Annotated in this window: 56 protein-coding genes and 1 tRNA gene (1 of these 57 only partly in view); 30 read left to right on the top strand and 27 right to left on the bottom strand. The window is 55.8% G+C overall.

Going from position 1 to position 56,157, the window contains the following annotated elements:
- From ACILP4_RS05785 to ACILP4_RS05760, 6 genes are all read left to right on the top strand, one after another.
- On the top strand, nt 1-598 hold the 3' portion of the coding sequence (locus ACILP4_RS05785; RefSeq protein ID WP_395619797.1) for an MBL fold metallo-hydrolase. 317 nt of this gene lie to the left of the window's left edge; the window shows 598 of its 915 coding nt (coding positions 318-915); the start codon falls outside the window, past its left edge; its stop codon occupies nt 596-598.
- A gap of 151 nt (nt 599-749) precedes the next feature.
- Nucleotides 750-1,742, top strand: coding sequence for a quinolinate synthase NadA (gene nadA / locus ACILP4_RS05780; RefSeq protein WP_395619796.1), 993 nt, complete (start codon nt 750-752; stop codon nt 1,740-1,742).
- 70 nt (nt 1,743-1,812) lie between these two features.
- Nucleotides 1,813-3,918: a transglycosylase domain-containing protein gene (locus tag ACILP4_RS05775; RefSeq protein WP_395619795.1), complete on the top strand. Its 2,106-nt coding sequence runs from the start codon at nt 1,813-1,815 to the stop codon at nt 3,916-3,918.
- Nucleotides 3,919-3,948: 30 nt separating this feature from the next.
- Entirely contained in the window at nt 3,949-5,484 is a 1,536-nt protein-coding gene (locus tag ACILP4_RS05770; protein ID WP_395619794.1) for a S1C family serine protease, read from the top strand.
- 42 nt (nt 5,485-5,526) lie between these two features.
- Nucleotides 5,527-6,981 (top strand): ABC transporter substrate-binding protein, encoded by a 1,455-nt coding sequence (locus ACILP4_RS05765; protein WP_395619793.1) that lies wholly within the window; start codon nt 5,527-5,529, stop codon nt 6,979-6,981.
- A 19-nt stretch (nt 6,982-7,000) separates the two neighbouring features.
- Entirely contained in the window at nt 7,001-7,423 is a 423-nt protein-coding gene (locus tag ACILP4_RS05760) for a DUF4112 domain-containing protein (protein WP_395619792.1), read from the top strand.
- On the opposite strand, the gene ACILP4_RS05755 is transcribed toward ACILP4_RS05760, so the two are convergent.
- The 4 genes from ACILP4_RS05755 to fsa all read right to left on the bottom strand — a co-directional run bounded on the left by ACILP4_RS05755 (nt 7,410) and on the right by fsa (nt 10,528).
- A complete protein-coding gene (locus ACILP4_RS05755) occupies nt 7,410-8,087 on the bottom strand; it encodes a ribonuclease T2 family protein (protein WP_395619791.1) in 678 nt (225 codons plus the stop codon). The genes ACILP4_RS05760 and ACILP4_RS05755 overlap by 14 nt on opposite strands.
- Before the next feature lie 49 nt (nt 8,088-8,136).
- Nucleotides 8,137-8,985 carry a carboxylating nicotinate-nucleotide diphosphorylase gene (nadC, locus tag ACILP4_RS05750; RefSeq protein ID WP_395619790.1) on the bottom strand — a complete coding sequence of 283 codons (849 nt, stop codon included), beginning with the start codon at nt 8,983-8,985 and terminating at the stop codon, nt 8,137-8,139.
- A 98-nt stretch (nt 8,986-9,083) separates the two neighbouring features.
- Nucleotides 9,084-9,719 carry a GTP cyclohydrolase I FolE gene (folE, locus tag ACILP4_RS05745; protein WP_395619789.1) on the bottom strand — a complete coding sequence of 212 codons (636 nt, stop codon included), beginning with the start codon at nt 9,717-9,719 and terminating at the stop codon, nt 9,084-9,086.
- A gap of 155 nt (nt 9,720-9,874) precedes the next feature.
- A complete protein-coding gene (gene fsa, locus ACILP4_RS05740) occupies nt 9,875-10,528 on the bottom strand; it encodes a fructose-6-phosphate aldolase (protein WP_125229735.1) in 654 nt (217 codons plus the stop codon).
- 147 nt (nt 10,529-10,675) lie between these two features.
- Here fsa and ACILP4_RS05735 point away from each other — a divergent pair, with 147 nt between their 5' ends.
- Nucleotides 10,676-12,853 (top strand): primosomal protein N', encoded by a 2,178-nt coding sequence (locus tag ACILP4_RS05735; RefSeq protein WP_395619813.1) that lies wholly within the window; start codon nt 10,676-10,678, stop codon nt 12,851-12,853.
- 83 nt (nt 12,854-12,936) lie between these two features.
- Nucleotides 12,937-14,883 carry an alkyl/aryl-sulfatase gene (locus ACILP4_RS05730; RefSeq protein WP_395619788.1) on the top strand — a complete coding sequence of 649 codons (1,947 nt, stop codon included), beginning with the start codon at nt 12,937-12,939 and terminating at the stop codon, nt 14,881-14,883.
- A gap of 1 nt (nt 14,884) precedes the next feature.
- On the opposite strand, the gene mltG is transcribed toward ACILP4_RS05730, so the two are convergent.
- The 7 genes from mltG to ACILP4_RS05695 form a co-directional block, all read right to left on the bottom strand.
- Nucleotides 14,885-15,886, bottom strand: a complete 1,002-nt coding sequence (gene mltG / locus ACILP4_RS05725) for an endolytic transglycosylase MltG (protein ID WP_395619787.1) — start codon at nt 15,884-15,886, stop codon at nt 14,885-14,887.
- An 86-nt stretch (nt 15,887-15,972) separates the two neighbouring features.
- Nucleotides 15,973-17,232: a beta-ketoacyl-ACP synthase II gene (fabF, locus tag ACILP4_RS05720; RefSeq protein WP_395619786.1), complete on the bottom strand. Its 1,260-nt coding sequence runs from the start codon at nt 17,230-17,232 to the stop codon at nt 15,973-15,975.
- 146 nt (nt 17,233-17,378) lie between these two features.
- The gene (locus tag ACILP4_RS05715) at nt 17,379-17,612 is read right to left on the bottom strand and encodes an acyl carrier protein (protein WP_373474772.1); all 234 of its coding nucleotides are present in this window, start codon (nt 17,610-17,612) and stop codon (nt 17,379-17,381) included.
- Between the two features lie 92 nt (nt 17,613-17,704).
- On the bottom strand, nt 17,705-18,442 hold the full coding sequence (gene fabG, locus ACILP4_RS05710; RefSeq protein ID WP_395619785.1) for a 3-oxoacyl-[acyl-carrier-protein] reductase: 738 nt from the start codon (nt 18,440-18,442) through the stop codon (nt 17,705-17,707).
- 1 nt (nt 18,443) lies between these two features.
- Complete coding sequence (locus ACILP4_RS05705) at nt 18,444-19,247, bottom strand: crotonase/enoyl-CoA hydratase family protein (protein ID WP_395619784.1); 804 nt, start codon at nt 19,245-19,247, stop codon at nt 18,444-18,446.
- Entirely contained in the window at nt 19,247-20,185 is a 939-nt protein-coding gene (gene fabD, locus ACILP4_RS05700) for an ACP S-malonyltransferase (RefSeq protein WP_395619783.1), read from the bottom strand. The genes ACILP4_RS05705 and fabD overlap by 1 nt, the downstream gene beginning before the upstream one ends.
- Nucleotides 20,186-20,221: 36 nt before the next feature.
- A complete protein-coding gene (locus ACILP4_RS05695; RefSeq protein ID WP_395619782.1) occupies nt 20,222-21,058 on the bottom strand; it encodes an LD-carboxypeptidase in 837 nt (278 codons plus the stop codon).
- Between the two features lie 170 nt (nt 21,059-21,228).
- On the opposite strand from ACILP4_RS05695, the gene murC reads away from it, so the two are divergent.
- From murC to ACILP4_RS05660, 7 genes are all read left to right on the top strand, one after another.
- The gene (murC, locus tag ACILP4_RS05690; protein ID WP_395619781.1) at nt 21,229-22,623 is read left to right on the top strand and encodes a UDP-N-acetylmuramate--L-alanine ligase; all 1,395 of its coding nucleotides are present in this window, start codon (nt 21,229-21,231) and stop codon (nt 22,621-22,623) included.
- A gap of 163 nt (nt 22,624-22,786) precedes the next feature.
- A complete protein-coding gene (gene rpsF / locus ACILP4_RS05685) occupies nt 22,787-23,218 on the top strand; it encodes a 30S ribosomal protein S6 (protein ID WP_395619780.1) in 432 nt (143 codons plus the stop codon).
- Between the two features lie 3 nt (nt 23,219-23,221).
- Nucleotides 23,222-23,446 carry a 30S ribosomal protein S18 gene (gene rpsR / locus ACILP4_RS05680; RefSeq protein WP_125229746.1) on the top strand — a complete coding sequence of 75 codons (225 nt, stop codon included), beginning with the start codon at nt 23,222-23,224 and terminating at the stop codon, nt 23,444-23,446.
- A gap of 11 nt (nt 23,447-23,457) precedes the next feature.
- Complete coding sequence (gene rplI / locus ACILP4_RS05675) at nt 23,458-24,135, top strand: 50S ribosomal protein L9 (protein ID WP_395619779.1); 678 nt, start codon at nt 23,458-23,460, stop codon at nt 24,133-24,135.
- Nucleotides 24,136-24,378: 243 nt separating this feature from the next.
- Nucleotides 24,379-24,885: a 2'-5' RNA ligase family protein gene (locus tag ACILP4_RS05670; RefSeq protein ID WP_395619778.1), complete on the top strand. Its 507-nt coding sequence runs from the start codon at nt 24,379-24,381 to the stop codon at nt 24,883-24,885.
- A gap of 76 nt (nt 24,886-24,961) precedes the next feature.
- A tRNA-Met gene (locus ACILP4_RS05665) sits at nt 24,962-25,038 on the top strand.
- Between the two features lie 135 nt (nt 25,039-25,173).
- Complete coding sequence (locus ACILP4_RS05660) at nt 25,174-25,875, top strand: Crp/Fnr family transcriptional regulator (protein WP_395619777.1); 702 nt, start codon at nt 25,174-25,176, stop codon at nt 25,873-25,875.
- Between the two features lie 29 nt (nt 25,876-25,904).
- Here the strand turns inward: ACILP4_RS05660 and ACILP4_RS05655 are convergent, their stop codons facing one another.
- On the bottom strand, nt 25,905-26,099 hold the full coding sequence (locus tag ACILP4_RS05655) for a zinc-finger domain-containing protein (RefSeq protein WP_395619776.1): 195 nt from the start codon (nt 26,097-26,099) through the stop codon (nt 25,905-25,907).
- A 138-nt stretch (nt 26,100-26,237) separates the two neighbouring features.
- Here ACILP4_RS05655 and ACILP4_RS05650 point away from each other — a divergent pair, with 138 nt between their 5' ends.
- The 3 genes from ACILP4_RS05650 to ACILP4_RS05640 all read left to right on the top strand — a co-directional run bounded on the left by ACILP4_RS05650 (nt 26,238) and on the right by ACILP4_RS05640 (nt 30,040).
- Nucleotides 26,238-27,155 carry an ABC transporter ATP-binding protein gene (locus ACILP4_RS05650; protein WP_395619775.1) on the top strand — a complete coding sequence of 306 codons (918 nt, stop codon included), beginning with the start codon at nt 26,238-26,240 and terminating at the stop codon, nt 27,153-27,155.
- Entirely contained in the window at nt 27,155-28,729 is a 1,575-nt protein-coding gene (gene nadB / locus ACILP4_RS05645; RefSeq protein ID WP_395619774.1) for an L-aspartate oxidase, read from the top strand. Before ACILP4_RS05650 ends, nadB begins: the two co-directional genes overlap by 1 nt.
- A 99-nt stretch (nt 28,730-28,828) precedes the next feature.
- Nucleotides 28,829-30,040, top strand: coding sequence for a dipeptidase (locus ACILP4_RS05640; protein ID WP_395619773.1), 1,212 nt, complete (start codon nt 28,829-28,831; stop codon nt 30,038-30,040).
- Nucleotides 30,041-30,121: 81 nt separating this feature from the next.
- Here the strand turns inward: ACILP4_RS05640 and ACILP4_RS05635 are convergent, their stop codons facing one another.
- The 3 genes from ACILP4_RS05635 to hflK form a co-directional block, all read right to left on the bottom strand.
- A complete protein-coding gene (locus tag ACILP4_RS05635; protein WP_395619772.1) occupies nt 30,122-31,618 on the bottom strand; it encodes a trypsin-like peptidase domain-containing protein in 1,497 nt (498 codons plus the stop codon).
- A gap of 118 nt (nt 31,619-31,736) precedes the next feature.
- Nucleotides 31,737-32,582: a protease modulator HflC gene (gene hflC / locus ACILP4_RS05630; protein ID WP_395619771.1), complete on the bottom strand. Its 846-nt coding sequence runs from the start codon at nt 32,580-32,582 to the stop codon at nt 31,737-31,739.
- Nucleotides 32,579-33,697 carry a protease modulator HflK gene (hflK, locus tag ACILP4_RS05625; RefSeq protein ID WP_395619770.1) on the bottom strand — a complete coding sequence of 373 codons (1,119 nt, stop codon included), beginning with the start codon at nt 33,695-33,697 and terminating at the stop codon, nt 32,579-32,581. Before hflK ends, hflC begins: the two co-directional genes overlap by 4 nt.
- A 71-nt stretch (nt 33,698-33,768) precedes the next feature.
- Here hflK and ACILP4_RS05620 point away from each other — a divergent pair, with 71 nt between their 5' ends.
- The 5 genes from ACILP4_RS05620 (at nt 33,769) to ACILP4_RS05600 (ending at nt 39,102) form a co-directional block, all read left to right on the top strand.
- Entirely contained in the window at nt 33,769-34,743 is a 975-nt protein-coding gene (locus ACILP4_RS05620) for an Mrp/NBP35 family ATP-binding protein (RefSeq protein WP_395619769.1), read from the top strand.
- Nucleotides 34,740-37,016, top strand: a complete 2,277-nt coding sequence (locus ACILP4_RS05615) for a molybdopterin cofactor-binding domain-containing protein (protein WP_395619768.1) — start codon at nt 34,740-34,742, stop codon at nt 37,014-37,016. Before ACILP4_RS05620 ends, ACILP4_RS05615 begins: the two co-directional genes overlap by 4 nt.
- Nucleotides 37,016-38,014: a ferrochelatase gene (hemH, locus tag ACILP4_RS05610; protein ID WP_395619767.1), complete on the top strand. Its 999-nt coding sequence runs from the start codon at nt 37,016-37,018 to the stop codon at nt 38,012-38,014. Before ACILP4_RS05615 ends, hemH begins: the two co-directional genes overlap by 1 nt.
- Before the next feature lie 124 nt (nt 38,015-38,138).
- Complete coding sequence (phbB, locus tag ACILP4_RS05605) at nt 38,139-38,861, top strand: acetoacetyl-CoA reductase (protein WP_395619766.1); 723 nt, start codon at nt 38,139-38,141, stop codon at nt 38,859-38,861.
- 13 nt (nt 38,862-38,874) lie between these two features.
- Nucleotides 38,875-39,102, top strand: a complete 228-nt coding sequence (locus ACILP4_RS05600; RefSeq protein ID WP_395619765.1) for a ribbon-helix-helix domain-containing protein — start codon at nt 38,875-38,877, stop codon at nt 39,100-39,102.
- 71 nt (nt 39,103-39,173) lie between these two features.
- On the opposite strand, the gene ACILP4_RS05595 is transcribed toward ACILP4_RS05600, so the two are convergent.
- From ACILP4_RS05595 to ACILP4_RS05555, 9 genes are all read right to left on the bottom strand, one after another.
- Nucleotides 39,174-39,758, bottom strand: coding sequence for a LuxR C-terminal-related transcriptional regulator (locus ACILP4_RS05595; protein WP_395619764.1), 585 nt, complete (start codon nt 39,756-39,758; stop codon nt 39,174-39,176).
- 124 nt (nt 39,759-39,882) lie between these two features.
- Nucleotides 39,883-41,163: a UDP-N-acetylglucosamine 1-carboxyvinyltransferase gene (murA, locus tag ACILP4_RS05590; RefSeq protein WP_395619763.1), complete on the bottom strand. Its 1,281-nt coding sequence runs from the start codon at nt 41,161-41,163 to the stop codon at nt 39,883-39,885.
- A 36-nt stretch (nt 41,164-41,199) separates the two neighbouring features.
- Nucleotides 41,200-41,802 (bottom strand): 2-hydroxychromene-2-carboxylate isomerase, encoded by a 603-nt coding sequence (locus tag ACILP4_RS05585; protein ID WP_395619762.1) that lies wholly within the window; start codon nt 41,800-41,802, stop codon nt 41,200-41,202.
- A complete protein-coding gene (locus ACILP4_RS05580) occupies nt 41,803-42,531 on the bottom strand; it encodes an SDR family NAD(P)-dependent oxidoreductase (protein WP_395619761.1) in 729 nt (242 codons plus the stop codon).
- Nucleotides 42,528-42,857, bottom strand: a complete 330-nt coding sequence (clpS, locus tag ACILP4_RS05575) for an ATP-dependent Clp protease adapter ClpS (protein WP_395619760.1) — start codon at nt 42,855-42,857, stop codon at nt 42,528-42,530. Before clpS ends, ACILP4_RS05580 begins: the two co-directional genes overlap by 4 nt.
- Before the next feature lie 217 nt (nt 42,858-43,074).
- The gene (locus ACILP4_RS05570) at nt 43,075-43,707 is read right to left on the bottom strand and encodes a phasin family protein (RefSeq protein WP_395619759.1); all 633 of its coding nucleotides are present in this window, start codon (nt 43,705-43,707) and stop codon (nt 43,075-43,077) included.
- Nucleotides 43,708-43,807: 100 nt separating this feature from the next.
- The gene (locus tag ACILP4_RS05565) at nt 43,808-44,947 is read right to left on the bottom strand and encodes an acyl-CoA dehydrogenase family protein (protein ID WP_395619758.1); all 1,140 of its coding nucleotides are present in this window, start codon (nt 44,945-44,947) and stop codon (nt 43,808-43,810) included.
- A gap of 111 nt (nt 44,948-45,058) precedes the next feature.
- Nucleotides 45,059-46,252: an acyl-CoA dehydrogenase family protein gene (locus tag ACILP4_RS05560; RefSeq protein ID WP_395619757.1), complete on the bottom strand. Its 1,194-nt coding sequence runs from the start codon at nt 46,250-46,252 to the stop codon at nt 45,059-45,061.
- 62 nt (nt 46,253-46,314) lie between these two features.
- On the bottom strand, nt 46,315-47,955 hold the full coding sequence (locus tag ACILP4_RS05555) for a PHA/PHB synthase family protein (RefSeq protein WP_395619756.1): 1,641 nt from the start codon (nt 47,953-47,955) through the stop codon (nt 46,315-46,317).
- 99 nt (nt 47,956-48,054) lie between these two features.
- Between ACILP4_RS05555 and ACILP4_RS05550 the strand changes: the two genes are divergently transcribed.
- The 4 genes from ACILP4_RS05550 to ACILP4_RS05535 all read left to right on the top strand — a co-directional run bounded on the left by ACILP4_RS05550 (nt 48,055) and on the right by ACILP4_RS05535 (nt 52,391).
- Nucleotides 48,055-49,881: a DEAD/DEAH box helicase gene (locus ACILP4_RS05550; protein WP_395619755.1), complete on the top strand. Its 1,827-nt coding sequence runs from the start codon at nt 48,055-48,057 to the stop codon at nt 49,879-49,881.
- 87 nt (nt 49,882-49,968) lie between these two features.
- Nucleotides 49,969-51,180, top strand: coding sequence for an LL-diaminopimelate aminotransferase (locus tag ACILP4_RS05545; RefSeq protein ID WP_395619754.1), 1,212 nt, complete (start codon nt 49,969-49,971; stop codon nt 51,178-51,180).
- A gap of 1 nt (nt 51,181) precedes the next feature.
- Nucleotides 51,182-51,646 carry an acyl-CoA thioesterase gene (locus ACILP4_RS05540; RefSeq protein ID WP_395619753.1) on the top strand — a complete coding sequence of 155 codons (465 nt, stop codon included), beginning with the start codon at nt 51,182-51,184 and terminating at the stop codon, nt 51,644-51,646.
- Nucleotides 51,647-51,677: 31 nt separating this feature from the next.
- Nucleotides 51,678-52,391 (top strand): class I SAM-dependent methyltransferase, encoded by a 714-nt coding sequence (locus tag ACILP4_RS05535; protein ID WP_395619752.1) that lies wholly within the window; start codon nt 51,678-51,680, stop codon nt 52,389-52,391.
- A gap of 126 nt (nt 52,392-52,517) precedes the next feature.
- On the opposite strand, the gene rplL is transcribed toward ACILP4_RS05535, so the two are convergent.
- Together rplL and rplJ are read right to left on the bottom strand one after the other, a co-directional pair.
- Nucleotides 52,518-52,889: a 50S ribosomal protein L7/L12 gene (rplL, locus tag ACILP4_RS05530; RefSeq protein ID WP_125229774.1), complete on the bottom strand. Its 372-nt coding sequence runs from the start codon at nt 52,887-52,889 to the stop codon at nt 52,518-52,520.
- 74 nt (nt 52,890-52,963) lie between these two features.
- A complete protein-coding gene (gene rplJ / locus ACILP4_RS05525) occupies nt 52,964-53,479 on the bottom strand; it encodes a 50S ribosomal protein L10 (RefSeq protein WP_395619751.1) in 516 nt (171 codons plus the stop codon).
- 441 nt (nt 53,480-53,920) lie between these two features.
- On the opposite strand from rplJ, the gene ACILP4_RS05520 reads away from it, so the two are divergent.
- The 3 genes from ACILP4_RS05520 to ACILP4_RS05510 are packed head-to-tail and all read left to right on the top strand — an operon-like array spanning nt 53,921 to nt 55,823.
- A complete protein-coding gene (locus tag ACILP4_RS05520; protein ID WP_395619750.1) occupies nt 53,921-54,334 on the top strand; it encodes a ketosteroid isomerase-related protein in 414 nt (137 codons plus the stop codon).
- Entirely contained in the window at nt 54,331-54,921 is a 591-nt protein-coding gene (locus tag ACILP4_RS05515; RefSeq protein ID WP_395619749.1) for a GNAT family N-acetyltransferase, read from the top strand. The genes ACILP4_RS05520 and ACILP4_RS05515 overlap by 4 nt, the downstream gene beginning before the upstream one ends.
- Nucleotides 54,918-55,823, top strand: coding sequence for a carbon-nitrogen hydrolase family protein (locus ACILP4_RS05510; RefSeq protein ID WP_395619748.1), 906 nt, complete (start codon nt 54,918-54,920; stop codon nt 55,821-55,823). The genes ACILP4_RS05515 and ACILP4_RS05510 overlap by 4 nt, the downstream gene beginning before the upstream one ends.
- A gap of 10 nt (nt 55,824-55,833) precedes the next feature.
- On the opposite strand, the gene ACILP4_RS05505 is transcribed toward ACILP4_RS05510, so the two are convergent.
- Nucleotides 55,834-56,157 (bottom strand): DUF3237 domain-containing protein (locus ACILP4_RS05505; RefSeq protein WP_395619747.1); only part of this gene is annotated, 324 nt, incomplete at its 5' end.

Raw genomic sequence — 56,157 nt, 5'->3', positions numbered from 1 at the left:
AACCGGCGCGCTGATCATTGGCTGCGCCCCTTTGGTGCTGCGCGATGATGGCCCGCGCGCCGACAGTGCCTTTGACCCCGACTACCGTCCAGATCGCATCCTGAAGGACGCAGAGGCCATTTCAGGCGATGGTTGGACGCTAGAGGCCGTGGCAACGCCGGGACACACCAGTAACCATCTCTGCTTCGCTTTGGGGGAAAGCGGCGCGTTGTTCACCGGCGACCATGTGATGAAATGGTCGACCAGCGTTGTCAGTCCGCCCGATGGCGATATGAGCGACTATCTGGCGAGCTTGCAAAAATTATACGAACGCGACGACCGTGTTTATTATCCGGCGCATGGCCCAGCAGTTGAAAATCCGCGCCAGCTTGTGCGCGGGATGATTGGTCATCGCCGGCAACGCGAAAGGCAGATCGTGACCTTGCTAGAGAGCGGCGAGGGGCACATTCCCAATATGGTGGCCGCGATGTATAAAGGCTTAGACCCGCGGCTTATTGGCGCCGCAGGTCGTTCGGTTCTTGCGCACCTTATCGATTTGCAAAATCAAGGGCGTGTAGCGGCGCAAGGTGATGGCTGGCATCTCGTAACGGAAGCGTAAAGCCCATAAACGGCATGATCAGGCCTTGTGCCCCAGAGGCAAAAAAACCAATATGAACCTGAAGCTGGCCTTGTTTCACGAGCCCAAATCGACCACATAGGCCTTCAATTCAGCTGCCGGAACAGGTTCGGCATGGCAAAGGTATAATCGCATGAACGCCCTAACGCCCCGCGAAAATTTGCAAGGCCTTGATCTGCTCGCAGAAATCAAACGGCTTAAAAAAGAACGGAATGCCGTCATTCTCGCGCATTATTATCAAAAGCCCGAGATTCAGGATTTGGCGGACTTTGTGGGCGATAGCCTTGAATTGAGCAAGCGCGCGGCAGAGACCGATGCCGACGTCATTGCCTTTTGCGGCGTAAAATTCATGGCGGAAACCGCAAAAATTTTAAGTCCGCAGAAAACCGTCATATTGCCCGACATGGCCGCTGGCTGCTCCTTGGAAGATGCGTGCCCGCCCGGTAAGTTCAAGGCGTTTCGTGAGGCGCATCCTGATCACATCGCGCTCACATACATCAACTGTTCCGCCGAAGTGAAGGCGCTGTCCGATATCATCGTGACCAGCAGCAGCGCGGAAACAATCCTAAGCCAAATTCCGCCAGAGCAGAAAATCATTTTTGGTCCTGACCGGCATTTGGGCGGCTATCTTGCCCGTAAGTTCAACCGCGAAATGCTATTGTGGCCGGGCGTTTGCATTGTGCATGAGGCATTTTCGGAAACCGAACTTTTGAAGCTTAAGGCGCAATATCCTGGTGTTCCCGTTGCCGCCCACCCCGAATGTCCGCCGCATATCATCGACCATTCGGATTATGTCGGCAGTACCAGTGGTATTTTACAATATGCGCAGACGATGGCAGGAGATACCCTGATTGTCGCGACTGAACCGCACATCATCCACCAGATGGAAAAGGCGGAACCAAGCAAGACATTTATCGGTGCGCCTGGTGCAGACGGCAACTGCGCGTGCAACATCTGCCCGTATATGGCGCTCAATACGATGGAGAAACTCTATCTCGCTTTGCGGGATTTGACGCCGCAGATAGCGCTTGATGAAACAGTGCGCTTGGGCGCAAAAAAGAGCCTCGACCGGATGTTGGAGATGGCGAGCGGAACCATCGGTAAGGGCGACCTCGGTCGGGCTTGATCGGGGGATGATGAGGCGTATCAAATATCTACTCGCCTTCACCGTTATATCGATATAATACAGCCAAGCGATGCTTTTCTGGCGATCTTCTTCTGCTAAAAATAGTGATATCGACAGTCGGCTTGCCGCTTTCGATGATAATAATGCGCAACGTTTTCCCGACGATCTGCCACCAGGGAATGATGTTGCTCCAGGTAATGCTAAGCGCCTATTTTTAGGTAAGACGCGCTGGTGGTGGTTCGGACGCGCTATCGCGGGCCTGACCGCGATGTTCGTGCTCTTATTGCTTTGGCTCGCGGTCACTGCACCCTTGTCAAAATCGCTTCAGCCGATTGCGCCGCCGCGGATTACCTTGCTGGCGTCCGACGGCACACCCATCGCGCGCAACGGTGCTATCGTCGATCGGCCCGTCGACGTCACCAAATTGCCCCCGCATGTGGTGCAGGCTTTTTTGTCGATCGAGGACCGCCGTTTTTATTCACATTGGGGCATTGATCCGCGCGGTCTCGCGCGCGCTGCATGGTCGAACGCCTTTGGCAGTGGAATTACCCAAGGCGGCAGCACGATTACGCAGCAGCTTGCCAAATTCACCTTTTTAACGCCCGAACGCAGCCTTACTCGCAAGGCGCGTGAAATGCTCATCGCCTTCTGGCTTGAGGGACGCCTTACAAAAGACGAAATTCTTGGCCGTTATCTGTCGAACGTCTATTTTGGTGACAATGTTTATGGCCTGCGCGCCGCATCGCTGCATTATTTCTATCGCCAGCCAGAGCGTTTAACGCTGAGCCAATCCGTCATGCTGGCGGGCCTTGTGCAAGCGCCGTCACGTCTGGCCCCGACCAAGAACCCCGAACGTGCCGCAAAGCGCGCTGGGCTCGTTCTCAGGGCCATGGTGGCCAATAAGGCCATTACGCAAGCCAAAGCGGATGCCACGCCCGTGGCGCGGCTGGACGTGCGTGTGCGCGAGACATTGCCGACAGGTACATATTTCGCCGATTGGGCCATTCCGCAAGCGCGGCTCCTGACCGAAAGCGGATATTCCGATGTACGAATAACCACGACACTAGACGCTCGTTTGCAGAATATTGCCCGCAAGGTTGTTGCCCGCGCGGGCGTTGGTAACGCCCAAATCGCCTTGGTCGCGATGCGCCCTAATGGTGAGGTTGTCGCCATGGTTGGTGGCAAAAGCTACAAACAGTCGGCGTTTAACCGTGTAACGCAGGCCAAAAGGCAGCCCGGGTCGACCTTCAAGCTGTTTGTCTATTTGGCGGCCCTTCGTTCGGGCATGACGCCGCAGTCGATGATTGCCGATACCCCCATTAATGAAGGCAGTTATCGCCCGAAAAACTCCGGGTTGCGCTACCGAGGCGACATTACGTTGGAGAAGGCATTTGCCCAATCAAGCAACGTTGCTGCTGTACGGCTGTACCAGAAAGTAGACGGCAAAGAGGTGGAGCAAGCTGCGCAAGACTTGGGTATCCGCAGCCCGCTTAATTTGGATCAGAGCCTTGCGCTTGGTAGTTCCGGCGTCACCTTGTTGGAATTGACCGCCGCTTATGCGGGCGTGGCGGGCAACCAATGGCCTGTTGAACCGCACGCTTTTAAGCAAGAGGAACAGGGCTGGATTGAGTGGTTGTTCTCCGGGCCGCGTTCTTTCAGTGGGCGCATGCACGGGATGTTGCTGAATTTACTGGGGGCGTCGGTGAAGCAAGGCACGGGACGCGCCGCGCGGCTTTCGATTCCGGCCTATGGAAAAACCGGAACCAGTCAGGATAATCGCGATGCCTTATTTGTCGGCTTTGCGGGTAATTTGGTGGTTGGCGTGTGGATCGGCAACGACGACAACAGCCCGCTACAGGGCATTAACGGCGGCGGCTTGCCCGCGCGGATCTGGCGCGATTTCATGTCGCAGTCGATCCGCAACGCAGCGCCGGTTAACCGACCCAAAACTCCGCTGACGCCAGATCCAGAAGGTCCGGTTGAACCTCTTGATCTGCTGGATTTGCAGGAATTGCCAATTGATATCGGCAATTCGGAAATACGCGTCGATCAGGGGCAGGGCGTTACCGTAAACACCGATGTCAACGGCGTTCCGTTGGAAATTAAGCTTGACCGCGATGGCGCCAATATTCAGCCTGGCCCATCTGCGGAACGTTCCGCGCCGGAACCGCGCTGATGTGCGTATTCTTCTGCCATGACTAAATTCATGCGATTTTTTGCAGCTTTGTGCCTGTTTCTGTCCCCGTTATTGGTTGCCCCCGCAGGCGCCGATGCAAGTGACATCAGTGCCGCATCGCGTAGTGTGGTGCGTGTCATCGTGTATAGTTCCGCCGAAGGACAGCAGAGCATCGTCAGCATCGGTTCCGGCGTGGCTGTCGCACGCGATAAAATCATCACCAATGCCCATGTCGTTGAAATGGCGAGTTTTGATAACAGTGTGCAGATCGTCATCGTACCCTCAGACGGCACACAAAGCTATCGCGCCAGAGTGACCGCCAGCCTGCCGAGAAAAGACCTTGCCTTGCTGCAATTGACCTCTGGTGCGCTTGTTCCTGCAAGTATTTTCGCAGGCGTGCCAGAGGATGGCGCGGACGTCTTTGCCATTGGTTATCCCGCTAGCGTTGATGTCGCCTTGGAGCAGAGCGAAACAGATGTGCTACGTCCGCAGCAACCCGTGAAAACGCGGGGAACGGTCTCATCCGGACGGACATCGAAGTCGGTAGAATCGCTTTTGCATACGGCACCCATTGCACCGGGCAACAGCGGCGGGCCGATTGTCGATGCCTGCGGACGGGTGCTGGGTATCAACAGTTTTGGGTCCGTAGCCACAGATGGTGGTGCGGAATTTTACTTCGCCATATCGGCGCGCGAATTGTCGGCATTTCTTGCCAATCGCGGTGTCGCGTTTCGCGCTGTGCGGGGCGATTGCCGATCGGTCGCCGAACTGACGCGCGCTGAGGCAGAGCTGGAGGCATCCACCCGTGCCAAGATAGAGCAAGAGGCACGTGTTGCCGCCGAACTGCAACGCAGCCGTGAGGGCAAAGTGCGCAGCGACGCCGAACATGCCGTCATTGGCGAACGGGAAAACCATCTAGCACTGGCTGGGTTGTTGCTCTTGCTAAGCGCCGTTGCAGGGGGTGCTGCGTGGCAGTTTTCCGAACGTGAACAACAGGATCGATTTAAGGCAGCAACCGCCGCCGGTGCCGTGCTTTTTGTCATGGCGGTGGGAATTTTTGCCGCCCGCCCATCGTTCGACGAAGTCGATGATCGGGTCCGTGCTGCTTTGACAGCCAATATGCCAGACGATGCCGTTGCCGAAAAGAGTGCTGTTGCAACTGAACCAAAAGCGAAAATCTGCGTTTTGCAGCCTCAACGCAGCCGCGTCACTATGTCCGACACAGCCGACGTCGAATTTACGTGGCAGCCCGATGGATGCGTAAACGGACGTACGCAATATGTCGAAAGCGGTGGCCGCTGGGTGCGCAGCTTTGTACCCAATAATGATGCCCAGATTTCCGTCATCAGCTACGCGCCGGAAACCGATATATACCGTATTGAACGATACCTTCCGGGCAATGACGTCATGCAATCCGCGCGTGCGGCGCGAAAACTCTATGACGTCAAAACTTGCACCATGGACCCAGCGCAACTGACCAACATAGACAATATGAACAAGACCATATTGGCGCAATTGCCGCCTGCGCCGAACGAGATATTATTGTTCACATGCTCTGACCGTTGAATCTTGGATTGTGCGTCGGGACTTAGAGCTTATGGTGGCGGCATGATCCGTTCGCTGTCGATTTTGCTATTGCTATTGTCCGCAACACTTGCCGGATGCTCCGAAGGCGTCGACAATGAACGCGTCCGTGTTGACGTTATCGAAGATCGTCCTAGGCCTCTGAATGTATCTGCAACGCCGCTGCCAATGGCGTCGGCTTATCTGCGCGCGGCAACGGCGCAAGGGTTGGTCACCTTCGATGAAAAGGGACGGATCGCGCCCGGCCTCGCCAATCGCTGGATCGTCACAGACGACGGCATGAGCTATATCTTCCGCCTCAATAAAGGGCGCTGGAATGACGGGCGTGAGGTCGAATCAAGGGAAGTCGCACGTCTTTTGACAGCGCGCATCCGGGAATTGCGCAAGGGGCGCCTTGGTGCCGAACTGGGTGTCATTGAACGTGTTGTCGCCATGACGGGCAAGGTAGTGGAAATCAGGCTGAAGGCCCCTATGCCATATCTTTTGGAATTTCTGGCCTTGCCCGAGTTCGGGTTGCTCAGCAAAGGCGCGGGATCGGGCCCGATGCAAGCCAAAAAATTTGGACAGGTTATGCAGTTGCGGCGCAATCAAACCGATGACGACGGCGTGCAGTTCCTGGGCAATGCGATGGTAACATTGTGGCGAGGTACGGCGTCTACGGCGATTGCCCGTTATGCACTTGGACAAAGTGATCTTGTCGAAGGCGGGCGGTTTGAGAGCTTTCCTTTGCTTGATGCGGCAAATATACGGGCGGATCAAATCCGGTTTGACGCGGTTCCGGGATTATTTGGTTTGCACGTCGTCAATGGCGGATCATTTTTGTCCAACACGGCCAATAGAACGGCGATTGCCATGGCTATTGATCGCCCCAAATTGCTGACGGCGTTTGACATTGTGGCGTGGCAGGAAACGGTTACCCTAGTTCCCGAGAGCTTGCCAAATCAAGCGGACATAAAACGGCCGGTATGGTCAGTGCCATCGATGGAAGAACGCAAAGCGTTGGCGCGGGCTACGGTTGCCAAATGGGAAAATACCAATGGCGCACTTCGGCCATTACGCGTGGCGTTGCCACGTGGTTACGGCGCCCGGATTTTCTTTGCGCGCTTGCGGGTGGATCTTGCATCCGTGGGCATTGACATAGAGCGTGTGACTGTGGACCGGCCACATGACTTGCTGCTTGTTGACCGCACCGCCCAACAATCCAGTCCGGCATGGTATCTGGATCAGCTGTCCTGCAAATTTTCCACCATTTGCAGCGCCCGGGCGGACGAGATTGTGGCCGAAGCGCGCCGAACGACCGACAGCGCGATCCGCGCGCAATTATTGGGGGAGGCAGAGGCCGAATTGCAGGCCAGCGCTGCCTTCATCCCCATTGCAAATCCTTTGCGTTGGTCGGTCGTCCGGCCCGGTCTTTTGGGGCATTTCGCCAATGGTCGTGGCTGGCACCTGTTGCAATATCTCGGGCGTGACCCGACATAGGCGCAAAGGAGTGACTTCAGTGCCGATTTCGCAGGAACAATTTGCAAAAATTGCCAAGGATTTGCCGGGTATGGGTAATGACCCAGTTGCCGTGCGCGCCCGTGTGGAAGCGCTTGAGAAAATATTGGAGCGTGCCTTTGTCATTCCGGGCACGAAAATTCCTTTTGGTCTGGATAGCGTGATTGGCCTTGTGCCCGTGCTGGGTGATCTCGTTACCACCTTTATGGGTGCATATATGGTGTGGGAAGCGCGCAATTTGGGCATGTCGAAATGGCAGCTTATCCGCATGACCGCCAATGTCGCTGTGGATACTGCCATCGGCGCAATCCCCTTTGTCGGCGACGCGTTCGACCTTGTCTGGCGTTCGAACAGCAAGAATTTACGGATTATCAAAAAACATCTCGACAAGCATCATCCTGCGACGCGGATTATTGAAGGCTAACCCCGCGCCAGATTTTGATGGGCCCAGTGGCTTGCGCGCGGCGTGTAAATGCCGGACACTGCCGGGGCCTGAAATCCCGACCTAGGCAGATGCGTATTTCTTGAAGCCAGCCTTTGCGATTGGTCTTTACGGTTATCGCATTTGCGGGAAGACCATCGTTCAGATCAGCAAATCTTTCCGCGAGAACTTGCGCTGTCAATGGCGTCCCGCGCTCGGGTTCGCGGGACAGTCGCCCCATATCGGGAAATTCAATCGCGTTGAACAGCAATCGCGCTGCCGTGAAATATGCGTCCGGCGTTTTGGCCATGCAACTGCCATGCTTTGCCCATTGATGCTGCAGCAATTGAGGGGAGGGGCTGAGGCAGATATTTTCTGTCACCGTCCGTCGGGGCAGAACCCCAACTGTGCGACAATATTGCGGGTAGTTGGCCCCTTTGGACTCCGGCCACAAACCATGTAGGACAAAACCAAAGTCGCCAATTTCACCCGAACATTGGAACCGTGCCGCTGGATCGCGCATCCGCCTACGGCAATATTCCGGGCTCCAACTGAGCGCCAGCACATAGCCATCTATTGCTGTGCGCCTTGTTTCGCTGGATGGCGGCAATTCCAAGGCCGGGCGCGGAAGAAATCGCGGCGGCTGGCATTGCCATGCTTGCGCCATCAGCGGCGCAGGTTGGAAAGTTCCCACGACACTTAAAAATGCTAAAAGCTTAAGCCTGCGCAAAATCCAGCCCGATATCGGCTGCCGGCGCGCTTTGGGTCAGGCGGCCAACCGAGATATAGGTGACGCCAGTTTCCGCCTTGGCGCGGATCGTTTCCAAGGTCACGCCGCCCGACGCCTCGGTTGGCACGCGGCCAGCGATCAGCTTTACCGCCGCGCGCAGCGTATCGGCATCCATATTGTCGAGCAGCAAATGACTTGCGCCTGCGGCAAGGCCAGGTTCGATCTGAGCGATGCTATCCACCTCAAGAATGATGCGTTCAACCCCTGCATTTTTCGCGCGGGCAACGGCTTCACTTACGCCGCCTGCGACCGCGACATGATTGTCCTTGATCATGGCAGCGTCCCACAATCCCATGCGATGATTTGTTGCCCCGCCCATGCGCGTCGCATATTTTTCGAGTAACCGAAGGCCAGGAATGGTTTTGCGGGTGTCCAATAGGATGCAGCCTGTTCCCGCAATAGCATCGACATATTGGCGTGTCAGTGTCGCAATGCCCGACAGATGCTGCACAGTATTCAGAGCCGACCGTTCCGCGGTAAGCATGGCCCGTGCATCGCCCTTTAAGCGCATAAGGTCCGTGCCCGCAGGCACTTGCGCGCCTTCCTCGACCAGCAACTCTATCTCCATCAACGGGTCGAGGGCATGAAAAAAAGCGACTGCGATGGGTAGACCAGCCACGGTTATGGCATCGCGGCTGTCCATGACACCGTCGAAACGGACATCTGCCGGAATGACGCTTTCAGACGTAACATCTCTGCCCGTTGGACCCAAATCTTCGGCCAGCGTCGCTCGGACAAAAGCGTCCATATCGAATGCGGGAATGTGAAAAGGCATATTGCTGTTATCCGGCCTGAATAGGGTTGGGGACTAGGCCCCCATCCATAGGTCAGTTCGCTATCGCCAGCAATTGCTGAAAAACCTTTATCGAAGGATCAATAGCCCATCAGGCTCATGACTTCCTTGCGGCTCGATTGATCGTCCAGGAAACAGCCAATGAGTTTTGATGTCACCATGCCAACGCCATGCACCTTCACGCCGCGTCCGGTCATGCAACCATGCTGGGCCTCAATGACAACGGCAACGCCTTCTGGCTTCAGATTTTCCCAGATGCAGTTCGCAACTTCGGCTGTCAGGCGTTCCTGCACCTGAAGGCGCTGGGCAAAGCCGTGCAAGACACGCGCAAGTTTCGAAATGCCGACAACCTTGTCGGTCGGCATATAGGCAATCGACGCCTTGCCGATGATAGGTGCCATATGATGCTCACAATGCGACTGGAAGGGGATGTCCTTGAGCAACACCAGCTCATGATAACCGCCAACTTCATGAAATGTGCGCGACAAATGGGCAGCAGGATTTTCGGCGTAGCCAGCGCAATATTCGCGCCAAGCGCGACCAACGCGTGCAGGCGTGTCGAGTAGACCTTCCCGCTCCGGATTATCGCCTGACCAGCGGATCAGTGTGCGAATGGCATCTTGGACTTCATCAGGAACGACAATTTTGCCGTTCGGACCGATTTCGTCTTCATAATGGATATGGGCGATGGGAAATACCTTTTCGGGCTTGTTCATCTTTAGGCTCCGGCAGGCCACGTGCCCGCATTTTCGGAACTAGAGATACGTCCACCCTATATTGAACACTATACGGACAATAGCCCATAGGGGCCGTATCGCAATATATCACGATAAAGCCTCAGAAGCCGCAAAAACAATTTGCTGCTGAAAAATCAGCCAATCGCCTGACCGGTTTTGGCCCAATCGGCCAAAAAGCCTTCAATGCCCTTGTCTGTCAGGATATGCTTGAACAGGCCTTTGATAACTGACGGCGGTGCAGTCATCACATCAGCGCCAATTTTCGCGGCTTCAAGGACATGGACGCCGTGCCGTACGCTGGCGACGAGTATTTCGGTGTCAAAAGCGTAATTGTCGTAAATCAGGCGAATGTCACTGATAAGCTGCATACCATCAAAGCCATTGTCGTCATGGCGGCCAACGAATGGTGACACGAATGTCGCACCAGCCTTTGCTGCCAACAGCGCCTGATTGGCGGAGAAACATAAGGTCACATTGACCAATGTGCCTTCTGAGGTAAGTGCTTTGCACGTCTTCAGGCCGTCGATGGTCAATGGGACCTTGATGCAGACATTGTCGGCAATTTTCCGCAGAATTTCGGCTTCCTTCATCATCGTTGCATGATCGAGTGCAACGACCTCTGCAGACACCGGGCCATCGGTCAGGGCGCATATTTCGCGGGTGACTTCGATGAAATCCCGGCCAGATTTGGCGATCAACGATGGGTTTGTGGTCACGCCGTCAAGCAAACCAGTCGCTGCCAGATCCTTAATATCAGCAATGTCAGCGGTATCGGCAAAGAATTTCATGGGATTATTTCCTGATTGGAGATTCGATTTCATGTCTCTTGGCAAAATATCGGCCAAAACAACAGACCTATTGGTATCAAATCTACGATGCTGCGGGATCATCATCCAGATGGTGACGTTCGCTGCATCATTGCCTATACGCACATCATGAGCTTGCCCACAAACCGCGTCCGCGTTGTCTTGTTGACACAAGCGATTGGTCCGCTCGATTACCGGCTGCCTGATGGAATGATCGCTGGGCCGGGTAGCGTGGTGATGGTGCCGCTTGGCCCACGCAAATTGCCGGGCGTCATCTGGGATGATGATGTTTTCGGAGATGAAGCAATAGATGCCAGCAAACTTCGTGCAGTGCTGGAAATTGTTGATGGTCCGGCACTGGGGCCAGGCTTGCGTCGCTTAATCAACTGGGTCGCGGATTATTATCTTACCAGCCATGCGTCGGTTTTGCGCATGGTATTGTCGTCTTCTGCGGCGTTCACGGCGACGGGAACCATTATCGAATATCGCCGCACAGGCTTTGAACCTTCGCGGTTGACCCCGCAACGCGCTGCCGCGCTGGACGCCTTGGAGGGCGCGCAAGGGCTTGTGCGCGAGCTTGCGGCAGAAGCAGGCGTCAGTGATGCCGTCATTCGCGGACTCATCAAAGCGGGCGCATTTGAACCTGTCACCATCAGCGTGGATTCGCCACTGCCCAAACCGCTGGCGGACTTTGACACGCCAACATTGAATGAGGCGCAGCGGTTGGCAGCAAACAGCATGGTCGAGGCAGTGCGCGCCGGCGGCTTTGACACCTTCGTGCTGGATGGTGTGACAGGTTCCGGCAAAACCGAAACCTATTTTGAGGCCGTGGCTGAAGCGATACGGCAGGACAAACAGGTTCTGGTGCTCCTCCCTGAAATCGCGCTGACCGCGCCATTTCTTGCCCGTTTCGAAGCCCGCTTTGGCGTCGAGCCGGCGGTGTGGCACAGCAACCTGCGATCCACGCAGCGCCGCCGTGTCTGGCGCGCCGTTGCCGATGGCAGTGCAAAAGTTCTGGTGGGCGCGCGCTCGGCGCTGTTCCTACCCTTTGCCAATTTGCGCCTGATTATCGTCGATGAGGCGCACGAAACCAGCTTTAAGCAGGAAGATGGCGTGCGCTATCATGCCCGCGACGTTGCCGTCATGCGTGGCCATTTTGAAAGATTCCCGGTGGTGTTGGCATCGGCAACGCCTGCGTTGGAATCGCGGCATATGGTAGCTATTGGCCGCTACAAAGGCCTTGAAATTCCGTCGCGCTTTGGCGCGGCCAAAATGCCGGAGATCAAGGCGATTGACCTCACCTTGGACGCGCCCGAATCCCAGCATTGGATTGCGCCTACCTTGCTCAAGGCATTGGAAGAACGCGTCGAACGCGGCGAACAAAGCCTGTTGTTCCTAAACCGGCGTGGCTATGCACCGTTGACCTTATGCCGGACCTGTGGGCATCGGTTTCAATGCCCCAACTGCACAAGCTGGATGGTGGAACATCGCCTCGTACGGCGGCTTGCCTGCCACCATTGCGGCCATGTCATGCCGCCGCCGGAAGAATGCCCAGAATGCGGCGAATGCGACACGCTGGTTGCCTGCGGCCCCGGCGTTGAACGCATCAGTGACGAGGTGAGCAGATTGCTGCCCCGTGCGCGCACCATCGTTGCGACATCGGACACTTTATGGTCGCCGGAGAAAGCGGCGGAGTTCGTATCCCGCGTTGAAAACAAGGCGGTGGACATCATCATCGGCACGCAATTGGTGACGAAAGGCTATCATTTCCCCGAACTGACTTTGGTTGGGGTGATAGACGCCGACTTGGGGCTTGAGGGCGGCGATCTGCGTGCTGCCGAACGCACCTTCCAGCAAATTGCGCAGGCCGCTGGCCGGGCAGGGCGCGGTGAGAAACCCGGAGAGGTGTTCATCCAGACGCGCAATCCCAATCATCCCGTTATTGCAGCCTTGGCCGCTGGCGACCGCGATGCATTTTATGATGCCGAGACCGAGCAACGCAAATCCGCTGGTGCGCCCCCGTTCGGACGCTTTGCAGCTATCATTATTTCGTCCGAAGATGAGCGTGAAGCCATTGAAGCTGCGCGCGCCGTGGGGGGTGCCGCGCCGCAAGTGAATGGCATGCATGTCTATGGCCCCGCGCCGGCACCGCTCGCCATGTTGCGGGGCCGCCATCGACAACGCCTTTTGGTTCATGCCCAGCGCTCAGTCGAGGTGCAGAATATCATCCGTGAATGGCTTGGCGGCTTACAATTTCCACGCGGCGTGCGGGTCGGAATCGACGTCGATCCTTACAGTTTCCTGTGATTCGGCGTTAGACGCTGAAATAGCGGATTTACCTCATGCATCTAATGTTGCATCGTGCCCTAAATATTCTTCGGGAGGACAAAATGCACAAAATTTTATGGGCGGCGTTATTAAGCACTGCGTCAGCCACAAGCGCATTTGCGCAAGACGCAAAGCCAGCTTCTGAAGCGACGGTCGCCGCGCAACGCAGCGTCGCGGCGCAGCTTCCCGCCGAAGATGGCCGTGACCTCGATTTTGCGGATAGGGGCTTTATTGGCACTTTGTCTGACCCCATTATCACCAACAAGGATGGCAAACCTGTCTGGAACCTCGGGGCTTATGACTGGATGGCCGATGGCAAATCACCCGATACGGTAAACCCAAGCCTTTGGCGGCATATGGGCCTGTTGCGCAAACATGGTTTGTACGCGTTGACGGACAATGTTTGGCAAGTGCGCGGCTTTGATGTGTCGAATATGACGGTGATTAAAGGCCAAACGGGTTGGATCATCATCGACCCGTTGACCAGCCGCGATACAGCGACAGCGGCGCTGAAGCTGGTTAATGAGAAATTGGGCGCACGGCCCGTTACTGCGGTCATCTATAGCCACAGCCACGGCGACCATTTTGGCGGTGTGCGCGGAATCATTGATGAGGCCGACGGAAAAGCAGGCAAGGTTCAGATCATTGCGCCGGAGCATTTTCTCGCTGAGACCGCGTCTGAAAATGTCATGGCGGGGCCTGCGATGGGCCGGCGCGCGACGTTTCAATTTGGCACTAACATGACGCCTGGCCCGCAAGGGCAAATGGGCAGCGGTATTGGTAAAGGCATTGGTGGAGGTGACATAACGCTGATCTCGCCGACAATCGACATTCGCAAAACGGGCGAACAGCGCGAAGTTGATGGTGTGACGCTGGAGTTCCAAATGGTACCGCATTCGGAAGCACCAGCCGAAATGAACGTTTATGTGCCAGCGGCGCGTACGTTTCTTTCCGCTGAAATTGCGACCTGCACCCTGCACAATATCCTGACACCGCGTGGGGCGAAAGTGCGTGATTCATTAAGTTGGTCCGGGTTTTTGAATGAAGCCGTCAACCTTTATGGCGATCGGAGCGATGTTATTGCGTCCAGCCATTGCTGGCCGCGCTTTGGCCAGTCTGAGGTCAAAGGCTGGCTAGCGGGGCAGCGCGACAATTATCGATATTTGCACGACCAAACGGTCCGCATGATGAACAAGGGCATGACCCAAGCGGAGATCGCAGAAGTTTTGAAGGCGCCGCCAGCGATTGGTGATCAATGGTTTAACAAGGGCTATTACGGCACCTACAGCCATAATTCGAAGGCGATATATCAATATTATCTGGGTTGGTATGATGCCGTCCCCGCCAATCTTAACCCGCATCCGCCGGAGGTCCGCGCGGCCAAAATGGTCGCGGCGTTGGGCGGCGCAAAGAAGGTGTTGGCCGAGGCGAAAAAGGCAATGAAAGCGGGGGATTATCGCTGGTCATCCGACCTGTTGAACCAACTTGTCTTTGCCGAACCCAAAAATGTTGAAGGGCGGGCTTTGCTTGCCGACAGCTATGAGCAACAGGGCTATCAGTCGGAATCCGCGATCTGGCGCAACATGTTTTTAACCGGCGCGCAGGAACTGCGCGCTGGCATGAAGGCAGGCATTAACGCGCAAAGCATCGACATGATTTCGGCGATACCGACCGGTTTGTTGCTCGATTCCGTGTCGACCCGACTTGACCCGAAGATCATTGGCAATGCCGCGCTGGCCCTGAATTTTGTGATTTCTGACCGAAAAGAGACCGCGAAAGTCACTGTCGGTAATTCGGTGATGTTTAGCGAAATGGGTGCGGCCCACGCAGCGCCTAGCGTCACGGTCACTGGCCCGCGCCAATTGTTTCTGGCCTTATTGTTCCTGAAAATGCCTGCGGCGCAATTACAGGCCGCTGGACTGAAGATTGAAGGCGACAGGGCGGCGATTGAAAAGCTTCAGGCGGCGCTTGACCCGATGCCGGGCGCATTCAACATTGTAGAACCTTAGGCTACATTTCCCCGCGCTGGCGGCGGATGGCGTACCATTTTGCTACATTGGCGTTGTGTTCTTGCAACGTGTCCGCAAAAATATGGCCGCCTTTGCCGTCCGCGACGAAATAATAGGCGCTGGTCTTTTGCGGGTTTAGCACGGCGGCAATAGCGGCGCGTGATGGGTTGGCGATGGGCCCTTTCGGTAGGTCAGACATGGCGTAGGTATTATAATCGTTCACATCCCGGATTTCGGACTTGCGAATGCGCCGGCCAAGCGATTTGCCCTTGGTGATGGGGTAAATGATCGTTGGGTCGGCCTGCAGCCGCATTCCTGTGCGTAAGCGATTGGAGTATACGCCGGACACGATGCGCAATTCCGATTTAAGCGCCGTTTCTTTTTCGACAATGGATGCGAGTGTCAGCGCCTCTAACGGCGTTTTGACCATCACGTTCGCGCTACGCTCTGGCCACAACTCGGCCATTGTTTTTGTCATGGCATCCTGCATGCGTTTCAGGACAGCAGCGCGCGGTTCGTTTTTGTCAAAGGCATAGCTGTCCGGCAAAACCGAGCCCTCGACGGGCACAGAAATACTTCCCGTCAGCTGGTCATTGGCCATGAGGCGTTCATACACCATGATCGACGGCATGCCTTCGGGAATTGTGATCATGCGTTGCACGGTTTTCCCATCTGTCAGGATGGACAATATTTCGGAATTGGATGCCTGTGCTGGTATGACAAATTCGCCCGCCTTGATGGTGTTAGACGCACCAAAAATCTTTGCCCGGCTGACAAATGCATCAGCAGATTTGATCGCGCCGCTTTTTTCAAGCTGACGCGCGGCGGACATCATGCTTGAACCGGGCTTAACGATTACAGTTGCCGCGCGCTCCAGCGGCCCCGGCGCGGTCCATCCGTGGATGAAGTTGCCAGCGATTACTGCCAACAGCAGCGCGGCCGCAACGACCGCCCATTTGGCGAGGCGGAGTTTTGCATGTTTTCCAGACCGTTTCGTCACCATTAGCCCTTCTCATTCCCGCCGTCGGTTCCCGCGTGCGCGGGAAGGACAAGCTGCAAGATATGCGATGGTGCCATCGCCACGTTGGTTTATTTAGCTATTTTCATGATGAGGCTGGCGTTCGTCCCGCCAAAGCCGAAGCTGTTGTTCAAAACAGCCTTCACTTCGCGTTTTTTGGCGACATGCGGGACAAGGTCAACGCCTTCGGTGCCTTCGTCTGGATTGTCGAGATTGAGCGTCGGCGGCACAATCTGGTCACGCAGCGCAAGAATGCAGAAAATGCTCTCGACCGCGCCAGCGCCGCCCAGCAAATGGCCGATGGCGGACTTGGTCGAGCTCATCGACACATTTGCTATCGCATCGCCAAATAAGCGCTTTACCGCGCCCAGCTCGATCGTATCGGCCATGGTCGATGTGCCATGCGCATTGATGTAATCGATATCGGCAGGCGTCATGCCGGCCTTTTTTAGAGCCATCTGCATGGATCGAAACGCGCCGTCACCCTCGGGATGCGGGGCGGTGACGTGATAAGCATCGCCCGATAAGCCGTAACCAACCACTTCGGCGTAAATTTTCGCACCGCGCGCCTTGGCATGTTCATATTCTTCCAACACGACCACACCTGCGCCTTCGCCCATTACGAAACCGTCGCGGTCCTTGTCATAAGGCCGGCTGGCGGCCTCTGGACGGTCGTTATAGCTCATGTTCAGCGCGCGGGCCTGCGCAAAACCTGCGATACCCAGCGGGTTTACAGTGCTTTCTGCACCGCCGGCCACCATGATGTCGGCGTCATCGTCGCGGATCATGCGGGCGGCATCACCAATCGAGTGCGCGCCTGTCGAGCAGGCGGTGACGACGGCGTGGTTAGGGCCTTTTAGGCCATATTTGATGCTGACTTGACCCGAGATGAGGTTGATTAAGCGGCCATGCACGAAATGCGGGCTGACGCGACCGGGGCCTTTTTCCGCCAGCAATAACGCTTCGCTCTCAATGCCTGGCAGTCCGCCGATCCCTGAGCCAATCGAACAACCTGCACGCAGTTTTTGTTCTTCGGTCAATTCGGAGAGGCCAGCATCTTCCAATGCTTGGCCAGCGGCATCAATGCCGTAAATGATAAAGGGGTCAACCTGACGTTGGACCTTGTGGTCGACGCGCTTGTCTGGGTCAAAGCCCCAAGGGTGGTCCTTACCCTTCACTTCGCACGCGATCAGGCATTTCTGGTCGCTGGCGTCGAAATGCGTAATCATGCCAGCGCCAGATTTTCCGGCAATCAGGTTGGACCATGTGGTTTCAACATCTGCACCCAAGGGTGTAACCAGACCTAATCCAGTGACCACGACACGACGCATTGCGTTATCTCCAAAATCTAATCTTTACGGCCCATTACTGCGAACAGGTGCCAAAAAGCAAACGGCTTTCCGACGGAAGCGCAGGTAACGCTGGTCGGAAAGCCGTTTGAATTTTTATATAGCCGCGCATCATCGCGCGTTACGGCTTAGCCGTTGCTATTGATGAAATCGATCGCGTCTTTGACGGTGGCAATCTTTTCAGCAGCATCGTCAGGGATTTCAACGTTGAATTCTTCTTCAAACGCCATAACCAGTTCAACGATGTCAAGGCTGTCTGCGCCGAGATCATCGATGAAGCTTGCAGCTTCGTTCACCTTATCGGCTTCAACGCCCAGATGTTCTACTACGATCTTTTTGACCCGTTCTGCGGTATCGCTCATTTTTATGCCCCTTATTGGTTGGGAGGATGAATTTCAGCTATCGCCCTAATGTCCAGATTAGCTGCTGGCAAGTGGCAAGCGACGCTTGTGTATCAAAGCATTGCCATCCCGCCATTTACATGGATTGTTTGGCCTGTAACATAACCGGCTTCCCGTGAGGCGAGATAGGCTACGGCGGCACCAATGTCCGCGCCTTCGCCCATGCGGCCCATCGGAATACGTGCATTCAACGCCTCTTTTTGCGCGTCAGGCAGGCTTTCAGTCATGGCTGTGGCGATGAAGCCTGGTGCCACGCAATTGGCGGTTACATTGCGGCTGGCGAGTTCTTGGGCAATCGCTTTGGTCATCGCCGTCAGGCCGCCTTTGGACGCGGCATAATTGGCCTGACCGGGGTTGCCCGTGGTGCCGACAACGCTGGTGATCGTGATGATACGGCCAAAGCGCGCCTTCATCATGGGCTTCGTCGCGGCGCGCATCAGGCGAAATGTGGCCTCAAGGTTGATGCGAATGACATCATCCCATTCGTCATCCTTCATGCGCATCGTCAAATTGTCGCGGGTAACGCCGGCGTTGTTTACAAGAATGTCGATCTGACCCAGCTTTTCTAGCGCAGCAGGGACCAACGCCTCAACGCTGTCTTTGTCGCCCAGATTGCAGGGAACCGCAACATGGTCGCCGCTTAACGATGCCCGGAATGCTTCCAGCTTTTCCACATTGGACCCTGACACTGCAAGGCGCGCACCTTGGGCCGCCAACGCGTGACAAATAGCACTGCCAATCCCGCCCGATGCGCCTGTGACGAGCGCCGTCATGCCGGTTAGATCAAACATATCATTCTCCCTTAAATTCGGGTGCGCGCTTTTCCAGGAACGCGGTGATGGCTTCGTCATTGTCTGCAGTGGCATGTGCCAAGCTTTGCATTGCGGCTGACATTTCGAGGATGTTTTTAAGGTCTGCGGTCTGTCCCTCGCGCAGCAAACGCTTCGTCATGCGGACGGCATGTGGCGGGTTTGCCGCAATTTTGTCCGCAATCGTGCGTGCTGCCGTCATCAAATCAGCATCATCCACTACTTGGGTGACCAGTCCGATGCGCAAGGCTTCGACAGCGTCGATGGTTTCGCCTGTCAGCGCCAGCTCGGTCGCTTTTGAAAAACCGACGATGCGCGGCAACAACCATGCGCCGCCATCGCCCGGCGTAATGCCCAACCGCACAAAGCTTTCGGCAAATTTGGCCGAAGACGCGGCAATCCGAATGTCGCACATCGTGGTAAGGTCCAGCCCGGCACCAATGGCCGCGCCATTTACCGCTGCGATCACCGGGACCTCAAGCGCTTGAAACATTAACGGAAGCCGTTGGATACCATATTTGTAATTGCGCCGGGTTTCTGCAGGCAATCCAGCTCGCAAGCCACCACTATCCGGACGCATTTGTTTCAGATCACCGCCGGAAGAAAACACGGTTCCCGCGCCTGTCAGGATAACACAGCGCACCGACATATCCTCATCAGCCGCCATGAAGGCGTCGCACATTTGTTCGACGACAGACACATCTGATATCGGATTCCGCTTTTCGGGCATATTCAACGTAATGGTTAGTATGCCGCCATCACGTGACTGGAGAATTTGGTCGGTCATTAAATATCTTTCAACAAGGCTTCGATGTCATCCATGCTGATGACAGTTGATGTGGAGATGTCTTCGCCCGCGCTACGCTTTACCATCGGTGATAAAATCTTCCCACCAAACTCCACGAAATGGACGACGCCGGCCTCCGCCATGGCAATTGCCGACTCGCGCCAGCGCACACGGCCAGTGACTTGTTCCACCAATTGTGCCGATATGGTCGCCGGGTCGGACACCGGCGCAGCCGTGACATTGGCGAACAAGGGCACCAATGGTGCTTGGATGGTCGTCGTCGCTAGCGCGCTTGCCATGTCATCGGCGGCAGGTTGCATCAATGGGCAGTGAAAAGGTGCGGAGACGGGCAGCAAAATGCCTCGTTTGATATTATGGTCCTTAGCCAGCAAAATCGCCCGGTCAATCGCGCCTTTATGGCCCGAAATGACGACCTGCGACGGGTCATTGTCATTGGCGACGGTGCAGGTTTCCCCTTCCGCAGCAGCAGCAGCCAATGCTTCGGCTCTCTCGATATCCGCGCCAAGCAAAGCAGCCATTGCGCCCACGCCAACGGGCACCGCGGCCTGCATGGCGCGCCCACGCAGCTTCAGCAGCGCAGCCGTTACCGACAGAGGCAATGCACTAGCGGCGCACAACGCCGTATATTCACCCAAGGAATGTCCAGCGACGAAATTGCATTTTTCCGACAGGCGAACACCGCCTTCTTTTTCCAACACGCGCAAGGTGGCAATGGCGTTGGCCATGATAGCGGGCTGCGCATTTTCGGTGAGCGTTAGTTCGCTCTCCGGGCCTTCGCACATCAGACGGAACAGATGTTGGCCAAGCGCTTCATCGACCTCTTCAAACACCGCGCGCGCAATGGGACTGGCTTCGGCGAGCATTTTGCCCATGCCAACGGCTTGGCTGCCTTGCCCGGGGAAAATAAATGCGCGCATGTTTGCTCCTGTTGGTCGGTGTTTGTGCAAAATCGCCTATGGCGCAGCGCTGAATGTTGCAAGCCCGAACGGCACAATCCGGTTACCGGCGTCGTGGCCAATATCCGCGCGGCCCAGATAATCGATCCCTGTTTTCGCGCACCAGCGCCGCGCGATTTCTTCGGCATCTTCGCCAAAAGGGCGGTCATTTTCGGGTACATCGCTGACGCGGCCAAGCCGCAATCCGGCCAGCCCTGCGGTTTGCAAATGGCTGGTGACGTGGAAAAAGGCGCGGTCATAACCATAGAGATATTCGCTGACTTCCTCCAATATCAACACATGATCTTTCAGATCAGGCATCAACGGCGTTCCGACCATCATCGCCAAGGTCATCAGATTGAACGCCGCATATTTTGTGCCGGCCTGCATTTGTGGTTCAAGCGATTGCGGCGACGCATGTAGCATCCAGTCGAGTGCGCGCAGGACGGCGGCCTCACCGCCGTCACGCCGAATATCGGCTGGCATCGGGCCGTGGCAGACATGACCAATTTGGGCGCCATAAAGCGCGCCAAGCAGATTTCCGGCGTCGCTATAGCCCATATAGATTTTATCGCCGGCCGATGATTTCAGCTTCGCAACGGCGTCCTGTGCAATTCGGCAAGCCCCATAGCCACCGCGCACGAACCAGACCGCATCAAAATCTGGGTCATTGGCAAGGTCGACAAAAGCTTCCAGCCGCTCGCCATCAGATCCGGCAAAATGGCCCGCTTCGGCAAAGCATTGGTCATGAAAGACGAGTTCAGCGGTCGGGCGGGCGGCGGCGGCAAGCGCAGAAATACGCGCCGCGTCTTCGTGGGTGAACGGGGTGGACGGCGCGCAAATTCCGATACGCATATTTTACTCTTCCCCTCATTGTCACCCCAGCTTTGGCTGGGGGCTATCGCGCCTGTCGGTTTAAGCGGATAGACGTGATGGACACCAGCCAAAGCTGGTGCGACGTGGTTTTGCAACAGAGCGTTCAGCGTTCCATTGCAAAAACTTGCGCTAACGCATAACCGCCAATCATGCACAAAAACAAATCCTATTTCTTTTGCGGCATTGGTGGCTCTGGCATGTTGCCCTTGGCCAATATCGTCCGCGATGCAGGCGCAAGCGTTGCGGGTTCCGACCGCGCACTCGACCAAGGCCGGCTGGGGCCGAAATTCGAATGGCTCCAAAGTCTTGGCATCAACTTGTTTCCGCAAGACGGCAGCGGGCTTATAAGCGGTGATCAAATCCTGATCGCGTCCGCCGCGATTGAGGACAGCGTGCCGGACGTCGCCACGGCCAACGCGCTGGGCTGTACCCGTATGACCCGCGCCGAACTCCTCGCTGACCTATTCAACGCCGCCCCGCGTAGTGTTGCCGTCGGTGGAACCAGCGGCAAATCGACCGTCACGGGCATGGTCGGCTGGATATTGACCGATGCTGGACGTGACCCGACGATCATGAACGGCGCGGTGATGAAAAATTTCGTTGCCGATGATGCGCCCTTCGCCAGCGCGCGCGTCGGGCAGGGGGATGTCTTTGTTTCTGAGGTTGACGAAAGCGATGGCTCCATCGCCCTTTTCACGCCTGAGGTGGCGGTTCTCAACAATGTCAGCCTTGATCATAAAAGCTTAGAAGAGTTACGGCAGTTGTTCGGGGACTTTGCGCGAAAGGCGAAAGCCTGTGTCTGGAACGCCGATGATGCCGAGACTGCGGCATTGATCGCGCCCATGGCATTGCCGGGCGCGATCAGCTTCGGCTTCTGCGCTGACGCACATTTCCGCGCAACGGACATCACCGACCTGCCATTGGGTAGCCGCTTCACGCTGCATGCGATGGGCGATGCCTATCCCGTCGCCTTGATCGTCCCGGGCCGACACAATATTGCCAACGCGCTTGCCGCTATTGCCGCAAGCGTCGCGCTTGGCGTGTCCGTTGCGCAAGCTGTACGCAGCGTCGAACGCTTTAATGGACTCGCCCGTCGTTTCGACATTGTCGGCACGGCCAATGACATCACGGTCATCGACGATTTCGGTCACAACCCGGACAAAATTGCCGCGACCCTGACGACGTTGAAGGCGTTTCCCGGACGAATTATCGCGTTCTTCCAACCCCATGGTTACGGCCCCATCCGCGTCATGGGCGCTGAACTGGCGGACGTTTTTGCGGATAATTTGGGCAATGCGGACCATCTCATCCTCTGCGACCCTGTCTATTTCGGCGGCACCGTGGACAAAAGCATCGGCAGCCAAAGAATCACCGACGCAGTCGTCGCCGCTGGCCGCAACGCCGACCATATCCCGTCTCGCGAAGACTGCGGCAATCATATCGTCGAACTGGCGAAGGCTGGAGATCGGATTGTCATTATGGGCGCGCGGGATGATACGCTGAGCGCGTTTGCGGCGGGCGTTTTGGCGCGTCTACAGCATTAAGGGCGAGCTCCGCATCTCCGCAATACTGCGAATCGCTTGCATTCCGCGCCAATCCCTCCTAAGCGCGCCACTTCGCTCAGGTCCGCCTGACTGAAATCGAAGAAGGCCGGAGGGGCGTATGCATGGTGCTGCGTCAGCGATCGGTAGGAACAAGGAAACGCCCATGCCGCTGTACGAGCATGTATTTTTGGCGCGTCAGGACCTTTCACAGGCCCAGGTTGATGCGCTGGCAGAAACTGCCACCAAGATTGTAGAAGACAATAAAGGCAAGGTCGTAAAGACCGAAACCTGGGGTCTTCGTACATTGACCTACAAAATTCAAAAGAACCGCAAAGCGCATTTCGTGATGCTCGACATTGAAGCTTCGGGCGACACCATCGCTGAGCTTGAGCGTCAGACACGCATGAACGAAGATGTGATCCGTTACATGACCGTCCGCGTGGACGCGCATGAAAAGGGCCCATCTGTCATGATGCGTAAGAGCGACCGCCCAGAGCGCAGCGAACGCGGTGAGCGTGGCGGCTTTGGTGGTGGCGACCGTGATCGCGGTGCACCGCGTCCAGACCGCGCGTATCGCGCAGAGCAGGAGGCTTAAAACATGGCACGTCCGTTTTTCCGTCGCCGCAAGTCCTGCCCATTCCAGGGTAAAGATGCGCCGCAAATCGATTATAAAGATGTACGCCTGCTTCAAGGTTACATTTCAGAGCGCGGCAAGATTGTCCCATCGCGCATCACCGCCGTTTCGGCAAAGAAGCAGCGTGAGCTGGGTCAAGCGATCAAGCGCGCCCGTCACATCGGCCTTCTGCCGTACATCGTGAAGTAAGGAGCCGAAACATGGATATCATACTTCTCGAACGCGTTGAAAAGCTTGGAGCAATTGGTGACGTTGTTACCGTGAAGGACGGCTATGCTCGTAACTTCTTGCTGCCAAACAAAAAAGCGCTCCGTGCAAACGAAGCTAACCGCAAGGTTTTCGAAGCTAATCGCGCGAAAATTGAAAGCGATAACGCAACCCGTCGTGATGAAGCGCAAAAGGCTTCGGGCAGTGTCGAAGGTAAGCAGATCGTTCTGATCCGCGCAGCTTCGCAAACTGGCCAGCTTTACGGTTCGGTTTCGGTCAAGGATATCGTTGACGGTCTGGTCGCCCAGGACGCCAAGGTTTCCAAGAGCATGATCGTGCTTGAGCGCCCCATCAAAACGCTTGGCGTATTTGGCGTGAAGGTTGTTCTGCACCCTGAAGTTACCGTTAATGTTCAGGTCAATGTGGCCCGTTCGGACGACGAAGCCGAGTTGCAGAAGGACGGCGTCAACGTTCTCGACCAGATGTTCGAAGACGAACAGGCCGAGATCGCTGCCGAAGCCATTGAAGCACAGGTTGAAGCCGAAGTGGCCGCCGACGCAGCCGATGCTGCCGAAGCTGCTGCCAACGCAAAGCGCCGCGAAGAGCAAGCTGCCGCCAAGGCTGCGGCTGAAGCTGCTGGCCTTTCAGCTGAGGCAAGCGACGACGCATAAAGCGCTCGATTGCTACAAACAAAAAGCCGCCTTGTTGCAAAACAGGGCGGCTTTTTTGTTGGGAGTACTCCGGGTGACAGTCGCAGGGTAACCGCGGCAGCTATCTTCCGTCGTCGTTCTGAACTTGTTTCAGGACACAGCACCAGCGCTGCATGTTATCCTGAAACAAGTTCAGGATGACGATAAGAAAAATGACAATGTGCATAGTAGCGACGTCGTGTATGGACCGCTAATATCTCCACCATGACCGCGCCTATCATCATCACCGCCGATATGGGCAAGACCGACCAAGCATGGGCCAATGGTCTACGCCGCGCGCATTTCCCCGCAGAGCGCAACTACGTGGATGCGCATATCACTTTGTTCCACCATTTGCCGCCAAGCCATTTGGCAGAGATAAAGTCGCGGCTGGCGGTGTTGGTTCAGAACTATCCGGCGCCAGCGGCTAATCTCAGCGATGTGATGTTGCTCGGTAAAGCGGTGGCGTTCCGCGTAGACAGTCCTGAATTGCTTAGCCTTCGCGACGAACTGGCTGATGCGTTTCGTGGGCTATTGATTCCACAGGATCAGGCCACGCCCAAATTGCATATAACGATCCAGAACAAGGTCGAGCTGCTAGTTGCCAAGGCGCTTCGCGCGCATCTTTTGGAGTCGTTTCGACCCCGTCCGCTCGCCATTTCCGGCCTATCCGCGCATTATTATCGTGATGGACCATGGGAGCCTATCGGAAGATGGTCATTTCGCGGCTGACAATGCTTGACCCGTTACCACCCCGCGCTTATAGCGCCGCGTGCTTTCCCGCAAATGCAGGGATTCACGCTTGGATGGCGAAGTAGCTCAGCTGGTTAGAGCGGTGGAATCATAATCCATAGGTCGGGGGTTCAAGTCCCTCCTTCGCTACCATCTTTCTTGTGCGCATTTGGGTTCGAGCCCCACAGCAAGCGATTTGTTCATTTTCATCGAAGCAGCGGGCCGACGTTATACAATGTCGCGCATTGTGCGATTGCCGCATTTTTCTGCTTGGGCTACACTAAGCGTATGAAAGATTGCACCCATTGCATTGTACGTAACCGTGCAATTTGCGCCGGGCTCGAAACATACGAGCTTGAGCTACTGGGTCAGCTGGGCCGAAAGCAAAGGGTTTCCAAGGGCCAAACCGTTTTTTGGGAGGGTGATGACGCCGTTGTCGTCGCCAATGTCATCGAAGGCGTGCTGAAGGCTTCGATGACCTTGTCCGATGGCCGGGAGCAGATTGTCGGGATTGTTTTTTCGTCGGATTTCATTGGCCGGCCCTTTGGCCAGCACAGCCCGTATAGCGTGACTGCGCTAACCGATGCCGAATTGTGTATCTTTTCGCGGTCGACCTTTGACAGTTTTGCACAGCAGCATCCCGAGCTGGAGAATAAGTTGCTGCGCCGGACGTTGAATGAACTTGATCGTGCGCAATCATGGATGCTTTTGCTTGGAAAGAAAACCGCGACGGAACGGATCGCAACTTTGTTGCTCGAAATGTCCGTTCGTCTTGGCGAAACAGGTTGCACAATTGACAACGGGGCGTTGGACGCATTTGAATTGCCGCTTGATCGTCAGCAAATTGGCGACGTTTTGGGGCTGACGATTGAAACCGTAAGCCGTCAGTTTTCTAAGTTAAAAGCAGACGGCGTTATCCATGTACCAGACCGCCGGACGGTTTGCATACGCGACCGTGCGCGGCTTCAGGACCTTTCGGCTGCTGCCTGAACAGTAGTTCAAAAACGCGTTCGCGGTGGTCAGCTTTGAATATTGTCCGCCGGGCCGCCGATGAGAACAAAATGCCGGTCGCAATAGCCGCAGTCGACATAACCTTTTTCATCAATTTGAAGCCAAACTCGGGGATGGCCCAATGCGGCGGGAATGTCTCCACTGCCGTCGCAAGCGACACGCGGTTCGCGGACACGGATTGTTTCGGGGACGCTGTTGTTCATGTGCGCCGCTTAGCAAAGCCGCAACGTGGCTGCAACGGCTGAGAAATAGTGAACTGCGGATAATCGCGCTGTTACGAAATTCCTGCCGATGGATTCCATGTGATTGCGCTGACACCATGCGTTCGCTATCGCATGGGCATGTCTGAACAAGCTATCTCGATCCAAAGCCTTTCCAAAAAATATGCGGGGGGGAAACAAGCGTTAAGCGACGTTAGTTTTGACGTTGCGCAAGGGTCGATTTTTGGGCTGCTCGGCCCCAATGGCGCGGGCAAATCCACATTGATTAACATCTTGGCCGGGCTGGTGATGAAGACATCGGGCAGCGCGTCTATTTGGGGTTTCGACATTGATGCCCACCCACGCAATGCGAAGGCATCTATAGGCATTGTGCCGCAGGAGATTATGTTCGATCCCTTCTTTACACCGAAAGAAGCGCTTGAGCTGCAAGCGGGTCTATATGGCGTGCCGAAGTCGAAACGGCGGACGATGGAATTGTTGAAAGCCGTGCGCCTTGAGGACAAGGCTGATGCCTATGCGCGGACCTTGTCAGGCGGCATGAAGCGCCGTTTGCTGGTTGCCAAAGCCATGGTGCACGCGCCGCCTGTTATCGTGCTTGATGAACCGACTGCTGGTGTCGATATAGAACTGCGTCAGCAATTATGGGATTATGTGCAGGAATTGAACCGCCAAGGCGTGACGGTTGTGCTCACCACCCATTATCTCGAAGAAGCCGAGCAGTTGTGCGACCGGATTGCGATTATCAACCATGGCCAGTTGATCGCTAACAAGCCGACACGCGAATTGGTCGGCATGGCGCGTGAAAAGGCAGTAGTCTTAACGCTGGACAGAGATGTAGCCACTGCGCCAACGCATGAAGCCTTTGAAAAGGCGGAGCTGGTTGGCGACCGCACAGTAGAGATTACCTATAACAAAGACCGTATGAACGCAGGCGAAGTGCTTTCCGTCATCCAAGGCCTTGGGTTGGGTATCGTTGACGTAACAACGAAGGAAGCTGACCTCGAAGACGTCTTCCTCCGTCTGACAAGCCCCACTTGATGGAAGCGGATGTTCTGATCATTGGGTCGGGCGCGGCGGGGTTGACCGCTGCGTTGCAATTGGCGGCTGCGCGTAAGGTTGTGGTGCTGGCCAAGGGTTCCATTTCCGACGGCGCAACAGCATGGGCGCAGGGAGGGATTGCCGCAGTGCTTGAACCCGGCGACAATTTTGCGAACCATATCGAAGATACGATGGTCGCAGGCGCCGGGTTGAATAACCGCGCCACGGTTGAATTTGTCGTGGAGAATGCGCCACTCGCGATTGAACGGCTGGCAAAGCTTGGCGTGCCGTTCAATCTGGAGGGTAATGACTGGCATCTGACGCGCGAAGGGGGGCATAGCCACCGGCGTATCGTTCATGTTGACGACGCCACCGGCTGGGCTGTGCAGCAAGCGTTGGAGGCAGCCGCACGCGCGCATTCGAATATCACCTTGGTTCCGGACATGGTCGCGGTCGACCTCATCCTCGGTCGGCATCAGGAACGTTTTTCAACGTCCGGGCGCATCCACGGCGTTTACGCACTCAACCGCAAAACGGGCCAAGTCGAAACCTTCACGGCGCGTGCGACCATTCTCGCGAGCGGCGGCGCTGGTCGGACCTATCTCTATTCCACGGCTCCACGTGGTGCGACGGGCGACGGCATTGCTATGGCGTGGCGCGCTGGGTGCCGCGTTTCCAACATGGAATTCATGCAGTTCCACCCAACCTGCCTTTACAATCTTGAGGTCAAGAATTTCCTGATAACAGAGGCGGTGCGGGGCGAAGGCGGCATCCTGAAAAACCCGAAAACCGGGCATCGTTATATGCCCGATTATGATGAACGGGCAGAGCTTGCGCCGCGTGATATTGTCGCCCGCGCAAATGACGCCGAAATCAAGCGTGATGGTCTGGACTATGTACATCTTGATATCAGCCACAAGCCGGCTGAATTTGTGCAAACACATTTCCCGAATATTTATGAAAAGCTACTGGGCCTTGGCATCGACATCACGCGCGAGCCAATTCCGGTGGTTCCAGCGCAGCATTATACCTGTGGCGGTGTGATTGTGGATTTGGACGGCCGAACCGATGCGCCGGGTCTGTATGCTGCAGGCGAAGTTACGCAAAGCGGCCTGCATGGTGCAAACCGTCTGGCATCCAATTCTTTGCTTGAATGCTTCGTCTTTGGCGACGCTTGTGCGCGCCATATCGACGCCAATTGGGACAGCCTGCCGCCCCCACCGAAGATTCGGCAGTGGGACGAAAGCCGGGTGATTGACAGCGATGAAGAGGTCGTGATCGCGCAATGCTGGCGCGAAATTCGGCAGTTCATGTGGAACTTTGTCGGCATCGTCCGTACAACAAAAAGACTCGAACGCGCGCAGCATCGCATCGATCTGCTGCGCAGTGAGGTCGAGGATTATTACAGCCATTTCCGCGTTACCCCTGATCTGATTGAACTGCGTAACTTGGTCGAGGTTGCCGCCTTGATTATCCGGTCGGCGCTGGCACGGCATGAGAGCAGGGGGCTGCACTTCACGCTCGATTATCCCGACATGGCAGACGAAGCGCGCGATACGATTTTGATGCCATAGGCACAAAACACTTTCCTACAGATGGTAACTTCAGGCAGGGTCGCATCTGGTTATTTGGAGGCAATTATGGACGTTCGAAATCAAGTCGTAGCGGTTCACATGCGCAAAGTTTTGCATCTGCTTGTCCTGGCGCTGCTGGCAGCGATGGCGATGCCCGCCGCTGCCGCCGCAACGCCCGAGGAGACAGCACGCGAAGTTCTGGCCAAATCGCCTATCATCGACGGCCATAATGACACACCGCATCAGATTGCCGCGTTGTTTGACCGTGACTTTTCCAAGTTCGACTTGGCGTCGTTGTCTGCGGACGTGCTCGCTAAAACCCACACCGATATAAAAACTGCGCGCGCCGGATATTTGGGGGGACAATATTGGTCGGTATATGTTGATGCCGCTTTGCCCAAGCATGAGGCCGTGACCCGCACTATTCAGCAGGTCGATGTTGTCCGCCAGATGATGGCGCGATATCCGGAAACATTCACCTATGCGGCCACGGCAGCAGAGGTCGAAGCGGCGATGAAAAAGGGCAAAATCGCCTCGCTTATTGGTATGGAAGGCGGGCACTCCATCGGCAGTTCGCTGGAAATTCTGCGGCAGACTTATGCGCTTGGCGCGCGTTACATGACGCTGACGCACAGCCTGACCACTGATTGGGCGGACAGCGCAACCGACGCGCCAAAGCATGACGGATTGTCGCCCTTTGGTTTTGAAGTGCTCGCCGAAATGAACCAATTGGGGATGATTGCCGATATCAGCCATGTGTCCGAGGCAACCATGCACGATGTGTTGGATAAGAGCACGGCGCCTGTTTTGTTCACGCACAGCAATGCCCGCGCGGTCACGCCGCACCCCCGCAATGTGCCCGATTCAGTACTTCAGCGCTTGCCGCAAAATGGTGGTGTGGTGATGGTAACCTTCGTGCCTGGTTTTACCTCGGCGGAACGGCGGCAATGGGAATATCAACGCTCCGCCGTTGCAGGGCGCGCCAAGACTGAATTTTCCGGCAACCCTTCTGGCGAAAAGGCCGCTGTTGACGGGTGGATTGCTGCCAACCCGCAACCAAAGGCAACACTAGCGCAAGTGGCCGACCATATCGACCATATCCGCAAGGTTGCAGGAATTGACCATATCGGCATTGGCGGTGATTTCGGAGGCGTGGACGAACTGCCCGTCGGTTTGGAAAATGTCTCCACCTATCCGGCCTTATTCGCCGAGCTCGTCCGCCGTGGCTATTCGAAGGCGGACCTCGCCAAAATCGCACAAGGCAATGCACTGCGCGTGATGCGCGCTGTGGAGAAAACCGCGCGGAAGTAATGTTCGGTGTCGTTGCGCCAGTCGGTGCTGATTAAGCCCATCGCTTAAAGAGCACCCGCCTGACGCGACCGACAACCGTCTTTAATCTTCCAAACGTACCGTCACATATTGTGTCGCCGCACCGCGACGTTTGACGCCAAGCAGGATCGCGCCGCGACCAGCCGCTTGTGCATCTTTAATGGCAGCAGCAAGAGCGGAAGCTGTGCTCAGATCGCGGTAATTGGCGGACACGATGACGTCACCGCGCCGCAAACCGACCTGCGCAGCTGTGCCAGCGCCTGGAACATCAATGACAACACCCTTTATATCGGCGGTCATGCCAAGCGCTCGTGCGATTTCGGCATCCAATGGAATGACGCTAAGGCCAAGCGCATCACGAATGACCTTAGAATCAGGCGTATCGGTTTGCTTGTCGAAATCTTTATTTTCTTCTGGGTTGAAATTGCGCTGGGCCAGCTTCTCTTCTGGTGGACGCGCGCCAACCGTAGCGGTCAGCGTCATCGGTTTACCTTCACGCAAAATGTCGAGCGGGATGCGCGTGCCAGGTTTGATGTTCGCCACTATGTAGGACAAGGTCACATCGGGCGTCACTTCGCGGTCATTTACGCGAAGGACAATGTCGCCTTCTTTTAGGCCGGCCTTGTCTGCTGCCTCACCGGCCACAATACGCGCGACAAATTCGCCACGGTTCTTTTCAAGGCCAAGCGCGTCAGCAAGATCTTCGCTCACAGGCTGGATGCTGATGCCCAAATAGCCACGCTCAGGCCGAACACCCTTTTTCAGGGACTCAACAACCGGAATGGCTTCTTCGGCTGGAATGGCAAAACCAACGCCAATATTTGCGCCCACGGGTGAAATCAGGCGGTTGTTAATGCCGACCACTTCGCCCTTTAGGTTGAACAATGGGCCACCCGAATTGCCGGGGTTGATCGCGGTATCAGTTTGAATGAAGCGGTCATAAGCACCGCCGGCGCCGATGTTACGCTGAAGCGCGGAAATGATCCCTGCGGTTACCGTGTTGCCTAGGCCAAGGGGGTTGCCAATGGCGATCACCCAATCACCCACACGGCTTTTCTGCGATTCTACCATTTTTACAAAAGGGAGGCCTGATGCGCGAATCTTGAGTAAGGCGATATCCGATGATGGGTCGCGGCCAACGATCTCGGCCTGATATTCCTTGCCGTCGAAAAGCGTTACCGTCACGCGGTCTACAGCATCGCCAGCTGGTCCACCGGCAACGACATGGTTGTTGGTGACGATGTAACCGTCGGCGGAGATCAGAAAGCCTGAACCGCCGCTCGCTTGTTCCTGCGTCACTGGGCGGCGTTCGCCTGTCATCGGGTTGAAGCTGGTGGCTACCTGCACCTTTTGACGCGTGGCGATGTTCACCACCGCTGGCTGTAATTGCGCGGCAAGATCCGCAAAGCTCGACGGCGCGCCGCCGGGAGCGAGGTTGACCTGTTCCGAGACCGGTAGTCCGGTTTGCGCGGTGACGGGGTTGCCGTTGACTAAAGCAACTGTCCCGCCAGCCATCAATAGCGCTGTGGTAACTGCATAAGCGTAACGCACGGATTTCATTCCTCTCGTCTATTCAATTGGGCAAATGGCCCTAAAAACTCTGTTCATCTTTGGCGCGGTAAAGCTGAACGCCGATTGAATGGATGCCATCCAAACGGCGACAACATATGACCGTCGATTATATTCCTTTGCGGAATTTTTCCAGATAGGCGTTTTGCGGTGACAAGATTATGTTGCTTGCACCTTCACCATTTTGGAACGTTTGACGATAGCTTTGCATCGCGCGATAGAAATCATAAAAACCTGGATCCTTGCCATAGCTTATGGCGTAGATACGGGCAGCTTCGGCCTCAGCGTCGGCGCGGATGATTTGCGCTTCCTTCTGGCCCTCGGCGTCAATGGCGATGGCTTCCTGATTTCGAGCGCTGCGCATGCGGTTATAAGCCGACTGCAGGGTAGCGGCGGGCAAATCGGCACGCTTGATACGCACGTCAATGACTTCGGCGCCATATTTGCGCGCTTCGCGGTTTAACGCGGTTTGGATATTCTCCATGACTTCGCCGCGTTCGGCGCTCAACAAGGCAGCAAAAGTCCGCTTACCAAGTTCGTTGCGCAGCGATGAACCCAAAATCGTCCGCAATTGGTCACGCAGCCGATCTTCGGTGCGGATTGTGCGATACATCACCGCCGGCTGGGTAATACGAAACCGGGCAAAGGCATCAACCTGCAACCGCAATTGGTCGGTGGAAAGCACTTCCTGCTGCTCCATCTGAACGCTCAAGACGCGCTTGTCGATCATCTGGATCTGTTCAACAAAGGGTATGCGGAACGTAAGTCCAGCGCGTGTTTCGCCGAATTTTTCGCCGGGCTTATATGGGTTCACGATCCGGTCGACCTTACCATAGCTGCTGATAATGGCCTGTTGCGTTTCGGGAACTACGTTCACCGACATGCTCATCAAGATAAGCGCCCCGATTGCGGCAACCGCGAGATAAATGGGATTGCGAAGAAGGTTGCTGGTCATTTCTTGGTCCCTGTAACTGTCACGGGTTCGGCCTTTGGCGCCGTTCTTTTCTGGAATTCGGGAATAGGAAGGTAAGGCGTTACGCCGCCAGTTTCGACAATGGTTTTGTCAACCTTGCCCAATACTTGCTCCATGGTTTCATAATATAGCCGGCGCTTCGTCACCTCAGGTGCCGCACGATATTGCACATATATTTTATCAAATTCGGCAGTTTCACCCAATGCAAGTTCGGTCACGCGGCTGGCATAAGCGCGTGCGTCGTTCAGATAGCTTTCGCGCCGTTGCTGCGCCGCGTTCACTTCACGGAAGGCGTCATTGACCTCGGCAGGCGGGTCCGATTGACGGATCGAGATGCTTTGGATCAGCACGCCAGCCCGATATTCATCGAGCACCTGTTGCATCCGGCGACGCACCTCAAGTTCGATAGCGCCACGGCCTGGGCCGATTGCCTGCGTCAGGTCAAAATTAGCGACCGCAGCGCGCATGGCGCTTTCGGCAACTTCTTTGACGGTTTCTTGCGGGCTATCGAGCTGGAACAGATACAATTCGGGGTCTTTAATCGACCAACGGACGTCATAGGCCATATCGATGATGCTCTGGTCCTTGGTCAGAACCAGATTTTCGCTGCTTGCCTTTGGCGAGCCTATGGATGTTGTCTGAATTTGCTGCGTGTCGATTTTCGTAATGCTTTGCAGTGGTGCAGGCAAAGTGAACTGAATCCCAGGCGGCAATGTGCGGGAATATTTGCCCAATTGCGTGACCACGCCCTCTTGCTCGGGGCCAATGCGATGAATGCTTGTCCATACGATCCACAGCGCCACAAGGGCGCCTATGATCAGCGGGAACCAACTTTTGCCATCGGGGCGTTGTGGCAAGCCGCCAAATCCGCTGCCTTTTCTGCGCAACAACTCTTCAAGTGATGGCCCCCGTGAGCGTGCCCGCCCGCCGGGTTCGGGTGTAGGGTCCCATGGATTTACGGGGTCGGCTTTCGATCCGCCTCCGCGCTCGGTTGCGTTGTTTGCGCCGCCTGGTTCCCCAGAATCGGGTGAATCCCATGGCCCTTTGCTATCTGTTGCCAAAATTACGGGTCCCTGCTTATCAAATTTGGTGCTCATAAAACCTTTATAGGAACGGTTTTTCAGAAAAACAGTGTCAATCCGGCAATTCTGAATCTATTCGGCAAATCATGTCAGATTTTGCTATAATTTCCGATGCCATTTTTGCTGTTGTTGGGAACCGCGCAAGTGGTTTGAAGGTCGCCGAAAATGCGGTCTCACTGATGCTTGACGTGTCAGGTTTAAATGTCGAGCAGCGCATTGAAATCGAAGCCGATGTCCGCGCCGCAGCTACGCAGGCCGGTGCAAAGTCGGTGCGTGTCATGTTGACTGCCGAACGCATCACGCCACGCCTGATTGCGGTAGCGAGCGGTAAAGGCGGCGTGGGCAAATCTACGCTATCGACAAACCTTGCCATTGCCATGGCGCGCGCTGGCCGTTCGGTCGGTCTGGTGGACGCAGATATCTACGGTCCGTCGCAGCCAAGATTGATGGGTGTGGAGGGTGTGAAACCCGAAGCGGAAGGCAAGATGATGATACCTGTCACGGGGGCAGGCGGTGTGCCTTTTCTGTCGATGGGTCAGTTGGTCAATCCGGGCCAAGCCATCGCGTGGCGCGGCCCAATGGCCGGTAATGCGCTGTCGCAACTTGTCGATGCCAAATGGGGCAATGTCCGCGATATCGTTGTCGATATGCCGCCCGGTACGGGTGACATTCAGTTATCGATGATCCAGAAGCATAAGCCTATCGGTGCGGTAATCATATCTACACCGCAGGACCTTGCCCTGATTGACGCGATGCGCGCCATCAGCTTTTTCGATACGGCCAAAGTGCCGATCATTGGCCTAGTTGAAAACATGGCCGGATATCTTTGCCCGCATTGTGGGGAAATGAGCGATCCTTTCGGTTCCGGTGGGGCAGAGGCGGCGGCAAAGGAGCTGGGCATTCCGTTCTTGGGCCGGATACCACTCGACATCAAAATTCGCATGGAAAGCGATGCGGGCACGCCGCCTGCATTAGGCGAAGGACCCATTAGCGACGCTTATGGTGCGATTGCTCAGATGGTCGCGGCTTGGATTGATGCCCCGAAAGACACTGCCGCATGAATGAAGCGCCAGCGGCAAAGGATGGCATAAGCCGCCGGAAACTGCTGATTGGCGGCGGCGCAGGTGTAGGTCTCTTCGTCGCTTGGGGCCTATGGCCGCGCCGTTATGCGCCAAACATGCGTGCGGTCGATGGGGAGCATCTTTTCGGCCCATGGCTGAAAATTGCGGAGGATGGCAAAGTCATCGTCGCCATTCCGCAGAGCGAGTCTGGCCAAGGCGTATATACCGCGCTGGCGCAGATCGTCGCTGGTGAACTGGGGGCCGATTGGCGCTCGGTTGCGGTGCAGCCGGTTTCGGCCAGCTCGAGTTTTGCCAACACAGTTTTAGCGCGCGCGTGGGCAACGGTTTTCTTACCAGAAAACATCGCGCTCGACGTGGATGTTGGTCCCGTTGCCAACAGCATCGACGAAATCGCCCGCCGCGAAACATTCGTGGCGACGGGCGGATCCTCCTCGATCCGCCAGTTCGAAAGACCGTGCCGCGAAGCTGGCGCTGCAGCGCGGACTTTATTATGTCAGGCAGCAGCGGCGCGCTGGGGCATTGCATGGGAGCAATGCCGGACCGATCGTGGCTTTGTCATTGCTGGCCAACAGCGCTTGTCCTTTGCAGAATTGGTGGTGGAAGCATCGGCGCTGGAAGTGCCGTCGCCCATTCCGCTCAACCCGTCGGCGCGCAACCGGCTTTCGGGACGCGATGCACCGCGCCTTGACCTGTCGGCCAAGGTTGACGGCAGCGTGAATTTTGCTGGCGATGTCCGTTTGCCCGACATGGTGTTTGCGGCGGTTCGCGCTGGTCCAGCCGGCAACACCCGCCTCTCGTCGGTGGATGAGAAGGCTGCGTTGAACATGCCTGGTCTCCTGGAGGTGGTGAAGACCGATAAATGGGTCGCGGCGGTCGCAAGCAATTGGTGGGCAGCCAATAATGCCCTGGATGCCATGGCGCCCGTGTTCCGCACCAAGGGCCGGATGGCAGACAGCACCGAAATCGCGCAGTCTTTGTCCAACGCAATTGCCAAAGGCCCCGGCTTTCGCGCCACCAAAATCGGGGATGTTGATGTCGCTATGGCACCGGAAGCGGGGGCGCGGATTTTCAAGGCGGATTATACGGTTGGCGCTGCCGTGCACGCACCAATTGAGACGCGCTCGGCAACTGCAGATTTTCGGGATGGGCGCTTACAATTGTGGCTCGCAACCCAAGCGCCGTATTCCGCGTGTCTGGCTGCTGCAAAAGCCATTGGGATTAACGTCGATGATGTTGTGCACTATCCCGTGATGGCTGGTGGTAGCTTTGACCGCAATTTCGACAACAGCATCGCTGCGCAAGTGGCGGTGATCTCGAAAGCAGTGGGAAGACCTGTCCAATTGACATGGTCTCGTCCAGAAGAATTCGTCCGCGATCATGTCCGTAGCCCAGCTTTGGGCAGGCTTTCGGCGGCCATGAACGCTAAGGGCGCTGTGAAGGGCCTAACGGTTCGTGTCGCCGCAGCGTCCAGTATGCGTGAGCTGGCCAATCGGATGAACGGGCAGAACGTCGATACGGCACGCAAATCAGCATCGGGTCAATATGATCTCCTAGCGCTGGAAGGCGCGCAAATTCCTTATGCCATACCAAATATCAGTATCGACCATTTCCCTGTGTCCATGCCAATGCCGACCGGGCCGTGGCGCGGCCTTGCAAACAGCTATAACTGCTTCTTCGTTGAAGGATTTATCGATGAACTAGCGCATAAGGCAGGGGTTGAACCATTGTCGTTCCGTATGCGGATGCTAGCTGGCCAGACACGTTTGGCGCGATGCCTGAAAGGTGTGGCGACCATGGTAGACTTGGATGTCGGCGCGGGAGGCAGCGGGCGTGGTATCGCCTGTCACAGTATGCGCGACAGCCATATTGCCGTCATTGTGACTGCCCGTAATAGCGAGAGCGGCGTGCGCGTGGACCGCATTCACGCAATGGCCGACTGTGGCCGCTTGATTAATCCTGACCTGGCGCGCCAACAGATTGAGGGCGGCATCGTGTTTGGATTGGCGCAAGCCTTGGGATCCGCTACAAATTTTGAACGCGGGCTTCCAACCGCACGGCGATTGCAGGATATCGATCTACCCAAATTGGCAGACATGCCCGAAATCAACGTGGAACTTGTGCGCAATGACGAGGCGCCGGGCGGCGTGTCTGAATTGGGTGTTCCCGCGGTTGCGCCTGCGATTGCTAACGCCATTTTCTCCGCAGCTGGTATCAGGCTGCGCGAATTACCCTTATTGTCCAGAGGACTATGATGACATTACCGATTAACCACCCGCCAGTAGCAACACCGAAAATTGGCGTGTTGCTTGTAAATTTGGGGACGCCGGACGCGCCTACGACGTCTGCTGTGAAACGTTATCTCAAGCAGTTTCTCTCGGACCGCCGCGTGGTCGAAATTCCACAGATCATCTGGCAGCCGATCTTGCGCGGTATCATTTTGAATACGCGTCCCCAGAAATCTGCGCAGGCTTATGCAAAAGTTTGGACTGACAAAGGGTCGCCTCTAGCGTTTTTCACCGCTGGTCAGGCCGACGTGCTTCAGGCGCGCATGGGCGAGAGTGCTGATGTCCGCTATGCCATGCGTTATGGCAACCCTTCGGTTGCTGATCAACTTGCCGCTATGAAGGCAGCTGGCTGCAATCGTATTTTGATTGCGCCGATGTATCCGCAATATTCGGGTGCAACGACCGGGACTGTGTTGGATGAGGCCTATGCCACGCTGACCGCGATGCGTTGGCACCCCGCGATACGCACATTGCCGGCTTATCATGATGATGCGTTCTATATTGGTGCTCTGAAAACCTCGATTGAGGCCTCGCTGGCTGGGCTTGATTTTGAACCCGATGCTATTGTCATCAGCTTCCACGGCATGCCCGAACGCACTTTGCAATTGGGGGATCCCTATCATTGCCATTGCCAGAAAACGGCGCGTTTGCTGTCTGAGGCTATGGGGCGTGAATTGGTTGTCAGTTTTCAGTCGCGCTTTGGTCGCGCAAAATGGCTGGAACCTGCAACCGACGACACACTTATGCGGTTGGCGCGCGAAGGTACCAAAAAGGTAGCAATTTTTGCGCCAGGCTTTTCCGTTGACTGTCTCGAAACGCTCGAAGAATTGGCCATGCAGGGCCATGAGCAGTTCGAAGAAGCAGGCGGCACCCATTATGCATATATGCCATGCTTGAACGACAGTGATGTCGGCATGGACATGGTAGAACGCATCATCCGTCGCGAACTTGCTGGCTGGATTTAATAAGTCCTGACCCTAAGATCTGAATGCGCGGCTTATGAGCTCTTCCCGAGTAACGTTAACGGCAACTTGCGCTTGCTGTCGCGCGCGGTAATCATCGTCAAGAATTGCGGGAGGAGAGCGGCGCATGACAAGAGTGGCAGTGGTTACTGGCGGAACCAGAGGCATTGGCGAAGCGATTAGCTTAAAGCTGCAAGAAAAGGGCCGCCTGGTCATAGCTAATTATGGTGGTAACGACGCTGCGGCCCTCGCTTTTGCTGAGCGAACTGGCATCGCCGTTCGGAAATGGGACGTAGGCGACCATAAAAGTTGCTTGGATGCCTGCGCCGCTATTGAGGCTGAATATGGCCAGATTGATATCATGGTTAACAATGCGGGCATTACGCGGGACGCCACGATGGTTAAGATGACTTTTGAACAATGGGATGAGGTGATCCGCGTTGACCTTACGGGGTGCTTCAACATGGCCAAGGCGGTGTTTGCGGGCATGCGTGAGCGCAAATGGGGTCGCATTGTCAACATCGGCTCCGTCAACGGCCAAGGCGGGCAAATCGGTCAAGTGAACTATGCCGCTGCCAAATCGGGCATTCATGGCTTTACAAAATCGCTTGCGGCGGAGGGTGCACGACATGGCGTGACGGCCAATGCCATCGCGCCCGGATATATTGGCACGGAAATGTTATCGACGATTCCTGAAAATGTCATGGAGAAGATTGTCGCTCAAATTCCCGTTGGTCGTCTTGGGCAGCCCGAAGAAATTGCGCGCGGCGTCGAATTTCTCACGAGCGATAATGCCGGGTTTATCACCGGATCGACCTTGTCGATCAACGGTGGCCAGCACATGTATTGATGGCCATTTTAACTTGAACGATTTGTATCACCCGCCCGTGAAACGTAGCATGACCGTAGCCGGGCATCAGACGTCAATAAGTCTTGAACCATTTTTTTGGGACCGACTTCGAGCGGTGGCGGAGGCGGATGGCCTGCCGGTCAATGCTGTGGTGGCGCAGATTGATGTGGCGCGGCTTGAATCGCGAACGCCATGTGGCCTGGCAAGTGCCATTCGTCTTTGGCTCATGGCACGGGCATAAAGAACCGCCAGATCCGTTATGTGACGGTTTGGGATATGTTGCGTCTTTTAGTTTAGCCCTGTTACGCCGAATCAAAGACCTGCTTCGACAGCAATTCTCACCGCGTCTGCGGCGTTTGAAGTTGAAAGCTTTTTAAACATCAACATGCGGTGCATTTGAACCGTTTTTTCGCTCAGTGAGAGACGGTACGCTATTTGCTTTGTACGGAAACCGCGCGCCATTTGTTGCAATATTTCGCGCTGGCGTGGCGATAGACGATCGACAATTTGAGCGGCTTGTTGTTGCCGCACGAGGCCAATGCTGCCTTCTTCCGGTAGAACCTCAATTTGCGATCCAACAAAAAGCTCTAGCTTCCCATCATCGTCGAACAATGGCGCAATCATGACAGCGTTACGAAAGGGTGACCCGTCTTTGCGATAATTGATTAATTCGGCCAAAGCGGCATGCTGCCCATAAACCGCCGTGCGCAATTTGTCGGTCTGACCATTTTCCGTATCTGGGCCACGCAAAAACCGGCAATTGCGGCCAATCACTTCTGCCTCAGTATATCCGGTAAGCGCGCAGAAGGCGGCGTTCACAGCAATCAGGGGATTGTCAGCCTGGGTAGGGTCGCTGACGACCGTTGCAATCGGGCTAAAACGAATCGAATCCAGCACGGGATGACGATCGGCGCGGCCGCTTTTTGATAAAAGTTCGTTTGTCACTTAGGGATTAATACTGTAGAAAATGAGCGCTGGCAACCATTGCCTCGCATCATGCGTCAATATGCTGCGCTATGTATCACTCCGCGCCGACGCGTTCGACGTCTGCACCAACCAACTGAAGTTTCTCCTCAAGCCGTTCATAACCACGGTCAAGATGATAGAGGCGGCTGACATGCGTTTCGCCCTCTGCAACCAATCCGGCGATGACAAGGCTCATCGACGCCCGCAGATCAGTTGCCATGACGGGCGCGCCAGTTAGCTTTTTCACACCATGGACAATTGCCGTGCGGCCCTTGGTCTCGATATGCGCACCCATCCGATTGAGTTCGGGCACATGCATATAGCGATTTTCAAATATGGTTTCGGTCAGCACGCTAGCGCCATCTGCCATGCATAGCATAGCCATGAACTGCGCCTGCATGTCGGTGGCAAAACCGGGATAGGGCGCTGTGGAAATGGTAAGCGGCTTTAACTTGCCGTCCGAAGACACGCGAATACCGGCTCCGGTATCTTCTACCGTGACGCCCGCCTGACGCAAGGCATCCAGCGTAGCGCCCATCTCACTCGCTTTTGCACCGACCAGCTCGACGTCGCCGCCAGTCATAGCAGCGGCACAGGCGTAGCTACCTGCCTCAATGCGATCGCTCATCACGCGGTAGGTTGCGCCATGCAGGCGGTCTCTGCCTTGAATAATCAAATCGGATGTGCCGATACCTTCAATTTGCGCACCCATGGCGACGAGCAAATTGCACAAGTCGACAATTTCTGGTTCGCGCGCCGCATTGTGTAGCACGCAGGTGCCCTTGGCGAGACTGGCCGCCATTAGGGCGTTTTCGGTCGCACCCACGGATACAACGGGAAAGGTGTAAGTTCCGCCCGGAATACCCTTTTTGGCAATCGCTTTGACATAACCTGCGGCCACTTCAATCTCTACGCCAAAGGCCTCCAGCGCCTTAAGGTGAAGGTCAATTGGCCGGTTACCGATCGCGCATCCGCCAGGCAGAGAAACGGTCGCTTCACCAGCGCGCGCCAGCATCGGACCAAGCACCAGGATAGAGGCGCGCATTTTGCGGACAAGATCGTAAGGTGCGACATTGCTGGTTATCCGCGTAGCCTCCAACGTCATCACACGGCCAAAATCTTCGGGGCGTGATCCGGCAACCGTCGTCGAAATGCCGAACTGGTTCATCAGATGCTGGAAGCCGTCAATATCGGCCAAGCGCGGCAAATTGCGCAAAGTCAGCGGTTCATCCGTCAGCAATGCGCAGGGGATCAGCGTCAATGCGCTGTTCTTCGCACCTGAAATGGGAATTTTGCCTTTGAGCGGGTTGCCGCCACGTACGATTATCTGATCCATCGCACCGTATTTAGCGGGAATTGGATGCGGCGCAACTTAGGATTTGGTGAGCGCCGCCTCAACCTGCCCAAGCCGTTCTTTGCCCCAGAACATATCTTCATCCACAAAGAAGGTCGGTACGCCAAATGCACCGCGTTTTGCGGCAGCTTCGGTATTGGAGATAAGCTCTGCCTTCACCTCCGGATCATCAGCCAGAGCAAGCAATGCGTCGCTGTCGAGGCCTGCTTTGTCCAAGACATCGCGCACAACATCGAGATCGCCCATGTCCGCCCCGTCATGCCACATCGCCGTCATGACCGCGTCCACATAAGGCGCAAAGCAGCCAAGCCGCTGTGCCGCAATTGCACCGCGCATCACATATAGGGTGTTAAGAGGAAAACGTGGGTTCATCTTAAACGGTATCGCGTGCGCTTTTATGAAGCGTTGAAATTCCAGCATTTCATATTTTTGTTTGGCGGGTGTTTCGGCATAGCGCATCATTGGCGCCTGATTATTGGTAAGCTTGAACAAACCGCCGAGAAGGATAGGCACATATACGACTTGCGCACCGGTTCGGGCACAAAGGTCCGGCAACATTTTATAAGCCAAATAGCTATTCGGTCCTCCAAAATCGAAAAGAAATTCAAAACTTTTGGCCATTTAAAAACTCTCCGTCCAGGGACGTAAATCCATTTCATGCGTCCATGCGCTGCGGTGTTGCTGGTGCAAGGCAACATATTGCAACGCAATCGCGTCGGGCGATAATATCCCGTCAGCTGCCTTTGCGGCCTCGAAATTCGGGCGGATACCGCGGATGAAGGCAGTGTCGATGCCGCCGTCGATGATAACATGCGCCACGTGAATGTTTTGCGGGCCCAGCTCCCGCGCCATTGACTGCGCCAGCATCCGCAGCGCGCCTTTTGCGCCGGAAAAGGCGGAGAAGCCTTTACCGCCGCGCATACTTGCGGTTGCGCCTGTGAAGATGATGGTGCCCGATTGGCGCTCGACCATGCGGCGTGCAGCCTCCCGCCCCATCAGGAAGCCAGGGAACGCCGCCATTTCCCATACCTTGCGATAGACTTGCGCCGTCATATCTAGAATCGAAAAATTGACGTTCGCGCCGATATTGAAAACGGCAACCTCAATTGGCCCTACGTCGCGCTCAATCGCATCGACCATCGCCACGACTTCATCTTCGATACGCGCGTCTGCTGGGTACGCGCGCGCTTCATAACCTTCGGCCTGTATCGACTGTACAAGTGCTTCCAACTGGTCGGCGTTGCGCGCACGGCGGTTGACGCAGGCGACATAGCCTACACGTGCAAAAGCTTTGGCAATAGCCCCGCCTGTGGCGTCACCTGCGCCGACGATGAGCGCTGCCTTACTCAATCTTTCTCAAGCGTGCATTGCAGCGGATGCTGGTTCTTCTGCGCGAAGTCCATGACTTGGGTCACTTTGGTTTCAGCAACTTCATAGGTAAAAATGCCACAGACGCCGACGCCCTTTTGATGGACATGCAGCATCACGCGGGTGGCCTGATCGGTGTCCATCTGAAAAAACGCCTTGAGGACATGGATGACAAATTCCATCGGCGTGTAATCATCGTTTAGCAGCAGCACTTTATAGAGGCTTGGCTTTTGCGTTTTTGGGCGCGTACGCGTGGCGAGGCCGACACCGGGTCTGCCATCATTTTTGTCATCGTCGTCTTGCGCCATGGAAATCTGCATCAGCCTAAAATAGGGCAGAGGAGGGGGTCTCCGCAAGCCCCGTTCATCATCTTATCGGTTGTCCCAAAAAGAAACCGCCCTTTCCTTAACGGAAAGGACGGTTGCTTCATGGAATTGCACCGGTCGATCTCGACTTCCTACCGCCAAAAGGAGGAGAGAGAGGGTGGCAGGTGCATGACCCACCGGCGCAATATCTTGCGAAAGCTTATGCAGCTTTCTTGAAAAGCTCGGTCGTCGCCGCAATGCGGTTCGATATTGGCTGGAACATTGCGCTGGCCAACTTGACCATCGCTTCCGTGTTCTTTGAACCCTGCGCAACAGCGGTATCAAAGCCTTTACGCGCCAGTTCACCCTGAAGCTTAACGAAGTCTGTTGGTGACTTGACCGAAGTCAATTCCTTGACAGCAACCTGGACTTCTTCGAAATTCTTCTTGGCGAATTCCTTGTTGGTCTTGCCGATTTCCTGAGCACCCTTGGCAACGATCTTGCCAGCTTCGACAACCGCTTCAACATTGGCTTTGTTGAATTCAACGGCTTCAGCAGCGAACTTTTTGCCCTTTTCAGCGGCTTCAGTTGCTTTTTCACGGACGTCGGCGAAAAACTCAGTCGCCTTTTCAGCGGTTTTTTCTGCAGTGGCTTTAACTGTGTCAGTCATGTTGGATACTCCTTGAGTAAAGGGTGTTGTTTCAACAGACGCGAATTTGGGGCGCGACGAAGTGGTAGGTGTTGCCACCTTAGTCTTCGCCACAGTGCTTGGAGCCGTTTTAACAGACACGCGCTTTGGCACTGCAACTTTTGCAGTTTTTGCCGAGGCATTAGTTTCTGTTTTGCTTACCATGTGAACGCACCATTTCTGTTGTGTTGCACTGCACAATAAATACAAATGCAAACTATGTCAACAAAAAATGGTGCAGTGCACAAAAATCCCTTGGGACAGGTTAATCCGCCAAAGTCAGCCGTTCAAAGCGTTCATAATGGTGATCGGCTGAACCGAATTGATTCTCGATCATCGTCGCCCGCTTGAAGAAGTGACCGATGGCCAGCTCTTGCGTGATACCAATGCCGCCATGCGTTTGAATGGCGCTTTGCCCAACAAACTTTGCTGACCGCGACACCTTCGCCTTACATGCCGATACTGCCGCCATACGTTCTGCCGCTGGCAGACCGAGCTTCAGTGTTGCCATAGTGGTCATGGATTTTGATTGCTCAACCTCCATGAACATGTCGACCATACGATGCTGTAGTACTTGGAAGCGCGAGATAGGCTGACCAAATTGGTTGCGCTGACGTGCATATTCCAACGTGCCCTGATGCAGCTTGGCCGTTACTCCGCAGGATTCTGCGCAAACTGCGACGGTCGCTTCATCAACAATCCGTTCGATGAGCGGCAAGCCTGCACCTTCATCACCCAATAAAGCGTCGGCCGGAATGGCGACGTTTTCGAAATATATTTCAGACGCTTGGAAACCATCCACAGTCGGGTAATCGCGGCGGACAATGCCCTTTGCATTTGCGTCGATTAGGAACAGGGACACGCCGTTCACATCGGTGGTCGCACCTCCAGTGCGCGCGGTGACGAGCAAATGCGTTGCCCATGGGGCTGCGTATACGACGCCCTTATGGCCGTTTAGTACGTAGCCCGCGCCGTCCTTCTTCGCGGTCGTGCGGATATTGGCCAAGTTGTAGCGGCCCTGTGGCTCGGCATAGGCAAAGGCAATAATGACATTGCCATTGATGATTTCGGGAATCACGGCATCCGCAACGGCACCGCCAACCGCCTTTAGCGCGCCACCGCCAAGCACGACGGTCTGGAGATAAGGCTCAATCGCGATGACCTTGCCCAGCTCTTCCATGATTAATGCGTTCTCAAGATAGCCACCGCCAAGGCCGCCATGTTCTTCGCTGAACGAGGCGCCTAACATGCCGAGATCCTGAGCCAAAGCCTTCCAAATAGCCGGGTCACGCCCTGTGCCGCTGGCAATCATCTTGCTACGGCTATCAAAGTCATACGTGTCCGCCAAAAAGCGGCTCAATGTGTCGCGGATCATGTCCTGCGTTTCGGTGTAGCTGAAATCCATTATAGTTATCCCGTCTAATAACCCGTCATGCTGACTTTGTTTCAGCATCTTATTTTCGACGTTGCGAATTAAGACCCTGAAACAAGTTCAGGGTGACGGTGCAATGTTAGCTTAAATCCCCAATACCATCTTGGCGATGATGTTGCGTTGGATCTCGTTCGAGCCACCGTAAATCGTCGTCTTGCGGGTGTTGAAATAGGTCGGTGCAGCGCGATGTGCATAATCCGGACCGATTGGGTGTTCATTGTCGCCTTCGCCAAAGCCACGGAAATATGGCGCACCATAATGGCCGACCGCTTCCAACGCGAGTTCGGTAATCCGTTGCTGGATTTCCGAGCCCTTGATTTTCAACAGGCTGGATTCTGGGCCAGGGCCCTTGCCCGCTGCTTCGCCGGCAAGGCTGCGCAATTCAGTGAATTCAAGCGCAGTAAGGTCAATTTCAAGTTCCGAAATCTTGCGCTTGAAAAACGGGTTGGCAATCAATGGACGGTCGCCATCCTGTTCGGTGCGTGCAATAGCCTTGATTTTCTCTACGCCGCGCTTTGAACGGGCAACGGCAGCAATGCCGGTACGTTCATGCGCCAACAGGAACTTGGCGCAGGTCCAACCCTTATTCTCTTCGTAAACGCGGTTTTCAACGGGCACGCGGACGTCCTCGAGCCAAACTTCATTGACTTCATGTTCGCCGCCCAAGGTGATGATGGGGCGTACGGTGACGCCCGGTGACTTCATGTCGATTAACAAGAAACTGATGCCCTCTTGCGCCTTGGCATCGGAATCGGTGCGAACCAAGAAGAAGCCCCAGTCGGCATGTTGCGCCATCGTTGTCCAGGTTTTCTGTCCATTGACGACATAATGATCACCGTCACGAACGGCCTTGGTGCGAAGCGACGCAAGGTCCGAACCGGCGCCGGGTTCCGAATATCCCTGACACCACCAATCATCGCCCGACAAGATACCGGGGAGGAATTTGGCTTTCTGCTCAGGCGTACCAAAAGTGTAGATGACGGGGCCGACCATCGATAGACCGAAGGGCATCGTACCCACGCAGTCTGCGGCCGCCAGTTCTTCGGACCAAATGAAACGCTCGGTCGCGGTCCAGCCTGTACCGCCATATTCAACGGGCCAAGCAGGCGCGATCCAGCCCTTTTTGGCGAGAATGCGGTGCCATGACAGGAAATCTTCCTTCGAAAGATCATGTCCCTCGTCCTGCACCGAACGGAGATTCTGTGGGTAATTTTCGGCGATGAATGTGCGCACTTCCTTCTGGAAGGCGATTTCTGCGGAGCTGAATTCCAGTTGCATCACGATTCTCCTAAAAAGCTGCACTTGAACTAGTCGACGTTTACGTAAACGTCAATTGAATCTCACCGTGCCTTCACATAGCTTCCTGGAGCCGATTCTAGCGCCTTCAGCACGCCTTGGCCTGGTTGACGCGGGCCAGTAGCTGACACGCGTGTGTTGCCCTTCTCTGTCAGCCAGAAGACCCAATCGGGCCACCAGCTACCTTTTGTCTCCGTTGCGCCCTCAATGAACGCCGCATAGGAGTTTGGCGCGGCGTCATTGGTCCAATATTGATATTTCATTTGCGAAGGCGGATTGACGACGCCTGCAATATGGCCGCTGCCCGCCAGCACGAATTTGGTGGGGCCCGTGAAATGATCCTGCAGTTTCCAGACGCTTTCGGCTGGCGCAATATGATCCTCGCGGCCAGCCTGAATATAAGTCGGCGTTTTTACACGACGCAGGTCAATTGGGGTGCCGAGTACCGATAAATCATTTGGCTTCACGAGCCGGTTTTCGCGATAGAGGTCTACGAGATAGTTGCGATGCCATTTGGCGGGCAGGTTGGTGACGTCGCCATTCCAGTGCAGTAAATCGAAGGCAGGATAGTCTTCACCCAGCAGATAATTTTTGACGACGGTGGACCATATTAAATCCTTTCCGCGTAGCATATTGAAGGTCAGCGCGAGGAAACGGCCGTCCAAATACCCCAGCGGTGCGCTCAGCGCCTCCGTCATCGCAATTTGCTGATCATCGATAAAATGCAAAAGTTCGCCGCTGGAACTGAAATCGACCTGCGCTGTAAAAAAGGTCGCGCTGCGCACTTTGTCAGCAGCGTCGGTTGCCGCGAGGACCGCAAGCGTTGCCGCCAAGGTCGTACCCGCAACACAATAGCCTATCGTATGGACATCGGGCACATCAAGCGCGCTGCGCACGGTATCAATCGCGTCGATTTGCGCCGCGATGTAATCATCCCAGATGACGTCCTTCATCGAAGTGTCTGCCGATTTCCAAGACACGACAAAAACCGTGATACCTTGGTCGACGCAATATTTGATGAAGCTTTTTTCTGCCGTCAGGTCGAGAATATAAAAACGGTTGATCCAAGGCGGAAAAATGATGAGCGGGGTTTCCAGCACATTATCGGTTGCAGGGTCATATTGAATGAGTTGATACAACGGCGTTTGGTGAACGACCTTGCCCGGCGTTGCGGCGATGTTTTCGCCTAATGTAAACGCGCTAGAATCGGTATGAGTCAATTGCCCACGCTGCATGTCCTGCATCATATGCTGCATACCTGACATCAGGCTTGCGCCCTTCGTCTCCATGGCACGTTCCAGCGCTACGGGATTGGTGAACGGCGAATTGGCGGGGCTCATCGCGTCGATGATGCTGCGCAAAGCAAAGCCCATTTTTGCTTTGTCATTTTCGGGCAAGCCATCCAATTGGTCCGCCGCGGCCAACATATGTTCGGACATGACCTGATAGCTTTGACGGATCAAGTCGAATACGGGATGCTCCCATTGTGGCGCGGCAAAACGGCGGTCTGTCGTATCGACCTTTTCCTGGCCAGCTTTGGCCAACGGTTCTAACACGGTTCCCCAAGCATCCAACGCCGCGCGATAGGCCGTTAACGGGTCAGCCGTTGCCGCGCCTGATTGGGCGAACAACTTCATGAACTGCGTAGGGTCCATGAAGGGCGGTATTTCGGATGAGTCGGCCATATCGATAGGCATATCAAAGCAAATGAAATTGTCGAAGATTGTTTTGTTGTGCGGCGCAGCATGGACATTCGATAAAAAAGAGCGCAAAGGCGCGCCATAATGACATTTGAAAATATACCTTCGCTTCTCGATGAAGCGCTCACCGCGCGTGGATATACTACGCTGACCCCCGTTCAAAACGCTGTAATTGCTGATGAAGCCATCGGACGCGACCTCGTCGTGTCGGCACAAACCGGCTCGGGCAAGACCGTGGCCTTTGGCCTCGCTATGGCGCCCCAAATCCTTGATGGCGGCCTCGTTAGCCTTGCGCGCGAGCCTGCGGCGCTCATCATCGCGCCAACGCGTGAGCTTGCCTTGCAGGTGAGCCGCGAATTGATGTGGCTTTATGGCAAAGCAGGGGTGCGTATTGCTACCTGCGTTGGCGGGATGGACGCGTCGAAAGAACGGCGCACCCTGAACCAAGGCGCGCAGATTGTTGTCGGCACCCCCGGGCGGCTGCGCGACCATTTGGAACGCGGGGCGCTTGACCTGTCGGCGTTGAAAGTTGCGATCTTGGATGAAGCAGACGAAATGCTCGACATGGGCTTTCGCGAAGAGCTGGAAGAGATATTGAACGCTACGCCGGAAGGCCGACGGACATTGTTGTTTTCGGCCACCATGCCGAAACCGATTGTCTCGCTGGCCAAACGGTATCAACGCGATGCTTTGCGCATTTCAACCGTCGGCGAAGACCGCGGCCATGGCGACATCAGCTATCAAGTGGTAACGGTCGCGCCACCGGACATCGAAAACGCTGTCGTTAACCTGCTGCGTTTGCATGAGGCGGAAACCGCTATCTTGTTTTGCGCAACGCGTGAAAATGTTCGCCGCTTGCATGCCAGCTTAACAGAGCGCGGCTTTAACGTTGTCGCTTTGTCAGGCGAGCATTCGCAGTCCGAGCGGAACCATGCGCTGCAGGCTTTGCGTGACCGCCGTGCCCGCGTCTGTGTGGCCACTGACGTTGCCGCACGCGGCATCGATTTGCCGAACCTGTCTTTGGTTGTGCATGTCGAACTGCCACGCGATGCAGAGGGGCTTCAGCACAGATCAGGGCGGACTGGCCGTGCAGGCCGCAAAGGTACCGCCGTTTTAATCGTGCCCTATCAACGCCGCAAGCGCGTGGAATCCATGCTGCGCGGTGCCAAGATTGAGGCCGATTGGATCAAGGTTCCAACCGCTGCGGATATCCGTGCTAAGGACCATGAACGCCTGCTTGAAACGCTTCTCACCCCTGTGGATGTTGAGGACGAAGATCGCGCGCTGGGCGCCCGCTTGCTCGAAACCATGTCTGCAGAAGACATCGCAGCCGCCTTGGTTCGTGTGCATCGTGCCAAGATGCCGCAAGCCGAAGATCTGCTCGATGACGGCAGCCGTGAACGTCAACGCGACGACCATCGCGCCGGATTTGACGATTCGGTTTGGTTCAAACTGAACGTGGGTCGCCGCAACAATGCTGATCCCAAATGGATATTGCCATTATTGTGCCGCCGTGGCGGCGTGACCAAGAATGATATTGGTGCCATCCGCATTGCCGCCAATGAAACGCATGTCGGCATTGCGGCGGCTGCGGTCGCCAAATTTGCCAAAGCGATTGCGCAACCGGGGCATGACGAGGACAATGACGTCGAAATCGTGCAGGCCAATGGCCCGCCGCGTGAAGCAGCACGCGAAAACAAGCGTATGGGCCGCGATGGTGCTCGTCCGCAGCGTGCGCAGCTTGGCGTCAATCCACGCGGCGATGGTCCACCACGCGGCGGTAACTTCCGCGGCGACGGACCACGTGGCGGCGGTGCGAGCCGCGATGGCGGACGTCCCTTCCGCAAAGATGGCCCACCTCCATCGAAGCATGGTGTAAAGCACAAGGCCAAGGGCAACCGCCCGCGTTAATGTGCGCGCCAATAGCTTTTTCTGGAAATGCGGTGAAACTTCGCGCATGAAGGCGGTCTTGAGTTAACCAACCCGAAACGGGAGCTTATGTCCGAAGAATTCTACCGCATCAAACGCTTGCCACCTTATGTTATCGCTGAGGTCAATGCGATGCGTGCGGCGGCGCGCGGCGCGGGTGAGGACATTATCGATCTCGGCATGGGTAATCCAGATTTGCCGCCGCCGCCGCATGTGATCGAAAAATTGTGCGAAGTCGCGCAGAAGCCGGATGCCCACGGCTATTCTGCGTCCAAGGGCATCCCCGGGCTACGCAAGGCGCAGGCGAATTATTATGGGCGGCGTTTCGGGGTTGATGTTGATCCCGAGCATGAAGTTGTTGTGACCATGGGTTCGAAGGAAGGGCTGGCAAGCCTTGCCACGGCTATTACCGCGCCGGGCGATGTGGTGCTTGCGCCAAACCCCAGCTACCCCATCCACACCTTTGGTTTTATCATTGCAGGCGCAACCATCCGTTCGGTGCCTACCACGCCCGATGAAAATTACTTCCGCTCGTTGGAACGCGCTATGGCCTTCACCGTACCGCGCCCGTCGATATTGGTGGTCAATTATCCATCTAACCCGACCGCTGAGACCGTTGATCTGGCCTTTTACGAGCGGCTCGTCGCATGGGCGAAGGAGAATAAGGTCTGGATATTGTCCGACCTTGCGTATTCCGAACTGTATTTTGACGGCAAGCCAACGCCATCGATTTTGCAAGTCAAAGGCGGCAAGGATGTTGCGGTTGAATTTACATCCTTGTCCAAAACTTATTCTATGGCCGGATGGCGTGTTGGTTTTGCCGTTGGCAACCGCGATTTGATTGCCGCGATGACGCGGGTAAAAAGCTATCTGGATTATGGGGCCTTTACCCCCATTCAGGCAGCGGCCTGCGCCGCGCTAAATGGGCCGCAGGATATTGTTGAACAAAACCGTCAGCTGTATCACAAACGCCGCGATATCCTTGTCGACGCTTTCGGTCGCGCAGGCTGGGACATTCCGCCGCCCCGTGCATCGATGTTTGCGTGGGCACCCTTGCCGCCCGCGCTCGCGCATTTGGGTAGCCTTGAATTTTCCAAGCAATTGTTGACCGAGGCAAAGGTCGCGGTCGCGCCGGGTGTTGGCTATGGTGAAGACGGCGAGGGCTATGTCCGCATTGCTATGGTCGAAAATGAGCATCGTCTTCGGCAGGCGGCGCGCAATGTGAAACGCTATCTGCAATCCATGGGTGTGAACACCCCTGCGCAGTCCAAGGCGATCTGACATGGCACGTGGCGACTTTGCTTTTCATCATAGCTTGCGCGTGCGCTGGTCAGAAACCGACGCCCAAGGCGTTGTCTTCAACGCCCGATATCTGGATTATGCAGACATCGCGATTACCGAATATTGGCGCGCGGTAAAGTTTCGCGATTATGCCGATGGTGCGCCGATGGAATTTCATGTGAAGAAAGCCACCGTCACATGGTTTGCGCCGATTAAGCCGGATGAGATGATTGAAGTCATGGCGCGGACCATCGCAACGGGGCGCACAAGCATGACGCAGTTCGTTGAAATTCACGGCCTGACCGAAGATGGTTCGGACGATTTGCGCGCGACGGTAGACTTGGTCAGCGTGCATGTGGACCTCGACGTGCATCGTCCCATCCCATTGCCCGATTGGGTGAAGGGCGTTTTTACGGTGTTCGACAGCCAAGCAACTAATATGCAGTCTGCTCTTGCCGAGGCTTGAGGCGTTGGCCCGTCATGTTATGACCGCTAAAATGATGGCACTAACGCTGGCGATAGCGCTCGTCAGCGGCTGCCAACAAAGCGCGTCGGAAAAGCAAAATGCAACCGTGATGGAATTTCCGCGCCCGGATCGCACGGTATCGGCGGCTGGTGACACGGAATTTTCGACGGAAGCTGCCCGTGACCAAGCGGGCGAAGCCGACTATGTCATGGATTGGGCGGGTATTCAGTTGGGGACCACTGTTGCCGACATTGGCGCAGGCGAGGGTTATTACACTATCCGCCTTGCCGAGCGTGTTGGCCCCAAAGGCCGCGTCTTGGCGCAGGACATTAATCGCGGCGCGCTAAACCGGCTTGGGGAGCGCGTCACCCGCGAGCAGCTCGACAATGTCGCGATTAAGGAAGGTGCGGCCGAAGATCCCCGCCTGCCGGAGAACAGCTTTGACCGGATATTCATGGTGCATATGTACCATGAAATTGAACAGCCTTATGCGTTTTTGTGGCGGATGCGGCCTGCGCTGGCGAAGGGTGGACAAGTTATCGTCGTCGACCGCGACCGGGCTACGCACCAGCACGGCATAGCGCCAAAGTTGCTATTCTGTGAATTTGAGGCGGTCGGTTATCGCCTGACCGGCTTTACCGAGCAATTGAAGCTTGGCGGCTATATTGCGCGGTTTGAAGTCAGCGGCGCGCGGCCCGAACCATCGGCCATACGGACCTGCGCAAGCCTCTATCCGCAAAGCTGAGATTTTTCAGTTGCCATCGAAATCGATGAGGGCGCCGACACCGATATTTTGCGCGTGCTTTCTGCACAAAAAAGGGCGGCCTATTGCTAGGCCGCCCCTTTTTTATATCCCGAAAGGGAGACTGAATTACTTCAGTTCTACGGTTCCGCCTGCAGCAAGGATCTTCGCCTTGATGTCTTCGGCTTCTGCCTTGTTTACGCCTTCCTTGATCGCCTTTGGCGCGGACTCAACAAGAGCCTTTGCTTCGGTCAGACCCAGGTTAGTGATCGCGCGTACTTCCTTGATGACTGCAATCTTGTTTCCGCCGTCGCCGGTCAGGATAACGTCGAATTCAGTCTGCTCTTCAGCAGCTGGTGCAGCAGCGGCAGCAGGGCCAGCAACAGCAACAGCAGCAGCGGCGCTAACGCCCCACTTTTCTTCCAAAGCCTTTGCAAGGTCAGCCGCTTCAAGAACGGTCAAAGCCGAAAGTTGGTCTACGAGCTTTTCAATATCAGCCATTTAAATAACACTCCGATTTTCTGTCATATCTGTAGGGCCCGCCCAAATGGACGCAGCCGGTTTCATGTAAAAAGTTACGCTGCCTTTTGGTCAGCATAGGCACCAAATACCCGTGCCAATTTCGCAGCCGGTGCGGTCGAAAGCTGCGCGATTTTCGTTGCCGGTGCTTGTACAAGCCCGATAATCTTCGCACGCAGTTCGTCGAGCGATGGCATGGAAGCCAAAGCCTTTACACCGTTTACATCGAGGAACGTGTCACCCATCGCACCGCCGACAATTTCAAGTTTGTCATTGGTCTTGGCGAACTCGACCGCAATCTTTGCAGCGGCGACCGGGTCCGACGATGTGGCGAGCGCCGTAGGTCCGGTAAGCAATTCTGCTACCGCGCCATATTGCGTTCCCTCAAGGGCGATTTTGGCAAGACGGTTCTTGGCAACCTTATATGTTGCGCCCGCATCGCGCATCTTCAAACGAAGGTCGGTCGATTGTGCAACTGTTAGCCCGAGATTACGGGTAACAACAACAACCGCCGCTTCGTTAAAAGTGGCGTTCAGCGATGCAACTGTTTCGGTCTTTTCAGAACGGTTCATGCATTACTCCTTATTCGGACTGTCCCGGCTAACCGGATCAGCCCAACACGAAAAGCGAAGCACCCGGATGGGCCCTTGCGCTGACTTAGTCCGTGGGGAAGTTTCATACCGAACGCACACGACAGATTGTCGGAGCAGTGGCGAAGGATGGCAAAGCCAATCCTGAAATCTCTATCCCCGTCTAGGCTGGACATTAAGAACGGCAAATTCCGTTCACCAACTGTCTCGGACGGTTGCCGGTGAAGCCGTCGCTCCACCGAACAGGGGTGCAACTAGCAGGCTTGGGGGGAGAGTCAAGAGGCGGAGCGGAAATCTGGGCTTTAAAGGCTGCTACACGCTCGAAAACTTGTGTATCTTTGGACAATTAATCTTACTGGACAAGCTTTGCCGCGCTGACTTAATCAGGTCGCCTTGGTGCGTTAAGGTAAAATAGGAGTAGATATGTCCGATGTCCGTGAAAATACTGCGGCCCTGATAGAGCGTTATTATGCCGCGTTCAACGCCATGGACATTGACGCTATATTGGCTTGTCTGACCGATGATGTGGCCCATGACATTAATCAGGGTGCACGCGAAACCGGCAAAGATGCATTCCGCGCGTTTCTGGGACGCATGGACCATGCCTATAGCGAACAGTTACGGGATATTGTCATCATGACCAGCGTGGACGGCACCCGCGCTGCGGCCGAATTCATGGTGCACGGCGTGTATAAGGTCGCCGATGAAGGCTTTCCGCCCGCGCATGGGCAAAGCTATGTTTTGCCGGCGGGCGGCTTTTTTGACATAGAAGATGGCAAGATTGCGCGCGTGTCGGTCTATTATAACTTAACTGACTGGATCGCCCAGGTTTCATGACGATCCGCGTCCGCAGTTTGACAGATATGCAGGAGCGCCAAGCAGCCATTCCAGCTTTGTCCGATCTGCGGATCCGCGTCTTTCGCGGCTGGCCTTATCTATATGATGGGACGGCGGACTATGAAGCGGAATATCTTGCCGAATTTATCGATGCGCCCGGCGCGGTGCTGGTCGTCGCAACGGATGATGATGTGATTGTTGGTGCGGCAACGGCGTCCCCGATGGCGGGTCAGAAGCCGGAATTTCAGGCACCCTTGCGACAACGCGGACTGGATGTCGCACGGATTTTCTATTTCGGAGAGTCGGTATTGCTGCCGCAGTATCAAGGGCAGGGCATCGGCCATCAATTTTTCGACGCACGCGAGGCGGCAGCGCGCGCAGCAGGTGCGGCCCAAACCAGCTTTTGTGCAGTGGTCCGTCCAGACGACCATCCGATGCGCCCCGATACGCCCCGTGACCTGACCTCCTTTTGGCGCGCGCGCGGCTATGCCCCGGTGGAGGGTTTGACAGCTATGCTGAAGTGGCAGGATGTCGGCGATGCTGACGAAAGCCCGCATCAGATGCAATTTTGGATGCGCGACCTATGACCGCGCCTATTCGCATTGCAGCCGCGCAATATCCCATCGGGCAGCCGGAGAGTTTTGCCGACTGGCAAGCCAAGGTCGCGCAATGGGTAGCCGATGCGGTAGGGCATGGCGCGCAGCTTTTGGTGTTTCCCGAATATGCGGCGATGGAACTGGCGGCAATCGACAGCGCCACGGCCAGCGACCTGCACGCGTCGTTGCGTGCGGTGGTGGCGTTGGGGCCGCAGATTGATAGCCATTATGCCGATTTGGCACAGCGTTTCGGCGTCACGGTGCTTGGCGGCACGCGCCCACATGCTTTGGATGACGGGCGCGTTGTCAACCGCGCAAGCCTATATCTCCCCGACGGGCAAAGCGGGCATCAGGACAAGATTATGATGACGCGCTTCGAACGCGAATCTTGGGATATTCAAGGCGGGACCGACTTGCGCGTTTTTCGAACGCCCTTGGGCATGATCGGCATTTCGACCTGCTATGATGTCGAATTCCCCATGATTGCGCGGACGCAGGCGGCTGCGGGCGCGCAGCTCATTCTTTGTCCATCATGCACCGACAGTTTGCAAGGCTATTACAGGGTCCGCATCGGCGCGCAGGCACGGGCATTGGAAAGCCAGATTTTCGTGGTGCAAGCGCCTACGGTCGGCATGGCGCCTTGGTCTCCTGCGCTCGATGAAAATTACGGCGCGGCGGGTGTTTTCGTGCCACCTGATGGCGATAGCCCCGATGACGGCGTGATGGCCATAGGGACCGAAGGGCAGTGGGCATGGGTCTTTGCGGATGTGGATCTGGCCCGCGTCGAACGATGGCGCAGCGCCGGTTCGGTGCGTCCCTTTGCGCATTGGCCCGAACAATATCGCGGGGCAAAAGCCGATGATCTGCCCGTGGACATCATCGCGCTGGATTAGGGACTAGGATTCAACCTATTTCGAAAATGGAATAAATCGGTCCGCTGGCCGTGCGTTCGCCTGTGCCGACCGCCACCACATTGTTCAGCCAGCTATAGCGCGCATCCCCACATTCAAACTTCGCCGAAATGGCCAAAGAATATTCCGAAGCACCCAATGCCTCGCCCTTTGCAAAGCGGGCCATGGCATCGGCATTTGCAAGGAAACGCCCTTGATAGGTCAGATAGATAAGCGCGCCGTCATCGGTTTGGAGTGTCAGACGAACGTCGACAACCATGACACCGTCATTCCGGTTAATCACCCAATCATTGCCGCCGGGCAGCACCGTGCCGTT

Source organism: Sphingorhabdus sp. (genome assembly GCF_044239045.1).
Taxonomy (GTDB): Bacteria; Pseudomonadota; Alphaproteobacteria; order Sphingomonadales; family Sphingomonadaceae; genus Sphingorhabdus_B.
The sequence above is the reverse complement of the archived record's forward strand: the minus strand, read 5'-3'. Positions and strand labels throughout refer to the sequence as shown.

What these genes read in the sequence shown, in the direction of transcription:
- ACILP4_RS05755 (WP_395619791.1), bottom strand. Translation starts at nt 8,087, where the DNA reads ATGGCGCAAGCATGGCAATGCCAGCCGCCGCGATTTCTTCCGCGCCCG.
- nadB (WP_395619774.1), top strand. Translation starts at nt 27,155, where the DNA reads ATGGAAGCGGATGTTCTGATCATTGGGTCGGGCGCGGCGGGGTTGACC.
- ACILP4_RS05735 (WP_395619813.1), top strand. Translation starts at nt 10,676, where the DNA reads ATGAGCTTGCCCACAAACCGCGTCCGCGTTGTCTTGTTGACACAAGCG.
- murA (WP_395619763.1), bottom strand. Translation starts at nt 41,163, where the DNA reads ATGGATCAGATAATCGTACGTGGCGGCAACCCGCTCAAAGGCAAAATT.
- ACILP4_RS05635 (WP_395619772.1), bottom strand. Translation starts at nt 31,618, where the DNA reads ATGAAATCCGTGCGTTACGCTTATGCAGTTACCACAGCGCTATTGATG.
- clpS (WP_395619760.1), bottom strand. Translation starts at nt 42,857, where the DNA reads ATGGCGCAAGACGACGATGACAAAAATGATGGCAGACCCGGTGTCGGC.
- ACILP4_RS05775 (WP_395619795.1), top strand. Translation starts at nt 1,813, where the DNA reads ATGCTTTTCTGGCGATCTTCTTCTGCTAAAAATAGTGATATCGACAGT.
- ACILP4_RS05615 (WP_395619768.1), top strand. Translation starts at nt 34,740, where the DNA reads ATGAATGAAGCGCCAGCGGCAAAGGATGGCATAAGCCGCCGGAAACTG.
- folE (WP_395619789.1), bottom strand. Translation starts at nt 9,719, where the DNA reads ATGAACAAGCCCGAAAAGGTATTTCCCATCGCCCATATCCATTATGAA.
- ACILP4_RS05670 (WP_395619778.1), top strand. Translation starts at nt 24,379, where the DNA reads ATGACCGCGCCTATCATCATCACCGCCGATATGGGCAAGACCGACCAA.
- ACILP4_RS05705 (WP_395619784.1), bottom strand. Translation starts at nt 19,247, where the DNA reads ATGACCGACCAAATTCTCCAGTCACGTGATGGCGGCATACTAACCATT.
- rplJ (WP_395619751.1), bottom strand. Translation starts at nt 53,479, where the DNA reads ATGAACCGTTCTGAAAAGACCGAAACAGTTGCATCGCTGAACGCCACT.
- ACILP4_RS05535 (WP_395619752.1), top strand. Translation starts at nt 51,678, where the DNA reads ATGATGGCACTAACGCTGGCGATAGCGCTCGTCAGCGGCTGCCAACAA.
- rplL (WP_125229774.1), bottom strand. Translation starts at nt 52,889, where the DNA reads ATGGCTGATATTGAAAAGCTCGTAGACCAACTTTCGGCTTTGACCGTT.
- ACILP4_RS05540 (WP_395619753.1), top strand. Translation starts at nt 51,182, where the DNA reads ATGGCACGTGGCGACTTTGCTTTTCATCATAGCTTGCGCGTGCGCTGG.
- ACILP4_RS05555 (WP_395619756.1), bottom strand. Translation starts at nt 47,955, where the DNA reads ATGGCCGACTCATCCGAAATACCGCCCTTCATGGACCCTACGCAGTTC.
- ACILP4_RS05660 (WP_395619777.1), top strand. Translation starts at nt 25,174, where the DNA reads ATGAAAGATTGCACCCATTGCATTGTACGTAACCGTGCAATTTGCGCC.
- ACILP4_RS05510 (WP_395619748.1), top strand. Translation starts at nt 54,918, where the DNA reads ATGACCGCGCCTATTCGCATTGCAGCCGCGCAATATCCCATCGGGCAG.
- hflC (WP_395619771.1), bottom strand. Translation starts at nt 32,582, where the DNA reads ATGACCAGCAACCTTCTTCGCAATCCCATTTATCTCGCGGTTGCCGCA.
- nadC (WP_395619790.1), bottom strand. Translation starts at nt 8,985, where the DNA reads ATGCCTTTTCACATTCCCGCATTCGATATGGACGCTTTTGTCCGAGCG.
- ACILP4_RS05640 (WP_395619773.1), top strand. Translation starts at nt 28,829, where the DNA reads ATGCGCAAAGTTTTGCATCTGCTTGTCCTGGCGCTGCTGGCAGCGATG.
- phbB (WP_395619766.1), top strand. Translation starts at nt 38,139, where the DNA reads ATGACAAGAGTGGCAGTGGTTACTGGCGGAACCAGAGGCATTGGCGAA.
- ACILP4_RS05570 (WP_395619759.1), bottom strand. Translation starts at nt 43,707, where the DNA reads ATGGTAAGCAAAACAGAAACTAATGCCTCGGCAAAAACTGCAAAAGTT.
- ACILP4_RS05650 (WP_395619775.1), top strand. Translation starts at nt 26,238, where the DNA reads ATGTCTGAACAAGCTATCTCGATCCAAAGCCTTTCCAAAAAATATGCG.
- ACILP4_RS05550 (WP_395619755.1), top strand. Translation starts at nt 48,055, where the DNA reads ATGACATTTGAAAATATACCTTCGCTTCTCGATGAAGCGCTCACCGCG.
- nadA (WP_395619796.1), top strand. Translation starts at nt 750, where the DNA reads ATGAACGCCCTAACGCCCCGCGAAAATTTGCAAGGCCTTGATCTGCTC.
- ACILP4_RS05545 (WP_395619754.1), top strand. Translation starts at nt 49,969, where the DNA reads ATGTCCGAAGAATTCTACCGCATCAAACGCTTGCCACCTTATGTTATC.
- fabG (WP_395619785.1), bottom strand. Translation starts at nt 18,442, where the DNA reads ATGTTTGATCTAACCGGCATGACGGCGCTCGTCACAGGCGCATCGGGC.
- fabF (WP_395619786.1), bottom strand. Translation starts at nt 17,232, where the DNA reads ATGCGTCGTGTCGTGGTCACTGGATTAGGTCTGGTTACACCCTTGGGT.
- ACILP4_RS05695 (WP_395619782.1), bottom strand. Translation starts at nt 21,058, where the DNA reads ATGCGTATCGGAATTTGCGCGCCGTCCACCCCGTTCACCCACGAAGAC.
- rplI (WP_395619779.1), top strand. Translation starts at nt 23,458, where the DNA reads ATGGATATCATACTTCTCGAACGCGTTGAAAAGCTTGGAGCAATTGGT.
- rpsF (WP_395619780.1), top strand. Translation starts at nt 22,787, where the DNA reads ATGCCGCTGTACGAGCATGTATTTTTGGCGCGTCAGGACCTTTCACAG.
- ACILP4_RS05715 (WP_373474772.1), bottom strand. Translation starts at nt 17,612, where the DNA reads ATGAGCGATACCGCAGAACGGGTCAAAAAGATCGTAGTAGAACATCTG.
- rpsR (WP_125229746.1), top strand. Translation starts at nt 23,222, where the DNA reads ATGGCACGTCCGTTTTTCCGTCGCCGCAAGTCCTGCCCATTCCAGGGT.
- hemH (WP_395619767.1), top strand. Translation starts at nt 37,016, where the DNA reads ATGACATTACCGATTAACCACCCGCCAGTAGCAACACCGAAAATTGGC.
- ACILP4_RS05620 (WP_395619769.1), top strand. Translation starts at nt 33,769, where the DNA reads ATGTCAGATTTTGCTATAATTTCCGATGCCATTTTTGCTGTTGTTGGG.
- mltG (WP_395619787.1), bottom strand. Translation starts at nt 15,886, where the DNA reads ATGGTGACGAAACGGTCTGGAAAACATGCAAAACTCCGCCTCGCCAAA.
- ACILP4_RS05770 (WP_395619794.1), top strand. Translation starts at nt 3,949, where the DNA reads ATGCGATTTTTTGCAGCTTTGTGCCTGTTTCTGTCCCCGTTATTGGTT.
- ACILP4_RS05585 (WP_395619762.1), bottom strand. Translation starts at nt 41,802, where the DNA reads ATGGCCAAAAGTTTTGAATTTCTTTTCGATTTTGGAGGACCGAATAGC.
- ACILP4_RS05515 (WP_395619749.1), top strand. Translation starts at nt 54,331, where the DNA reads ATGACGATCCGCGTCCGCAGTTTGACAGATATGCAGGAGCGCCAAGCA.
- hflK (WP_395619770.1), bottom strand. Translation starts at nt 33,697, where the DNA reads ATGAGCACCAAATTTGATAAGCAGGGACCCGTAATTTTGGCAACAGAT.
- ACILP4_RS05560 (WP_395619757.1), bottom strand. Translation starts at nt 46,252, where the DNA reads ATGCAACTGGAATTCAGCTCCGCAGAAATCGCCTTCCAGAAGGAAGTG.
- ACILP4_RS05520 (WP_395619750.1), top strand. Translation starts at nt 53,921, where the DNA reads ATGTCCGATGTCCGTGAAAATACTGCGGCCCTGATAGAGCGTTATTAT.
- ACILP4_RS05565 (WP_395619758.1), bottom strand. Translation starts at nt 44,947, where the DNA reads ATGGATTTCAGCTACACCGAAACGCAGGACATGATCCGCGACACATTG.
- ACILP4_RS05765 (WP_395619793.1), top strand. Translation starts at nt 5,527, where the DNA reads ATGATCCGTTCGCTGTCGATTTTGCTATTGCTATTGTCCGCAACACTT.
- fsa (WP_125229735.1), bottom strand. Translation starts at nt 10,528, where the DNA reads ATGAAATTCTTTGCCGATACCGCTGACATTGCTGATATTAAGGATCTG.
- ACILP4_RS05730 (WP_395619788.1), top strand. Translation starts at nt 12,937, where the DNA reads ATGCACAAAATTTTATGGGCGGCGTTATTAAGCACTGCGTCAGCCACA.
- fabD (WP_395619783.1), bottom strand. Translation starts at nt 20,185, where the DNA reads ATGCGCGCATTTATTTTCCCCGGGCAAGGCAGCCAAGCCGTTGGCATG.
- ACILP4_RS05655 (WP_395619776.1), bottom strand. Translation starts at nt 26,099, where the DNA reads ATGAACAACAGCGTCCCCGAAACAATCCGTGTCCGCGAACCGCGTGTC.
- murC (WP_395619781.1), top strand. Translation starts at nt 21,229, where the DNA reads ATGCACAAAAACAAATCCTATTTCTTTTGCGGCATTGGTGGCTCTGGC.